42 protein-coding genes and 2 tRNA genes (2 of these 44 running past the window's edge) are annotated in these 57671 nt (G+C 45.7%); 25 read left to right on the top strand and 19 right to left on the bottom strand.

Going from position 1 to position 57671, the window contains the following annotated elements; translation table 11 throughout:
• The 5 genes from ACFPFU_RS00910 to ACFPFU_RS00890 form a co-directional block, all read left to right on the top strand.
• A protein-coding gene (locus tag ACFPFU_RS00910) for an isoprenyl transferase (protein ID WP_377060584.1) crosses the window boundary here: on the top strand, nucleotides 1-647 show its 3' portion. The gene continues 97 nt to the left of window position 1, outside the view; only the last 647 of its 744 coding nucleotides appear in the window; the start codon falls outside the window, past its left edge; it ends in the stop codon at nucleotides 645-647.
• An 87-nt stretch (nucleotides 648-734) separates the two neighbouring features.
• A complete protein-coding gene (locus ACFPFU_RS00905) occupies nucleotides 735-3446 on the top strand; it encodes a BamA/OMP85 family outer membrane protein (protein WP_377060583.1) in 2712 nt (903 codons plus the stop codon).
• Nucleotides 3447-3448: 2 nt separating this feature from the next.
• Nucleotides 3449-3973, top strand: a complete 525-nt coding sequence (locus ACFPFU_RS00900; RefSeq protein ID WP_377060581.1) for an OmpH/Skp family outer membrane protein — start codon at nucleotides 3449-3451, stop codon at nucleotides 3971-3973.
• A 20-nt stretch (nucleotides 3974-3993) separates the two neighbouring features.
• Nucleotides 3994-4527 (top strand): OmpH/Skp family outer membrane protein, encoded by a 534-nt coding sequence (locus tag ACFPFU_RS00895; protein ID WP_377060579.1) that lies wholly within the window; start codon nucleotides 3994-3996, stop codon nucleotides 4525-4527.
• Between the two features lie 90 nt (nucleotides 4528-4617).
• Nucleotides 4618-5007, top strand: a complete 390-nt coding sequence (locus tag ACFPFU_RS00890; RefSeq protein ID WP_377060577.1) for a hypothetical protein — start codon at nucleotides 4618-4620, stop codon at nucleotides 5005-5007.
• Nucleotides 5008-5142: 135 nt separating this feature from the next.
• Here the strand turns inward: ACFPFU_RS00890 and ACFPFU_RS00885 are convergent, their stop codons facing one another.
• The 3 genes from ACFPFU_RS00885 to ACFPFU_RS00875 form a co-directional block, all read right to left on the bottom strand.
• Nucleotides 5143-7155: a protein-disulfide reductase DsbD family protein gene (locus ACFPFU_RS00885; protein WP_377060575.1), complete on the bottom strand. Its 2013-nt coding sequence runs from the start codon at nucleotides 7153-7155 to the stop codon at nucleotides 5143-5145.
• Between the two features lie 101 nt (nucleotides 7156-7256).
• The gene (locus ACFPFU_RS00880; RefSeq protein WP_377060573.1) at nucleotides 7257-8642 is read right to left on the bottom strand and encodes a dipeptidase; all 1386 of its coding nucleotides are present in this window, start codon (nucleotides 8640-8642) and stop codon (nucleotides 7257-7259) included.
• Between the two features lie 58 nt (nucleotides 8643-8700).
• The gene (locus tag ACFPFU_RS00875; protein ID WP_377060571.1) at nucleotides 8701-9633 is read right to left on the bottom strand and encodes a hydrogen peroxide-inducible genes activator; all 933 of its coding nucleotides are present in this window, start codon (nucleotides 9631-9633) and stop codon (nucleotides 8701-8703) included.
• Nucleotides 9634-9761: 128 nt separating this feature from the next.
• Here ACFPFU_RS00875 and ACFPFU_RS00870 point away from each other — a divergent pair, with 128 nt between their 5' ends.
• The 4 genes from ACFPFU_RS00870 (at nucleotide 9762) to ACFPFU_RS00855 (ending at nucleotide 15187) form a co-directional block, all read left to right on the top strand.
• On the top strand, nucleotides 9762-10787 hold the full coding sequence (locus ACFPFU_RS00870) for a Fe(3+) ABC transporter substrate-binding protein (protein WP_377060569.1): 1026 nt from the start codon (nucleotides 9762-9764) through the stop codon (nucleotides 10785-10787).
• Between the two features lie 33 nt (nucleotides 10788-10820).
• Nucleotides 10821-12479: an ABC transporter permease gene (locus ACFPFU_RS00865; protein ID WP_377060567.1), complete on the top strand. Its 1659-nt coding sequence runs from the start codon at nucleotides 10821-10823 to the stop codon at nucleotides 12477-12479.
• Nucleotides 12476-13513: an ABC transporter ATP-binding protein gene (locus ACFPFU_RS00860; protein ID WP_377060565.1), complete on the top strand. Its 1038-nt coding sequence runs from the start codon at nucleotides 12476-12478 to the stop codon at nucleotides 13511-13513. Before ACFPFU_RS00865 ends, ACFPFU_RS00860 begins: the two co-directional genes overlap by 4 nt.
• 459 nt (nucleotides 13514-13972) lie before the next feature.
• Nucleotides 13973-15187, top strand: a complete 1215-nt coding sequence (locus tag ACFPFU_RS00855) for a redoxin domain-containing protein (protein WP_377060564.1) — start codon at nucleotides 13973-13975, stop codon at nucleotides 15185-15187.
• A gap of 109 nt (nucleotides 15188-15296) precedes the next feature.
• Here the strand turns inward: ACFPFU_RS00855 and ACFPFU_RS00850 are convergent, their stop codons facing one another.
• Genes ACFPFU_RS00850 through ACFPFU_RS00840 form a run of 3 tightly spaced genes read right to left on the bottom strand, consistent with a single transcriptional unit; the run spans nucleotide 15297 to nucleotide 18465 of the window.
• On the bottom strand, nucleotides 15297-16826 hold the full coding sequence (locus ACFPFU_RS00850; protein WP_377060562.1) for a P-loop NTPase family protein: 1530 nt from the start codon (nucleotides 16824-16826) through the stop codon (nucleotides 15297-15299).
• Between the two features lie 3 nt (nucleotides 16827-16829).
• On the bottom strand, nucleotides 16830-17930 hold the full coding sequence (locus tag ACFPFU_RS00845; RefSeq protein ID WP_377060560.1) for a vWA domain-containing protein: 1101 nt from the start codon (nucleotides 17928-17930) through the stop codon (nucleotides 16830-16832).
• A 55-nt stretch (nucleotides 17931-17985) separates the two neighbouring features.
• Nucleotides 17986-18465, bottom strand: coding sequence for a GNAT family N-acetyltransferase (locus ACFPFU_RS00840; protein WP_377060558.1), 480 nt, complete (start codon nucleotides 18463-18465; stop codon nucleotides 17986-17988).
• Nucleotides 18466-18536: 71 nt separating this feature from the next.
• Between ACFPFU_RS00840 and ACFPFU_RS00835 the strand changes: the two genes are divergently transcribed.
• On the top strand, nucleotides 18537-19313 hold the full coding sequence (locus ACFPFU_RS00835; RefSeq protein WP_377060556.1) for a type III pantothenate kinase: 777 nt from the start codon (nucleotides 18537-18539) through the stop codon (nucleotides 19311-19313).
• A gap of 95 nt (nucleotides 19314-19408) precedes the next feature.
• Nucleotides 19409-19783, top strand: a complete 375-nt coding sequence (locus ACFPFU_RS00830; RefSeq protein WP_377060554.1) for a DUF805 domain-containing protein — start codon at nucleotides 19409-19411, stop codon at nucleotides 19781-19783.
• 159 nt (nucleotides 19784-19942) lie between these two features.
• On the opposite strand, the gene ACFPFU_RS00825 is transcribed toward ACFPFU_RS00830, so the two are convergent.
• From ACFPFU_RS00825 to ACFPFU_RS00815, 3 genes are all read right to left on the bottom strand, one after another.
• Complete coding sequence (locus ACFPFU_RS00825; protein WP_377060552.1) at nucleotides 19943-21514, bottom strand: Rne/Rng family ribonuclease; 1572 nt, start codon at nucleotides 21512-21514, stop codon at nucleotides 19943-19945.
• Between the two features lie 195 nt (nucleotides 21515-21709).
• A complete protein-coding gene (locus ACFPFU_RS00820) occupies nucleotides 21710-22531 on the bottom strand; it encodes a tetratricopeptide repeat protein (protein WP_377060551.1) in 822 nt (273 codons plus the stop codon).
• An 18-nt stretch (nucleotides 22532-22549) separates the two neighbouring features.
• The gene (locus ACFPFU_RS00815) at nucleotides 22550-22873 is read right to left on the bottom strand and encodes an HU family DNA-binding protein (RefSeq protein WP_377061383.1); all 324 of its coding nucleotides are present in this window, start codon (nucleotides 22871-22873) and stop codon (nucleotides 22550-22552) included.
• Nucleotides 22874-23005: 132 nt separating this feature from the next.
• Here ACFPFU_RS00815 and mutY point away from each other — a divergent pair, with 132 nt between their 5' ends.
• The 5 genes from mutY (at nucleotide 23006) to ACFPFU_RS00790 (ending at nucleotide 32342) form a co-directional block, all read left to right on the top strand.
• A complete protein-coding gene (mutY, locus tag ACFPFU_RS00810) occupies nucleotides 23006-24103 on the top strand; it encodes an A/G-specific adenine glycosylase (RefSeq protein ID WP_377060549.1) in 1098 nt (365 codons plus the stop codon).
• Between the two features lie 50 nt (nucleotides 24104-24153).
• Nucleotides 24154-24603, top strand: a complete 450-nt coding sequence (locus tag ACFPFU_RS00805) for a single-stranded DNA-binding protein (RefSeq protein ID WP_377060547.1) — start codon at nucleotides 24154-24156, stop codon at nucleotides 24601-24603.
• Nucleotides 24604-24654: 51 nt separating this feature from the next.
• The gene (gldE, locus tag ACFPFU_RS00800; RefSeq protein ID WP_377060545.1) at nucleotides 24655-26004 is read left to right on the top strand and encodes a gliding motility-associated protein GldE; all 1350 of its coding nucleotides are present in this window, start codon (nucleotides 24655-24657) and stop codon (nucleotides 26002-26004) included.
• 367 nt (nucleotides 26005-26371) lie between these two features.
• Nucleotides 26372-30865 (top strand): glutamate synthase large subunit, encoded by a 4494-nt coding sequence (gltB, locus tag ACFPFU_RS00795; RefSeq protein ID WP_377060543.1) that lies wholly within the window; start codon nucleotides 26372-26374, stop codon nucleotides 30863-30865.
• Nucleotide 30866: 1 nt separating this feature from the next.
• Nucleotides 30867-32342, top strand: coding sequence for a glutamate synthase subunit beta (locus ACFPFU_RS00790; RefSeq protein WP_377060541.1), 1476 nt, complete (start codon nucleotides 30867-30869; stop codon nucleotides 32340-32342).
• A 308-nt stretch (nucleotides 32343-32650) separates the two neighbouring features.
• Here the strand turns inward: ACFPFU_RS00790 and ACFPFU_RS00785 are convergent, their stop codons facing one another.
• Nucleotides 32651-33067: a DUF4890 domain-containing protein gene (locus tag ACFPFU_RS00785; RefSeq protein ID WP_377060539.1), complete on the bottom strand. Its 417-nt coding sequence runs from the start codon at nucleotides 33065-33067 to the stop codon at nucleotides 32651-32653.
• A 357-nt stretch (nucleotides 33068-33424) separates the two neighbouring features.
• Between ACFPFU_RS00785 and ACFPFU_RS00780 the strand changes: the two genes are divergently transcribed.
• The 4 genes from ACFPFU_RS00780 (at nucleotide 33425) to ACFPFU_RS00765 (ending at nucleotide 40498) form a co-directional block, all read left to right on the top strand.
• Entirely contained in the window at nucleotides 33425-34504 is a 1080-nt protein-coding gene (locus ACFPFU_RS00780; protein ID WP_377060536.1) for an efflux RND transporter periplasmic adaptor subunit, read from the top strand.
• A gap of 6 nt (nucleotides 34505-34510) precedes the next feature.
• Nucleotides 34511-37573 (top strand): efflux RND transporter permease subunit, encoded by a 3063-nt coding sequence (locus ACFPFU_RS00775; protein WP_377060534.1) that lies wholly within the window; start codon nucleotides 34511-34513, stop codon nucleotides 37571-37573.
• 1 nt (nucleotide 37574) lies between these two features.
• Nucleotides 37575-38906, top strand: a complete 1332-nt coding sequence (locus ACFPFU_RS00770) for a TolC family protein (protein ID WP_377060532.1) — start codon at nucleotides 37575-37577, stop codon at nucleotides 38904-38906.
• A 194-nt stretch (nucleotides 38907-39100) separates the two neighbouring features.
• On the top strand, nucleotides 39101-40498 hold the full coding sequence (locus tag ACFPFU_RS00765; protein WP_377060530.1) for an MltF family protein: 1398 nt from the start codon (nucleotides 39101-39103) through the stop codon (nucleotides 40496-40498).
• 1 nt (nucleotide 40499) lies between these two features.
• Here the strand turns inward: ACFPFU_RS00765 and crtD are convergent, their stop codons facing one another.
• From crtD to mutS, 5 genes are all read right to left on the bottom strand, one after another.
• Complete coding sequence (gene crtD / locus ACFPFU_RS00760) at nucleotides 40500-41963, bottom strand: 1-hydroxycarotenoid 3,4-desaturase CrtD (RefSeq protein WP_377060528.1); 1464 nt, start codon at nucleotides 41961-41963, stop codon at nucleotides 40500-40502.
• Between the two features lie 206 nt (nucleotides 41964-42169).
• Nucleotides 42170-42592 carry a VOC family protein gene (locus ACFPFU_RS00755; protein WP_377060526.1) on the bottom strand — a complete coding sequence of 141 codons (423 nt, stop codon included), beginning with the start codon at nucleotides 42590-42592 and terminating at the stop codon, nucleotides 42170-42172.
• Nucleotides 42593-42752: 160 nt separating this feature from the next.
• Nucleotides 42753-42836, bottom strand: a tRNA-Leu gene (locus ACFPFU_RS00750).
• 103 nt (nucleotides 42837-42939) lie between these two features.
• Nucleotides 42940-43012: transfer RNA gene (locus ACFPFU_RS00745), tRNA-Gly, on the bottom strand.
• 144 nt (nucleotides 43013-43156) lie between these two features.
• Nucleotides 43157-45757: a DNA mismatch repair protein MutS gene (mutS, locus tag ACFPFU_RS00740; protein ID WP_377060524.1), complete on the bottom strand. Its 2601-nt coding sequence runs from the start codon at nucleotides 45755-45757 to the stop codon at nucleotides 43157-43159.
• Nucleotides 45758-45957: 200 nt separating this feature from the next.
• Here mutS and ACFPFU_RS00735 point away from each other — a divergent pair, with 200 nt between their 5' ends.
• Nucleotides 45958-46521 carry an RNA methyltransferase gene (locus ACFPFU_RS00735; protein WP_377060522.1) on the top strand — a complete coding sequence of 188 codons (564 nt, stop codon included), beginning with the start codon at nucleotides 45958-45960 and terminating at the stop codon, nucleotides 46519-46521.
• Nucleotides 46522-46545: 24 nt separating this feature from the next.
• Here ACFPFU_RS00735 and ACFPFU_RS00730 read toward each other — a convergent pair whose 3' ends face one another.
• The gene (locus ACFPFU_RS00730) at nucleotides 46546-47646 is read right to left on the bottom strand and encodes an aminotransferase class I/II-fold pyridoxal phosphate-dependent enzyme (protein ID WP_377060520.1); all 1101 of its coding nucleotides are present in this window, start codon (nucleotides 47644-47646) and stop codon (nucleotides 46546-46548) included.
• Nucleotides 47647-47768: 122 nt separating this feature from the next.
• Nucleotides 47769-48785, bottom strand: coding sequence for a dipeptide epimerase (locus ACFPFU_RS00725; protein WP_377060518.1), 1017 nt, complete (start codon nucleotides 48783-48785; stop codon nucleotides 47769-47771).
• A gap of 128 nt (nucleotides 48786-48913) precedes the next feature.
• Here ACFPFU_RS00725 and ACFPFU_RS00720 point away from each other — a divergent pair, with 128 nt between their 5' ends.
• The 3 genes from ACFPFU_RS00720 (at nucleotide 48914) to ACFPFU_RS00710 (ending at nucleotide 52948) form a co-directional block, all read left to right on the top strand.
• Nucleotides 48914-50395 (top strand): M14 family metallopeptidase, encoded by a 1482-nt coding sequence (locus tag ACFPFU_RS00720; RefSeq protein WP_377060516.1) that lies wholly within the window; start codon nucleotides 48914-48916, stop codon nucleotides 50393-50395.
• 933 nt (nucleotides 50396-51328) lie between these two features.
• Entirely contained in the window at nucleotides 51329-51934 is a 606-nt protein-coding gene (locus ACFPFU_RS00715) for a hypothetical protein (RefSeq protein WP_377060514.1), read from the top strand.
• A gap of 294 nt (nucleotides 51935-52228) precedes the next feature.
• Complete coding sequence (locus tag ACFPFU_RS00710) at nucleotides 52229-52948, top strand: class I SAM-dependent methyltransferase (protein WP_377060512.1); 720 nt, start codon at nucleotides 52229-52231, stop codon at nucleotides 52946-52948.
• Here the strand turns inward: ACFPFU_RS00710 and radA are convergent.
• Both radA and polA read right to left on the bottom strand, forming a co-directional pair.
• On the bottom strand, nucleotides 52945-54321 hold the full coding sequence (gene radA / locus ACFPFU_RS00705; protein WP_377060510.1) for a DNA repair protein RadA: 1377 nt from the start codon (nucleotides 54319-54321) through the stop codon (nucleotides 52945-52947). The two genes, ACFPFU_RS00710 and radA, sit on opposite strands and share 4 nt — an antisense overlap.
• A gap of 60 nt (nucleotides 54322-54381) precedes the next feature.
• Nucleotides 54382-57183, bottom strand: a complete 2802-nt coding sequence (gene polA, locus ACFPFU_RS00700; RefSeq protein WP_377060508.1) for a DNA polymerase I — start codon at nucleotides 57181-57183, stop codon at nucleotides 54382-54384.
• Between the two features lie 240 nt (nucleotides 57184-57423).
• Between polA and ACFPFU_RS00695 the strand changes: the two genes are divergently transcribed.
• On the top strand, nucleotides 57424-57671 hold the 5' portion of the coding sequence (locus ACFPFU_RS00695; protein ID WP_377060506.1) for a hypothetical protein. It continues 70 nt past the right edge of the window; the window shows 248 of its 318 coding nt (coding positions 1-248); its start codon is at nucleotides 57424-57426; the stop codon falls past the right edge of the window.

The raw sequence follows: 57671 nt of genomic DNA, 5'->3' as shown, positions 1-57671 counted from the left end.
TATTCGGTCATCGGAATGCCATGACAGCTGTGAGAGAAGCCATAGAAGGAGCGGCAGAACTGGGGGTTAAATTTATTACCCTGTATGCTTTTTCTACAGAAAACTGGTCCAGACCAAAAGAAGAAGTGGAAGCACTGATGGGTTTATTGGTTCAGGCAATTACCGATGAGGTGCCTACCATGATGAAAAACAATATCAGGCTGTCCACCATCGGGGATACCAAAAGTCTGCCGGGCTTTTGTCAAACCCACCTGGAAAAAGCAATAGCAGAAACCCAAAACAATACAGGTCTTACGGTGGTGTTGGCTTTAAGCTACAGCGGCAGGTGGGAGATTGCCGAGGCGATGAAGGGAATTGTCAAAAAAGTAATCAGCAATGACATTTCGGCTGAGGAAATAGATCCCGCAATGATAGCTGATCATTTGAACACTGCCGGAATCCCCGACCCGGAATTGTTGATCAGGACAAGTGGGGAATTGCGTATCAGCAATTTTATGCTCTGGCAACTGGCTTATACAGAACTGTACTTTACAGAGGTACTATGGCCGGATTTCCGGAAAAAGGACCTGCATGAAGCGATCCTTTCATACCAGAAGCGTGAAAGACGCTTTGGAAAAACCGGGGCGCAGATCAAATCGGATTTTTGACCTGTCACCAAAAAAGTGGATTGTGGAGAGCATATCCAATCGGATGAGTTGGCCATGACAAGTAATGGCTGCAAAAAATTGATTTACATGAAAAGAGGTTTTATAATTATTTACTTACTGCTTTTGGCCGGAGTGGCAGAAGCCCAGATCAGGCTGGGACAAAGCCGGTATTCCACCCAGAAGCCTGTAAATATTATAGATTTGGATTATTCCAAACCCAAGAAATTCAGGATAGCAGGAATTGAGGCTGTGGGGCTCAGTACCTTGGACGAAACGGCCATCATTTCCCTGGCGGGCTTGCGTGTGGATGATGAAATCAGCGTGCCGGGCGATGCCACCTCCAACGCTCTGAAAAAGCTCTGGGGACAGGGGATCATCGGTGATGTCAAGATACTGGTCACCAAAATCGAAGGGGATGACATTTACCTCCTGCTCGACCTGACCGAAAGACCGAGGTTTAGCCGGGTGGAGTTTTCCGGTGTGAACAAAACGCAGGAGGGGGAACTAAAGGATAAAGTGTCTATCAGAGGCCGCGTGGTGAGGGATGATGTGCTCAACAATGCCCAAAGGAAAATCAGGGACTACTTTGTGGACAAAGGCTATCTCAATGCCCAGGTAAAAGTCATCCAAGAAAGAGACACCACCTTGCCAAACAGTGTGAGGTTAAGATTTGATGTGGACAAAAGCAGCAAAGTCCGCATCAACGAAATCAAAATAGAAGGGAACGAGAATATCGCTGACGGCAAGATCAAGAAGAAAATGAAGGGGACCAACGAGCACGCAAGGGTCTATATATTCAAGGATCTGGTGTCGCGCTTGCTCAATACCACTCCCAAAAGGGCCAAAGAAGCCATAGCTTACAGAAACCCGGTAACCACTGATGATATCCAGGAATACATCAACAAAAACTTCAAGCTCAACTTTTTTAACGGATCAAAATTCGTAAGAAGTGATTACCGGGATGACAAAAACAAAGTGATCGCTTTTTATAACAGCCGGGGATACCGGGATGCCGAGATTGTGAGGGATTCCATCTATGATTTTGATGCCAGCCGGATCAACATTGAACTTGATATCGAAGAGGGCCGGCAGTACTATTATAGAAATATCAGTTTCTCCGGAAACTATATCCATTCCAGTGAAACGCTATTGGCCAAATTGGGTATCCAAAAAGGGGATATCTACAACAAGGAAAGACTGGACAAAAGATTGAACTATGATCCTCAGCGCGGTGATGATGTCAGTTCCTTGTACCAGGATGACGGCTACCTCTTTTTCACCATAGACCCTGTGGAAGTCAATGTACAGGGAGACTCCATCGATATCGAGATGAGGATCTTTGAGGGGCCTCAGGTGACGGTAAACAGCGTGTCCATAGAGGGAAACGAGAGGACAAGTGACCATGTGGTCATGCGGGAAATCAGGATACTTCCGGGCCAGAAGTTCAACAGGAGTGCTTTGGTACGGACCATCCGGGAGCTTTCGCAGATCGGCTATTTTGATCCGGAAAACATCGAACCTGATATGCGCCCCAACTTTGAGGATGCCACGGTGGATATTGTTTTCAAGTTGGAGGAACGACCCAACGACCAGATCGAGTTATCCGGTGGCTGGGGAGGTCTCTTTGGCTTCGTGGGGACAGTCGGGCTGAGCTTTAATAATTTCTCGATCAGAAACATCAAGGATTTCTCCAAATGGCGGCCTCTTCCGGTAGGGGATGGACAGAAGCTGTCTCTCAGGGTGCAGGCCAACGGCCGGAGTTTCCAGAACTACAGCATTTCCTTTTCCGAGCCCTGGTTTGGAGGCAAAAAACCCAATGCCCTTAGCGTGAGCTTTAACCATTCGGTACAACGGCAAATCGACATGTGGAACCAGGCTAATTTTGGCCGGGAAATGGGGTCTTTCAAAATCACGGGGGCCACCATCGGCTTGGCCAAAAGGGTTACCTGGCCGGATGACTATTTCCAGGTGAGCAATAACCTGCAGTTTCAGGTTTACGATTTTGATGAATACGGCAATTTCTTTGGCCTGAGTTACAATACAGGAACCGCCAGAAGTATTGCACTCAACACGACCATCGCCAGAAACAATATCGATAACCCGATTTATCCCAGACTCGGGTCAAACATTATATTGAGTTCCAGCTTTACACCGCCTTATACTTCCATGAATCCCAATATCAACAGGGAGTCACCGGATGAAGAGAAATACCAGTGGCTGGAATACCATAAATGGATGTTCGATGCCTCCCTCTACACTCCGCTATTTGGCTCCAATAAGCTGGTGCTGAGCGCCAGAACCCATATGGGTTTTGTTGGCTCCTATGGAAACCGAATAGGCATCATTCCCCTGGAAAGATTCGTATTGGGTGGAGATGGGATGAACATGATGAACTTTGCCCTGGGTCAGGAGATCATTGGTCTAAGGGGATACGAGAACCAGTCCATTACTCCCGGACGTGATTTTAGGGGACAGCCCGGAGCCCCCGTTCCCTACGGCGGGGTGGTCTATAACAAACATGTGATGGAAGTGAGGTTTTTGGTATCCCCCAATCCATCTGCCACCATCTTCCTGTTGGGTTTTGCCGAAGCGGGTAACAACTGGGGGAATTACGGGGATTTCAATCCTTATGATCTTAAGAAATCCGCCGGTTTTGGTGCCAGGATATTCATGCCGGCCTTTGGCTTGCTGGGGATAGATTGGGGCTATGGATTTGACGGCGTGCCTTCCATCGCCAATCCCAACCCTGGACCCAGCGGAGGAATGTTCCACTTTACCATCGGACAGCAATTCAGATAATTATGGAAAAATGCCTGAAATTGTTACTTTTGCTTTGCCTTTTTCCGTTTGCCCTGATGGGCCAAAAAATCGGGTATGTGGATACAGAGTATATCCTGAACAAACATCCGGACTATAAGAAGATACAGGGGGAGATGGAAAGCCTGGGGGATGAGTGGAAAAAAGAGGCACAGAAATTGGAGAGTGAAATCAAGGAAATGTACAATGCTTTAAAGGCGGAGGAAGTACTGCTGACAGAAGAGATGTACCAGGAAAGGATGGCTTTGATCAAGGAAAAAGAAAAGGCAGCTACGGCGTTCAAAAACCGGATTTTTGGGGTCAACGGGCAGTATTTCCAAAAACAATCGGAACTGTTGCAGCCGCTCCAATCCAAGATTTACGATGCCATAGACCGGGTTTCCAAGCGGAACGGAATCGCGATTCTTTTCGATAAAGCATCCAGTCCGACGGCCATGATTTATACGGACCCCAGGCATGATTATTCAGAATTTGTATTAGAAGAATTAGGATTAGAAGAAAACAATTAAAATTAACAAAGTTTAACATTATGAAAGCAAAAATCATCCTATCGGCAGTTGCAATGCTTTGCTTTGGATTTGTAGCCAGTGCTCAGGAGCTCAAAATCGGATACACCAATGTGGAATACATCATGAGCCTGATGCCGGAAATGGAACAAATCGATGCTGATATCCAGGACTATAGCAATCAACTTGGCCAGCAGATGCAGACAAAAGGTCAGGATTTTCAAAGACAATTACAGACGTATCAGCAGTCTGCTTCTACCATGACCGAGGAAGCCAGAAATGAAAAAGAACAGCAGCTGCAAAGATTGGATCAGGAACTTCAAAAATTCAGGGAAGATGCACAGACCTCTTATCAGCGGAAGCTTCAGGAGTTGTTGGAGCCCCTACAGGAAAAAGTATTCAACGCCATCAATGCGGTAGCCGCTGAAAACAACTATACCCATGTTTTCTCGGAGACTGCCGGACAGTCACCGGTCTTGCTTTACACCAAAGAAGATGATCCTTTTACGGAGTTGGTGTTGGCGAAATTGGGCATCACACCTCCTGCCAATAATTAACAGAAAGTACAGTAAAAAATAAATTTTGCCCGGTCCTGTCAGGATCGGGCTTTTTTTATAACTTTAGGGAGTAATTAAAATGTAAGGGATATGGTTTTATTGAGCGTAGCGCAGTTTTTTATGATGGCTTTGTTGATGAGTCAATCTACTGGTAATCAGGGTTTTAGTTTTGATTTAGAAGCTTCTGAAGTGGTCTGTAAGAAGACGGAATCAGGGGAGCGGTACTTCACCTATGTCATCAGCAACGTAGGTAGCCAGACGGCTCCAGAAGGAAGCTATATGGTGTTTTTCAAGGTAAATGGAAGAATGGTGAGTTTTGAAACCGTCACTTCCCCGTTGGAGCCCGGAAAATCCATCGTCTATACTTCGGAGGAAAAGTTTGATGTTTCCAAAAAGAGAAGGTTAAAATATCACCTGATCGTCAAGACAGAGGACGGCAATAAAAACAATAACCGGAAGAAAGGTGAGATTATTTTATAATTTAAGTTCGTCACCAAGTATCGAAGATTTTAAACAGTAGGAAAACCCGCGTGGCGGGTGGAATTATGGTTCCGGAGGAATCCCCGGCCCCTATGGGCGGATTTTCAGGACCTGGATTACTTGCCTTTAGGGTTCTTATTGAAGCACTGAAAAGCCTTGGTTCCTTTCAAATGCGGATTTGGCCCCGTCAAGAAAATCAATAAAGTTTTGTATGTTGGTATCATAGGCTTTAGGTTCTGCGAGCAACTCCTCGTTGTGGTCAAGAACGACATAGTACGGCTGTGCGTTGTTGTTGAACCGCCGTATCTGCAGATCGGCGTTTTGTTTTCCTATGGTGCTTTTTACCTTGCCATCATAATCGGAAGTGTACCATTCGGATTCCGGAAGGGTGTGCCGTTCATCTATATAAAGCGCCACCATCACAAAATCCTCTTTCAGTCTTTTCAATACCCTCGGATCGGACCAGACCCTGGCTTCCATTTCACGGCAGTTGACACAGCCATGGCCCGTAAAATCAATAAATAGTGGCTTGTTCTGTCTTTTGGCCGCCGCCAATGCCTGATTATAGTCAAAGTATCCCTGTATGCCGTGGGGGAAATGGAGGAAATCAGCGTATTTGGGCACATCGTCCAAGGTCCGGGCTTCGGAGGAAATGTTTTCCCGGCTGATCTTTACCAGGTCAAAGTCATGGGAAGACATGGGGGGAAGGTAACCACTAAGAGCCTTCAGGGGAGCTCCCCACATGCCGGGTATGAGATAAACGACAAAGACCAAAGTGACAATGGCTAGCATCAGTCTGGGCACACCGATGTGTTCCATCGGACTGTCATGCGGTAGCCGGATTTTCCCCAAAAGATAAAGACCCAGCAAAGCAAAGATGACAATCCAGATGGCGAGGTAGACTTCCCGGTCCAGGAGTCCCCAGTGGTAAACCTGATCCGCTATGCTGAGGAATTTGAAGGCAAGCGCAAGTTCCAGAAAGCCAAGGACCACCTTGACGGAATTAAGCCATCCCCCTGACTTGGGAAGAGAATTGAGCCATTCCGGGAATACGGCGAAAAGGGTAAATGGAAGAGCAAAAGCCAAGGAAAAAGCAAACATGCCTACGACGGGTTTTACCAGTTCTCCCCCGGCTGAGCTGATCAGGATGGATCCCACGATAGGACCTGTGCAAGAAAAGGACACCAAAACCAAAGTAAAGGCCATAAAGAAGATACCGGCCATGCCACCCTTATCCGCCTTGGCATCAATTTTATTTACCAGACCCGAGGGCAAGGTAAGCTCAAACATGCCCAAAAAAGCGAAAGCAAAGAAAATAAATACGGCGAAGAAGAAGACATTGGGCGCCCAATGAGTGGAGAGCCAGTTGGCAAATTCAGGTCCTTGCAGGGCAGCTACAATGGTTCCCGCAATGGTATAAATGGCTATGATGGAAAATCCATATAGGAATGCGTTTCGGATGCCCTGGGATCTGGAACGGGCTCTGCCTGTAAAGAAGGTCACCGTCATGGGTATCATGGGAAACACACAGGGGGTCAGCAGGGCAGCCAGACCGGCCAGAAAAGCGATGATCATGAAAGTGACGATGGACTGAGTGGTATTTCCTGTTTCGCTTCTCGCGGGTAAGTCTCCTTGCGTGATGCCTGCATCATCTGACCCATTGGTGTCCGTCACCTCCCCGCCGAGTGTGATGGTAAAGTCTTCCTCATAATTAATGCATTGATTGGTGATGTCAGAGCACATCTGGTACTCTATAGTGCCTTTGATGACCGCATCGGGGGAATTTATCTTTATGGCCTGTCTGAATTCACCGGTTTTGTCAAAATAAGTGACATCACCTTCCCAGATCTCCTCGTATTTTGTTTTAGGGTTGATGGCCTCAAGCTCACCTGCAGGGCTGATGCCTTCGGAGTCGTCCAGCGAAAGTATCGTCAACAGCGGACCCAGATCCGGATCAAAATCATTGGAATAGATGTACCAGTCATTGGGAATGCTGGCTTTAAGGATCAGTTCGGTTTCCTCTCCGGGTTCAGGATTGGGGTTGGAAAGCTGAATGTCCCATTGGGGAGGGGAAATAACCTGCCCCAAGACAGGGAATGAAACCAGGAAAATTGCCGCGATGCTGTATATTATATTTCGTGCACTCATTGTTCGGTATTTTGTGCTTGCGCTTGACCTCTATAAATAAGGGATTAGCGGAATGATAAGTTCCTGATTAAACGCTAAAAGGCCAAGCCTGTTTTTGGACGTTAAGAAGAAAGGGCATGGAAGTGTTTAAAGAAAAGGGCGATGGTTTCTATCCCCTTGAAATAATTTTTCACCCCGTAATGTTCGTTAGGAGAGTGGATGGCATCGGTATCCAGTCCAAAGCCCAAAAGGATGGGATCCAGCTTCAGCACTTTTTGAAACAGAGCGGTGATGGGGATGGAACCACCTTCCCGGGTGGGGATGGCCTTTTTTCCAAAAGCCTCCTGTATGGCTGCTTCCGCGGCTTTGTAGCCAATAGAATCTGTAGGTATAACGGCAGCCTGGCCTCCGTGGTGGGGCATAACTTTTATGCTTACGGCAGGTGGTGCAATCTTTTTAAGGTGTTGTTCAAAAAGCAGGGCGATTTCCTTGTGGTCCTGGTCTGGAACCAATCTCATGGAGATCTTGGCATAAGCCTTGGAGGGCAACACTGTTTTGGCACCTTCTCCGGTATAGCCGCCCCAAATGCCGTTGACATCCAACGTGGGCCGGATGCCCACCCTTTCTATGGTAGTGTAACCTTTTTCACCATAGGTTTCGGCAATGTCCAGTTTCTTTTTGAAATCGTTCTCGTCAAAAGGCGCTTTGTTGAGCTGCCTTCTGTAATTTTCGCTGTATTCCTCTACTTTATCATAAAAACCCGGAACAGTAACCTGTTGATTTTCATCATGTAAAGAAGCGATCATCCTGCAAAGAACATTGATAGGGTTGGCTACAGCGCCTCCAAAAGTACCGCTGTGCAGGTCCTTGTTGGGTCCGGTTACTTCCACCTGTAAATAGGCCAATCCCCTTAACCCCACGGTAACAGAAGGGTGCTCCAGGGAAATCATGCTGGTATCGGAAATCAATACCACATCAGCTTTGAGTTTCTCCTGATTGTTTTTCACAAAGCTGTCGAGGTTCCCTGAACCTACCTCTTCCTCTCCCTCTATCATGAACTTCACGTTACAGTTGAGTTCACCACTGGAAAGCATGGCTTCAAACGCCTTCACGTGCATGTAAAACTGACCTTTGTCATCAGCCGCTCCCCTTGCAAAAATCGCTCCTTCCGGATGCCGGTCCGTTTTTCGGATGACCGGTTCAAAGGGAGAGGAATCCCATAACTCATAGGGATCGGCAGGTTGTACGTCGTAATGGCCATATACCAGAACCGTCGGCGCTTTCTTATCCACGATTTTTTCACCGTAGACGATGGGGTAGCCCTCAGTGGCACAGATTTCGGCATGATCCGCGCCGGCATCTATCAAGCTGTTTTTTACATAATCCGCTGCCCTGAAAACATCCTCCTTAAAAGCCGGATCAGCACTCACCGAGGGGATTTTCAGTAATTCAATCAGCTCGTCCAAAAACCGCCGGGAATTTTCCTCAATATATTGCTTGGTTGGCATATTCAATAGCTAAATAGGTGAGGCCCAAAAATAAGGTATTTTGGGTGAAATTCAGCTACTATTTGAAATTTACCACCTTACCGTAATTTTTGGAGCTCATATGCTTTGGAATCACCGCAAGGATCTCATCATACAATAGGGAGACGAGTTTTTTCTTTAAAAAGCTTCTTGTGAGCACCAGGCTTACCTCACGTATGGGCGGTTCTTGGTCAAATTCCCGAATCCGGCTTTGTTCCTCCTCATTCAGATCCTGAATGGCCAGCTCAGGGAGCAGGGTGACGCCTTTGTACCGGTTGACCATATTTTTGAGCCCTTCCAGGGAACCGCTCTCGTAGTGAAAATTCATCCTTTGGAACTTGGTTTGTTCACATAAATTCATTACCTGATCCCTAAAACAATGTCCCTGTTGCAATACCCAGAGGTCTTCAATGGGGATTTCTTTGACGTGTATCTTTTCCTTTTCCAACAAAGGGTGATTTCTGGACAGATAGCTGTAGAATTTTTCATAAAAGATCGGCTTTTCCAAAATGCCGGGGTTTTCCAGCGGAGTCACCACGATCCCCAGGTCCAGTTCATCGTTTTTTAATTTTTTGATGATGTCCTCAGTGACCATCTCTTCCACCTGAAGTTGGACTTTGGGGTATTTCTGGATGAAATTCCTGATGAAAAGCGGTAAAAGATAGGGGGCCAGTGTGGGGATGATGCCCATTTTGATCAGCCCGCTGATATCTCCTTTCAACTGCGCCACCATTTCGTAAATACCCTTACTTTCGGAGACCACCTTCTTGGCTTGGGAAATGATGGTTTCGCCTATTTCTGTAGGGATCACAGGCATTTTGGACCTGTCAAAAATGATCACATCCAGCTCTTTTTCCAATTTTCCCACCTGCGCGCTTAATGTGGGTTGCGTAACAAAACAGGCTTCGGCTGCATGTCCGAAATGGCGGAATTTGTCTACAGCCAGGATGTATTCTAGTTGCTGTATGGTCATTTAAAATGTGTTAAAACAGGTCGGAACCCACGTTTTGGAAATTTTCAGACAAATATAAAAATCTTTTTCTTTTTATTTAGATTTGATTTAAATAATACCTAATTTTGGTCCGGATAATTAGATTAAATATGAATAAGATTTTCGGTTACCTGTTAGGGTTGACATTTTTGGTGGGTTGGGTTTCGTGCGGAGGATCATCTACAGATGTGGTCAATGTCTATACCCACAGACACTATGAGGCAGACCAGCAACTTTTCGACCAATTTACTCTGGAAACCGGTATCAAGGTGAACGTGGTAAGTGCCAGCGCGGATGAGTTGATACAGAAGCTGGAACTGGAAGGAGCAGGTTCTCCGGCTGATCTGCTGATTACCGTGGATGCGGGGAGATTGCACCGGGCGCAGGAAAAAGGACTGCTTCAAAGTATCCAGTCAGATGTATTGGAAGCAAATATCCCGGCAAAATTCAGGGAACCTGGAGGCAACTGGTTTGGACTGACTTACAGGGCCAGGATTTTCGCCTATCACAAGGACCGGGTAAATGCGGATGAGCTGGATTCGTATGAGGCGCTGACGGATGAGAAGTGGAAAGGCAGGGTATTGACAAGGTCCTCGGAGAACATCTACAACCAATCCTTGCTGGCTTCCATGATAGCGGCTCATGGGGAAGAAAAAGCCCGGGATTGGGCAGCCAAGCTCCTTTCGAATATGGCCAGAAATCCTAAAGGGAGTGACCGTGACCAAGTGAAAGCCGTGGCTGCAGGAGAGGGGGATGTGGCCATCGTCAACAGTTATTATATCGGCATCATGCTCAATGATTCCAATCAGGAGGAGGTAAAGGCCGCTCAGCAAGTGGGGATTTTCTTTCCAAATCAACAGGATAGGGGCACCCATATCAACATATCCGGAGCAGGCGTCACCCGCCATGCTCCCCATAAAGAGAATGCTGTCAAATTGTTGGAGTTTCTCTCAGGAGAAAAAGCCCAGGAATTGTTGGCCAACATCAATTATGAATACCCCGTGAATGAAAAGATCATGCCGTCGGAGTTGCTTAGGAGCTGGGGTGACTTTAAAGAGGACAGCGTTAATTTGTCACTTTTAGGAAAATACAACAGCCAGGCCGTGGTCATCTTTGACAGGGTAGGCTGGAGGTAGCCGTGTCAAATGGGGAGTTAAAGTTAAATAATCTTGGAAGTATCAAAGCAAAATTATTACTGGTGGAACCGCTGGATGACAGGCACCATCCTGATTTTGTTGCTGGTGGCCACACCTTTGTTTTCCATTTTGATCAAAATATTCGAACCTCCCGGGGACAGTTGGGCACATCTAACGGAAACCTTGCTTTTTGAATATTTTAAGAATACCATCCTGATACTGTTGGGGATGGCTTTTTCGACGTTGTTGCTTGGGGTTTCTACTGCCTGGCTGGTCACCAACTACAGTTTTCCGGGCAGAAGGTATTTTGAGTGGCTGCTCCTCCTTCCTTTGGGTTTTCCGGCTTACATCATGGCGTATACCTATGTGGGTTTGTTGGATTACTCCGGCCCTATCCAGGCATTTTTGAGAAACAGCCTGGGTATTAGTTTGAAAGGGAGCCTTATTGATATCATGAACCTTCCAGGTGCCGTGTTTATCTTGTCCATTACCTTGTTTCCGTACGTGTACCTTTTGTCCAGGGCTTCATTTCTGCAGCAATCGAAGACTTTGCAGGAGGCATCTGCCCTTCTGGGGAGTAACCGGTGGCATACCTTTTTTAAAGTGGCGCTGCCAATGGCGAGACCGGCTATAGTGGGCGGTATAGCTCTGGCATCGATGGAAGTCCTGAATGATTATGGTACCGTGAAATACTTTGGGGTGAATACGTTCACCACCGGTATCTTCAGGGCATGGTTTTCTATGGGTGATGTGGCGACGGCCATTTACTTGGCGGCCATTCTGATGGTAATGGTATTTGTTATCCTTTATTTGGAAGGGGTGCAGCGGGGAAATAAAAAATATTCACAGTGCAATTCCATGTCAAAGCCCCTCCAGAGGGTGGAGCTGTCCAGGAACAAGCAATGGCTTTTCACGGGCATATGTACTTTTGTATTCATGATCGGTTTTTTTGTGCCGTTTGTCCAGATCGTGCAATGGGTGTTTTTGACCTATGAAAAGGTAATGGACTGGAACTTCCTGCTCTTGGTTTTCAGGAGTTTTAGCCTTGCAGCCGGGGCAGGACTTATAGTGGTGGTCTTGTCCGTCATCCTTCTGTACAGCCTGAGGTTAAGCCCCTTCAAATGGATGCGTAACATTACCAAGATTTCAACCCTGGGCTATGCCATTCCCGGAGCGGTGATTGCGGTGGGCATCATGATTCCTTTACTTGGGTTTGACCGCTGGCTGATGGGGAATTTTTCACCCGGATCAGTGGGCCTGCTTTTCTCAGGGACAATCTTTGCATTGGTTTTTGCCTACGTGGTCAGGTTCATGGCCGTGGGTTATAATCCCATTGATGCGGGATTTCAGAAAATCGGCATTCATGTGAATGAGGCCAGCAGGCTCTTGGGCACAGGAACCTGGAAAACCCTCTATAAAGTGGACTTGCCATTGATAAAAACCAGTCTTTTCAGCGGTATATTGCTTGTTTTTGTAGACGTTTTAAAAGAATTACCCTTAACTTTGATCCTTCGTCCGTTCAACTATCAGACGCTGGCCACCAAGGCATTTGACATGGCCACCAATGAGATGATAGCGGAGTCGGCCAATGCTTCCCTGATCATTATCCTGACAGGAATAATCCCCATTATTCTTCTCAACAGACTGATCAGGAGTAAAGATTTGACAGGAAAAGAGGGTAATTCTGAATGACAATTTTAGAGCTTAACTGCATAGATAAAAAATATTCCCAAGCTGAAAATTATGCTGTCAAAAATATCTCTTTTGAAGTAAAAAAGGGGGAAATCCTGGCACTTGTAGGAGAGAGTGGATCGGGAAAAACCACCTTATTGAGACTTATATCAGGTCTTGAACATCCGGATGCCGGTTATATTTCCCTTTCCGGAAATAAAATAGTGGAAGGCAAAAAATCAGTCCCGCCCAACAAGCGGAAGGTGGGCATGGTGTTCCAGGATTACGCGCTTTTTCCTCATCTCACCATTCTGGAAAATGTAAAGTTTGGTCTGAAAGAGTCCGGCGTGGATCCTGAAAAGACCGCTAAGGCCACCCTTAATATGGTGGGGCTTAGCGAAAATTTTAATAAATACCCCCACCAGCTGTCCGGAGGACAGCAGCAGCGTGTGGCCTTGGCCAGGGCCATTGCCCCCAACCCTTCGATTCTTTTGCTCGATGAGCCGTTTAGCAACCTGGACGCCATGCTTAAGGACCAGGTGAGGGAAGAGATAAGGCAGATTATAAAAGAAACCGGCGTCACCGCTATTTTTGTAACCCATGATACCCGTGATGCTTTGTCTACTGCCGACAGAATTGCCATACTCCACAAGGGTTACCTGCAGCAATTGGATACGCCCAGAAAATTATATGAACACCCGGTCAATGCCTATGTGGGCAATTTTTTTGGGAGAAGGAATGAAATCCTGGCCACAGCCACGGAAGATGGGTTCTATACCTCTTTTGGATTCATTGCGGATGAAAGATCCAAAAAATTTCACGGAAAGGTGCGGATAATATTCAGGCCCGAGCAGGGAAAAATCAAGAAATCACCCCGGCAGGCCTTGAACGGCAGGATCCTGAAAACGGCCTATTATGGTGATCATCAGATCATCAAGCTTTCGGATGATGAGGGCAAATCCATATCGATACGGACCAATCCGTACAAAGTGTTCCCCGCTAACAGCAGGATATTTTTTTCTATTCGGGATTTTGAATTGGAAGAAGCCTTCTGACTGGTGTCATGTCAAGTATGAAATGTCGGGTTTCGGATCACCCCCATTAGTTTCGTAAGATGCCCACGCCTGCCTGTACGCTGTAGCCATAGCTTTAGCGTAGGAGCCCGCAGTCAGGGATTGCACAGCCTGTCCCGGACCCGGTCAACGGGATTCGGGGATTAGCACGAAAAGGAGAATATCTAACTGAAAAGCTGTTTCAATTACATGGTTCTTTCCATAAAATCAGTGCCAATTAGTGTAGACCTTTCCCCGACTGCCCCAGCCTGCCCCGGACTGGTTTCGGGGAACTGGTTTCGGGGAACTTGCTTCGGGATTAGTGGACAAAAGATCGTCGAGATTTCTGCCAATTTACACTTGACATGATACTAGGGATTCCCTACAATTTCCTTTAATTTAGTTTTCATTACAGTATAAATGCGTAATTTTAACAGTAAACCATTAAAACCTATTGTGGAAATGAAATTGAATATAGTAAACGGTCATTGGAGATTTACTTCTATAATCTCTGTCATTTCGGTGTTTCTTTTCACTGCCTGTGGCAGTTCGGAAGGCAGTAAAGAAACAGTTTCTGAAGAAGAGGGTTTTGTTCCCAATCCGAAGGTAGTCTCCGAAAAACCTGTAGAAACCCTGGCAATAGGGGACAAAGCGCCTGATTTTACCCTTCCGGGCATTGACGGGAAGTATTATTCGCTGAGTGATTTTGAGGACAAAGATGTCCTTGTAATCAATTTTACCTGTAATCATTGTCCTACAGCCCAGGCCTATGAGGACCGGTTCAGTGACCTTGTCAAGACCTATTCAGACAAAGACGTTCATTTTGTCGCTATTTCTCCCAATTCTCCTATAGCGGTACTTCCTGAAGAGTTGGGGTACAGTGATCTTAATGATGATTTTGAGAGTATGAAATTAAGGGCAAAGCATAAAAATTACAACTACCCCTATTTATATGATGGGGATGAGCACCATTATTCCACCCTCTACGGTCCTACTGCCACCCCACATGTGTTTGTGTTCGATAAAGACAGGAAATTGACCTATCAGGGGAGAATAGATGCCTCGGAAAAACCGGGTACCGGTCAGGCGGAAGATGTTAAGTTTGCCATCGAACAAACCTTAAAAGGAGAACCTTTGCCCAGCGACAAGGCCAAGACGCCCGCATTCGGCTGTTCGATAAAATGGGCCTGGAAAAACGAGTATACCATCAAGGTGAATGAAGACTGGAAGAAAAAAGAGGTGACCCTTACCAAAATCGGGCTGGATGAGTTGGACCAACTATTAAAAAATGACAGCGAAAACCTCAGGCTGATTAATTTCTGGGCAACTTGGTGTGGGCCTTGCATTGTGGAATATCCTGAATTCATCGAGTTACAGAGGATGTATGGGGAAAGGGACTTTGAATTTGCCTCGGTAAGTCTGGATAGCCCTGATGCTGAAGAAAAAGTTTTGAAATTCCTCAGGAACAAATATTCTGCGACTACCAACTACCTGGTAAACAGCGATGACAAGTATGCTGCTATTGATGTCATCAAGAACGACTGGGATGGAAGTCTGCCTCTCACCCTCTTAATTGAACCTGGAGGGAATGTTTATCATAAAGTACCGGGAACCATCAATGCCATGGAATTGAGAAAAATCATTGTGGACCACCCCATGATCGGGCGTTATTACTGAATCTAGTGACTCAAATTATAAAAAGCCTTCTCTATAACAGGGAAGGCTTTTATGGTTACTGATGACACCCCGAAAGGCTGCTTGTGGAAAACAGGATGATGGGCTGGCTTCAATTGAATTCATCATCATCATCCTCATCAAGCCCTCCGGTATTCCCTAAGTCAAACATACTGCTGAAGAGGTCCTTAAACTGCATGCCGGTATCCAGAAGTTTTTTGCTGAGTTGGCTGTACTCAGCCAGTCCGTGCAAGGCAAATTCCATAAAGAATTCCTTTTCTTTGTCCGCCAGACCCTTGACAAATTCCGTGGTGATTTTTTCCAGCCCCGGAACCTGGAGTAATGTTTTCTTATATTCCTTATCACTGTGGGTGGTAAGTATGTCCATCGTATTTCCCTCTCCAAACCAGGAAAGAGGTAATACATAGGGATTACCCTCTTTATCTTTTTTCTTTTGTTCCGGTGAAGGAAAGTATTCCACAAACAAGGACCTGATGGCTTTGCCGATCAGGTTATAGGCTACCAGTCCGGCACCTTCCTGTTCACCTTCATAAACAAGTTCTACTTTTCCGGTAATGGAGGGAATGATGCCGATAAGGTCAACAATGCGGACGACAGTATGGGTCTCATCATTCATCAGCAGCCTTCTTTCCGCGGCGGAAACCAGATTTTCAAAAGCAGTGATGGTCAACCTGGCGGAGACGCCGCTTTTTTCATCCACATATTCACTGCTTCTGGCTTCTATCGCAACCTGTTCAATCAGGTCCTTCATCAGTTCAGGGATATGGATGCGGTCCAAAGGCCTCCCTTCCAACCTTGCTTCCTGATGGGTGATCTTTCGCCCGATCTGGATATTTTTGGGATAATGGGTGATGATTTGGCTTTCAATCCGGTCTTTCAATGGGGTGACAATGCTGCCTCTGTTGGTATAGTCTTCAGGATTGGCCGTAAAAACAAACTGTATGTCCAGAGGTATCCGCAGTTTGAATCCGCGAATCTGAATATCCCCCTCCTGTAGAATATTGAACAGGGCCACCTGAATCCTTGCCTGGAGGTCGGGAAGTTCATTGATGACAAAAATCGATCGGTGGGACCGGGGAACCAGGCCAAAATGAATGACCCGCTCATCGTTATAGGAAAGTTTCAACGTGGCGGCCTTGATCGGATCCACGTCCCCAATAAGGTCAGCTACAGAAACATCAGGGGTCGCCAGCTTTTCGGTGTACCTTTCATTGCGGTGCCACCAGGAAATCTGCGTGTGGTCACCTTTTTCAGCGATGAGGTTTCTGCCATAGGAAGAAAGGGGGTTAAGGGGGTCGTCATTAAGCTCGGAGCCGGTGATCACCGGTACATACTCATCCAGCAGGCGTGTCATCATCCTGGCAATCCTGGTTTTGGCCTGCCCCCGCAATCCCAGCAGGTTGATGTTGTGTCTGGAAAGGATGGCCCTTTCAATATCCGGAATGACCGTGTCCTCATACCCCCATATACCCTCAAAAACGTTTTCCTTCTTTTTGATCTTTACAATCAGATTTTGGCGCAACTCTTCTTTGATGTCCCGGCTTTGATAACCAGAAATCTTTAGTTGCCCCAGCGTCTTTATTTGCAACAGTTCTTTGGTGGATAATCGGGAGTATTCCATTATTTAAAAACGTTTTGTTCTGTTTCTTCGATAATCTTCGAAAATAAGGTGACCCAGCCCTTTTAAGTTGCTGTAATAGGCATTACCGTTATTAACGGCAGTAAACTCCCTGACAAACTCTTTAAGGTAGGGGTCTGAGGCTATCATAAAGGTGGTGACCGGAATTTTCAGTCTTCTACATTGGGCAGCCAGTTTCAGTGTTTCCTTGAGGATCTTGCTGTCGATGCCAAAGCTGTTCTTGTAATATTTGATCCCGACTTTTAAACAGGTTGGTTTCCCGTCAGTGATCATAAAGATCTGTTTGTTGGGGTTTTTACGTCTTCTTAACAGGTCCATGGCCAATTCGAGACCGGCAACCGTGTTGGTATGATAAGGGCCCACCTGCAGATAAGGAAGGTCCTTGATTTCAATCTGCCAGGCGTCGTTACCAAATACAATCACATCCAAGGTGTCTTTTGGATACCGTGTCTTTATGAGCTCTGTCAACGCCATCGCCACTTTTTTGGCCGGTGTGATCCTGTCCTCACCGTAGAGTATCATGGAATGGGAGATGTCTATCATCAGGACGGTGGAGGTCTGGGTTTTCATTTCATTTTCCACCACCTCCAGGTCATCTTCGGTAAGGAGAAAGTCGGTGTAAAATCCATGGTTTACCTGTGCATTTTTCAGCGAATCGGTCAGCGCTATTTGGTCAAGGTTGTCACCGAATTGAAAAGGCCGCCTGTCTGATCCCTTTTCCTCTCCCGGACCGGTATGGGGAGTGGTGTGTTGTCCGCTTTTCCCCCTTTTCAACTTGCCGAAAATTTCTTCCAGTGCATTTCTGCGGATCATTTGCTCGGACTTGCCTGTGATTTTAAGCTCTCCCCTGATGTTTTCCTCGGTGAGATATCCTTTGGATTTGAGGTCTTCGATAAAATCCCCAATGCCATATCCCGGATTGGTTAGATCATAGCGTTTGTCCAGATTGGTGAGCCAGCTGAGCGCTTCAGCGACGTCGCCACCTGTCATGGTCACCAGCTGCAGAAATACATTCAGCAACTGCTCAAAGGTGCTTTTTCCCCGTTCGGCAGGGGGAATATACTTCGTGAATCTGAATCCTTTCATACCAGCTATAACAACATATCAAGGCCACTGGTTTGTTCATGACCCAACAGTCCTCTTATTTTTTGAGCAATTCCCTTATCTCTTCTGACTGAAGATGGCAGTTGATCCACTCATCCTCCATGCTTGTGCCGTATTTTTCGTAAAACCGGATGGCCGGTTCATTCCAGTCCAATACCTGCCACATCATCCCCGTACAGTTGTCCTCAAGGCATTTCTCCAGAACCTTTTCAAAAAGCAGTTTTCCTGCCCCGTTTCCCCTTTCCGGCTCGGTGACGACGTAGTCTTCCAGATAAAGCCTTTTTCCCTTCCAAGTGCTGTACCTGTAATAATAAATGGCTGTACCAATGATTGTGCCTGTTTCTTCTTTTTCAGCCACAAAAAACCCAAAAACCGGATTGGGGCCAAATCCGTCTTCTTCCATCATGGACAGCGTATTTGTCACCTGTTCGGGTGCCCGCTCATAAAGGGCCAGTTCCTGAATCAGCGCAAATACCTCGGATAAATCTTCTTTTTTTCCCGCTCTTATCTTGTACATAACCTGAAATTAAGAAAAATGAAATATTAAACTCAACAATTTCTATCTTTGATCACAAACTGTCTTGAAGAATGTTCTTATCCATTGACGCGGGCAATTCCAATATTGTCTTTGGTTTATATGATGAACAGAGCGGTGATTGGGTGATGGAGCTCAGGGTGGATACCAAAAAATCGCCCACTGCTTTCGAAATCGAAAGAAAAATCGGCCTTTATTTTCTCGAAAACGGGATGAAGCCGACAATCATTTCGGCTATTGGTTTCAGCTCTGTGGTGCCCGAACTGAATTCGGTTATATTTCAGTTCTGTAAGAGATTTTTTGACCTTGAGCCATACAGCATCAGCGGAGAAAGTTATAGGAAACTTTTGGTCAGCACCCAAAAACCGGACGAGATAGGCTCAGATTTGATGGCCAACATTACGGCGGCCTATTACAAATACCGGCAGGCCTGTATAGTGGTGGATTTTGGCACTGCTCTTACCTTTACAGTGGCCGATGATTCAGGAAGGGTCATTGGGGTAAACATAGTTCCCGGTATCAAAACAGCCATTTATTCCTTATTTGCCAATACCGCCAAATTACCGCAGGTAACCATGGAAATGCCCAGCTCTTCTTTAGGGAAGGATACGGTGCATTCTATCCAGGCAGGGATTTTTTATGGCTATACCGGTTTGGTCCGCGGCATGTTGCAGGCCATCAGGGAAGAAACACACAAAGATTTCAAAGTCATCGCCACGGGCGGCATGGCAAGCTTGATGACTCAGCTGAAAGGAAGCTTTGATGCTGTGGATAGAAATCTCACCCTAGAGGGAATACGGTTAATCACCAAAATAAATATGGCCAAATAGCTTTATACCGAAATATTGAGGCATATTTGTTTTGATAATATGTATTAAGTTTTTATTTTTTACCTTTATTGACAAATAACTAAATTTCATAAGATATGAATGCCCAACCTCAACCCTTTGATTATTATCTGGATGTGATGAAGAACAAGTTTGCGCAGTTTACAGGCAGGGCACGGCGAAGCGAATATTGGTATTTTGTATTGTTCAACCTGCTGATTGGCTTGGGTTTGGTGATGATTGATGCATTTATGGGGACGGCATTTCTCAACATGATTTACAGCTTACTGGTTATTGTTCCGGGGCTTGCTGTGAGTGTCAGGCGACTGCATGACACGGGGAGATCAGGATGGTGGCTGCTTATTGGCTTGGTGCCCATCATCGGAATGATTATTCTCATTGTGTTTTTGGTTCAGGACAGTCATCCCTATGATAACCAATATGGACCGAACCCTAAAGTTGTTCGGGTCTAAAAGGGATTTTCAGGAAAGACCGGAAGATACAGGATCTCCGCCCGTGACCCGAAGGGAACATGGCAGGCTGTCCCTGTTCTTTCAATAATTATCGATGTTGGGGTTTGAATTGAGAAGCAGCAGCACTTTCATCAAAAAAAAGCAAAAAAAAAGCGAGCCTTACTCAGACTCGCTTTTAACGATGATTTCTATAGGTTCTCCTGATTTGTCCAGGAATTTGTACTCCGTCACCGGTAGTGAAGAATCTTTAATCAGATTGATCCATTTAAAGTATTTAAAAAACCATTTGACCCTTTTAGAAATGATGCCGTGAGTAAAGTAGGCAAACAGATAAGGGTGCAAGCTAATTTTAATCTTTGATTCGTTTTGGTTGATTGCGATGTGTTCCAAATCTTTTTCCAGCTTATCCGCCACCAAAATGGACGCCTGGATTTTTCCCGTGCCGTTACAAGAAGGGCAGGTTTCTTTGGTGACAATGTTCATTTCAGGTCTTACCCGTTGCCGGGTGATCTGCATCAGCCCGAATTTGGTCAGCGGAAGCACGGTGTTTTTAGACCTATCCTGCTTCATTTCCTCTTTCATGGCTTCGTATATGGCGCGTTTGTTTTCGGCCTTTTTCATGTCGATAAAATCGATGACGATGATGCCGCCCATATCCCGTAGCCGGAGCTGTCTTGCAATTTCTTTTACCGCAACCAGGTTGGTTTTCACTGCTGTGTTTTCCTGGTCACTTTCCTGATTGGATTTGTTCCCGCTGTTCACATCCACCACATGCAGGGCTTCGGTATGCTCGATAATGAGGTAACCGCCCTGGGGAAGGCTTACTGCGGAGCCAAACAGGCTTTTGATTTGCTTTTCAATACCAAAACTTTCAAAGAGCTTAGCTTTTCCGTTATAAAGCTTAACAATTTTTTCTTTTTCTGGAGCAATGGATCTTATATAAGATCGCATCTGATTATAAATTTCTTCATCTTCTACTGTGATTGCGTCGAATGATTCGTTGAGCAAGTCCCTTATGATGGAAGAGGCCAGGCTCATTTCTCCAATTACCTTGTCTTTTACCTTGGCTTTGGCCAGTTTTCTCATTCCTTCCTCCCAACTTTCCATCAGGTTCCTGAGATCTTTGTCCAGCTCGGTGACGGACTGACCTTCAGCTACTGTCCGGATGATCACGCCAAAATTGGCGGGCTTAATGGAAGTGATGAGTCTGGATAACCTTTTCCGCTCTTCGGCACTGCGTATTTTTTTGGATACGTTTACCGTGTCAGAAAAGGGAACCAAAACCAGGTAGCGACCTGCAAGGGAGAGCTCACAGGATAGTCGGGGCCCTTTGGTTGAAATCGGTTCCTTTACCACTTGAACCAATACCTGGTTGTTTTTTGACAACACCTGGGAAATTTTCCCCAGCTTGTCTATTTCAGGGGTTTTTTCAAAGCCCTTCAGGTTAAAACCGGAATATTTGTTGTTACGGATGATCTTGATCAGTTTGTTCAGGCTATTGACGTTGGGACCCAGGTCCTGATAATGCAAAAAAGCATCTTTTTCATAGCCTACGTCAATGAATGCGGCATTGAGCCCATTGACGATCTTTTTTACTGAACCGAGATAAATATCACCGACTTTAAACTTGCTGTCCTCCACTTCAATGTGAAGTTCAACCAGGCTTTTGTTTTTTAAAAGGGCAATACGACTACCGTTTTGAGATGAATCAATTAATAATTCGGAACTCAAAATGTGTCTCCTTTTTTAATAATAAATGATGTTAAAGAACGTATTTAAACATAAAAGAGAAGAAGTGCTTTTACTTCTTCTTGTGTCTGTTTTTTCTCAGTCTTTTTTTGCGCTTGTGCGTAGCGATCTTATGTCTCTTCCTTTTTTTACCGCAAGGCATAATTTTCTATTTTAAAGTTTAACAAATATTTTAATTTACAGTCTTTCCAGATAATTTTCTATGCCGGACAGCACCTGTGGATCATCGGTTTGGTTTTTCAACATTTCAAACTGCTTCCTGGCTTTGTTTCTCTGTTTTGATTCAAAATAACATACACCAAGATAAAATTGTCCCTGAATATGTCCCGGATTATTGGCCACGAGCAATTCGAAACGCTCCACGGCTTTTTTGTATTGTCCGGATTGCATGGACAGGATCCCCATATTGAACAGCGCGGCCTCGTTTTGTGGATCCTCCTCCAGTATATCCCTAAGCATGGTGATGCCCTGCATGGGGTTCGGAGACGACACATAGGTCATGGCCACTTTGGTCTTCAGATCAAGCCTTTCAGGATTTTTCTCCAAAACCCTGTTCAGATAAGCTCTGGTTTTGCTTGCCAGCGCCTGGGTTTTTTGTTCATCCATTGAATAGCCGAAAGCTTCATAATAAGCATTGCCGGCTTTTTCCCACGTGTTGGGATCAGGGTACTTTTCAGCAGCTAAGCCATAAAAATAAGCGGCGCTGTCCAGTTTCCCCCCCTCCTCGTAAAAAGAAGCAACGGAATCTGCAAATATAACAAATTTTTCTTTATCATCTACCACATCCATTTCCCCGACAAGCTTTTCGATGACCGATTGCGCTTCGGCGGAGAGGGCTGCATTGTGCAATGCCCCTGTGGAATCAAAATCAGAACTCAAATCATCTTCCTCCATCGAAAGGTTTTCTCCCTCATTTTCCACCACTATCATGGGCAGAGAATAGAGGGTAGCTACCATAACCAATCCGGCGACAATGAAGATGATTTGAGACTTTTTCATACATGAACCAATTAGGAATTACTCCTGGGGAGCAAGTTCCTTCACTCTTTGGCTGTTTTTGATTTTGTCGATAAAAGCTTTGGAAGGTTTAAAAGCCGGAACATAATGTTCGTCGATTACAATGGCCGTGTTTTTAGAGATGTTTCTGGCGATTTTCTTGGCCCTTTTCTTATTGATGAAACTGCCAAATCCCCTGACATAGATGTTTTCTCCCTCAGCCATTGAGTCTTTTACTACCTTGAAGAATGCCTCAACTGTTTGAGTAACATCATCCTTCTGAATTCCTGTCTTCTCCGAAATCTTTGTGATTACCTCTGCTTTAGTCACTTTTTTAAAATTTATTGTGTAATACAATAGAGGCTTAACCTCCTATTAACCAACTAATTTTGGGAGGGCAAATTTACAATAACCATTCCAATTAAAAAATAAAATCAACTTTTTTAGCTTCTTTTGTTTATTCTTTAAAGACCGGGTATGGATTTGAAAATTTTGAATATCAAGTATTTTACTGACCAACTGCTTCATTGGTATCCGTTGCACCAAAGGGATTTGCCTTGGCGCAGCACGGATGATCCATATATCATTTGGTTATCAGAAATTATTCTGCAGCAGACCCGGGTGACCCAGGGTTTACCCTATTTCTATTTGTTTTTAGAAAAATTCCCGGATGTCTTCAGTTTGGCCAAAGCTACTGAGGAAGAGGTGATGAGATGCTGGCAGGGCTTGGGCTACTATAGCCGTGCAAGAAACCTTCACCGGTGTGCCAAAGAAATCGTTGCGGATCATGGGGGCCAATTTCCGGACAACTATCATGAGCTGTTGAAATTAAAGGGTGTGGGCAGCTATACGGCGGCGGCCATAGCTTCTTTTGCATTTAAAGAGAAAGTGGCCGTTTTGGACGGGAATGTTTTCCGAGTCCTTTCCAGGTATTTTGGCATATCCGAAGATATATCCGGCACATCCGGCAAAAAAACATTTCAGAAATTGGCCAACGAAGTGATCCCGGATGATTTATCAGACGTTTATAACCAAGCTGTGATGGAATTCGGGGCATTGCAGTGCGTACCCAGAAGCCCTGTGTGTAAAGAATGTCCCTTGGCTTTGCGCTGTTTCGCCTATCAGCACCAGGCGGTGGAGCAGTTGCCTTACAAAACGAAGCGGGTAAAAATAAACGAGCGGTATTTATGGTATTTTCACATTATTTGTGATGGGCATGTCGTTATCAATAGACGGGAGGATAAAGATATCTGGCGCGGATTGGTTGATTTTCCTTCGGCCGAAAAAGCGGGGTTAAAGCACCTTGAGGAAGTTGAGCCAAATGAACTGCCTGTCATGACATCGCTGAAGCATCTGGGGCCTGTTGTGGACTTTCCCTTGCAAAAACCCTTTAAACATGTGCTGACGCATCAAAGAATTTTTGCTTCCTTTGCAAAAATTACTGTTCCCAAGGAGATGAAAAAACAACTGGGAAGGTGGGCGGAGGACAACTTGTACGAATTGGCAGCATCGGAAAAATTGGAGCTGTTGGGCAAGCCAAAACTGATCGTAAGGTATTTGAATCATATAAAATAAATCCTTAAATTTAAACGTAAACTTTTTATACATATAACTTTAAATTTATTATGGCTGGAGTAAACAAAGTTATTTTACTGGGGAATCTAGGCGCAGATCCTGAAGTCAGGCATCTGGAAGGAGATAAGGTGGTTGCCAATTTAAGGCTGGCGACTACTGAAACTTATAAGGACCGGAATGGCAACAGGGTGGAAAACACCGAATGGCATGACCTGGAAGTATGGGACGGATTGGCCAGAATAGCCGAACAATATCTAAAAAAAGGAAGTAAGATCTTTGTAGAAGGGAAAATCAAATCGGATACCTGGCAAGACGAACAGGGCAACAACCGAAAAAAGATCAGGATCAGGGTGCAGAATTTCACCATGGTGGATTCAAGGAATGCCGACCAGGGGACTTCCGCTCCATCCCAATCCTATACTGGCCAGTCAAGTCCGGTAAATACCGGTAATGGGGATTCGGGACTTGACAGTGATGAGGCGGATGATTTGCCGTTTTGATCCATACGCTGCCAAAACAGAAACACGTAAATTTGCCGAAACGCGTAATTGATGGATGATCCATACCCGAGTTTGTTAATCCTGGCCGATGTGCTTGACATATCGGCCGGCTACATATTGGTCAATGCGTTTTTTTTCTTGACGCTATTGGTTCTATCGGCATTGGTCTCGGGTTCTGAAGTGGCTTTTTTTTCCTTGAACCATGATGATATAAGGCAGATAAGGGAAGAGGCGAGTGATAAGTCCCTTCAGGTGATCCACTTGATTGAAGACCCACAGAAACTTTTGAGTACTGTCCTGATATTAAACAATCTGATCAATATCAGTATCGTCACGCTCACTACTTTTTTTACCTGGAAAGTATTTGGGACCGACACCACCGGGATACTTGTGATTGTTTTTCAGACAGTGGGTGTGACATTCTCCATTGTTTTCATCGGAGAGATCGTACCTAAAGTGTATGCCAATACCGCGCGGATTTCCTTTTCCAGGTTCATGGCTCCTTTCCTGGCTTTCTTTTCCGTACTTCTCAGCCCGTTGTCCATAGTCCTGATGACATTGAGCAATGTGATTGAAAAAAAAATCGAGAAAAAAGGCTATTCACTTTCTGTGGATGAGCTTCATCAGGCACTTGAGATCACCGCCGTGGATACCAGCAACGAGGAGCGGGATATTCTTAAGGGGATCGTGAATTTCGGCACACTTTCGGTAAAACAGGTCATGCGTTCCCGTATGGATATCACAGCCGTCGACACCGAAATGGATTTTCACGAGTTGATGGATAAGATCAACAAAAGCGGTTACTCGCGTATTCCCGCTTACGAGGATACCATTGACCAGATCAAAGGTATTTTATACATCAAGGACCTGTTGGATTATCTGGAAAATGATGAGCATTTCCGGTGGCAGGACCTGATCCGAAAAGGATATTTTGTTCCTGAAAACAAAAAATTGGATGACCTGTTGAAGGATTTCAAAAACAAAAGGGTTCATATGGCCATCGTGGTGGACGAATATGGCGGGACTTCCGGGCTGGTTACCCTTGAAGACTTGATAGAAGAAATCATAGGGGACATCAATGATGAGTTCGATGATGTGGAAGAATTTTTATTCAAACAGGTGGATGAAAACACCTATATTTTTGAGGGAAAAATCTCCCTGAATGATTTCTGCAAAAAACTTGATCTGGATATCCAGATTTTTGATGAAGTCAAGGGAGAGAGCGAGTCATTGGGGGGGCTTCTGCTGGAATTAAATGCTAATCTTCCAAAAAATGGCACCAGAATACGGTTCAAAAACTTTGAATTCGTCATTCTTGCCGTAGATACCAGGAAGATCAAAAAAATTAAGGTGATTGTGGAGAGTGAAGAGAACAAAAACCTTTCCGATCCCATAGACTGATTGAAGTGGAAATTAGGGACCTGAAATTGGGGGCATGCCAACTTTCTTTTTTTGGTGATTTATTTTTTGAAATTTTTTTTGTACTTTTAAAGTCGCAAAATTTAGGCTTAAAATCCAATAATATTCTGGGAGATTCAGTTCAAGAGGTTTAAATTCCAACCAACATACCCTGTTTTATTGTGAAAAATCAGAAAATACGTTAAAATCCGGAGAGGATAACGGATTCTATTAATCATAATTTTTTATTTAGTTTTCAGCTATTCTTTCATTTTTATCTTACCTTTATTGCCTAGATTTTAATAAAAGAAAAATTTATTGTAAATTTTTCAACCCAAAACGGAAACTTAGTATAAATAAATATAACAGAATGAATCAAGGATTATATCGTTCACAGTTTGAGCATGATGCCTGCGGAATTGGGGCTGTTGTTAACGTGAAGGGCCAAAAAAGCCATGAAACGATAAGTGATGCACTGCTGATGCTAAGCAATATGGAGCATAGGGGAGGAAGAGGCAGTGATCCTAAAACGGGTGATGGCGCCGGTATCTTAATCCAACTGCCGCATACTTTCTTATATGAAGTGACAGGAAGGTTGGGGTTCACTTTGCCGGAAGAAGGCAGTTACGGTGTGGGTATGGTGTTTTTTCCCCGTAACAAACAGCTGTATAAAAAGAGCAAGGAATATCTTGACCAAATCATAAAAGAACTGGGTTTTGAATTGTTGGGTTACAGGGCTGTGCCTACAGATGAAAACGTGCCTGGTTCGGGCGCACTGGAGGTGATGCCCAATATAGAACAGGTTTTCGTGCAGCACAAAGAGGGGCTCAAAGGCCTTGACCTTGAAAGAAAACTTTATGTATTAAGGAATTTTTCCACCAGAGCCATCAATTCCACCATCCCTGGGGTCAACGATGCTTTCTATTTTGCCAGTTTCAGCAGTCAGACACTTATATATAAAGGCCAGCTAAGAACTGACCAGGTGCTTACTTTTTATAAGGACCTTCAGAATAACAAGCTTACCTCGGCCATCGCTTTGGTCCATTCCAGGTTTTCTACCAATACCTTTCCGAACTGGAGGCTCGCGCAGCCTTTCCGGTTCCTTTCCCATAATGGTGAAATCAATACCATCCGGGGTAACCTGAATAAAATGCGGTCCAAAGAAACGCTGATGAAATCTTCCCTTTTTACGGATGAGGAACTTCAGATGCTGATGCCGATAACCAATGCAAAAAACTCCGATTCGGCTAACCTGGATGCCATGGTGGAGTTGCTGACCCTGAGCGGAAGAAGCCTGCCTCACGTAATGATGATGCTTGTCCCGGAGGCCTGGCAGGACAATAAAACCATGGATAAGAAGAGAAAGGCTTTTTACAAATTCCACGCTTCTTTGGTGGAGCCATGGGATGGCCCGGCTGCTTTGTTATTTACGGATGGTAAGTCCTTGGGAGCCACTTTGGACAGGAACGGTCTGCGTCCCTTGAGGTATTTTGTCACGTCAGATGACCGGTTGATTCTTTCTTCCGAAGCCGGTGCATTGCCTATCAGGGAATCTACCATTGTGGAGAAAGGCAGGATCAGCCCCGGTAGGATGTTGTGGGCGGATCTTTCCAAAGGCAAGGTGGCTTTTGACGAAGAAGTGAAGGCAGAGGTATGCAACAGGAAGCCTTATGATTCCTGGATAAGAAAAGAGCGGTTGAAGTTGCGGTTGATATCCGCTCCGGAGAAACTTACCTATCCTTACAGCATAGACAATATTAAAAAGCGACAGACGATATTTGGGTACACACTGGAAGACCTCAAAGTCATATTGTCCCCTATGGGAGACACCGCTTATGAGCCCATTGGGTCCATGGGAGCTGATACTCCTTTAGCAGTGCTTTCTAAGCAGAGCCAGCATATTTCCAATTATTTCAAGCAGCTTTTTGCACAGGTAAGTAATCCGCCGATTGACCCTATCAGGGAAAGGATGGTGATGTCTTTGTTTACCCGTATTGGCGTGGGTTACAATATATTGGAAGAGAGCCCTGAGCATACCAGGCAGATCCACATTTCCCAACCGGTATTGCTGAATGAGGATCTGGAAAAGCTCAGAAATCTGGAAAACAAAGGTTATCATTCCGCTACTTTATATGCCCATTTTGTAGCGGATCACAGGCCAGGGAGATTGTTGGAAGCCTTGGATAAACTCTGCCAGGATGCGGAGGAGGCCATCAAAAATGGCAAAAATATCCTTATCATTTCCGACAGAAACTGTCAGGAGCATACCGCTCCTATCCCGTCCTTGTTGGCAGTGGGCGCTGTCCATCATCACTTAGTCAACAGAAAAATCAGGACCAAGGCGGGGATAGTTGTAGAAGCAGGGGACATCAGGGAGACCCATCATTTTGCCACGGTCATCGGTTATGGCGCCAGTGCCATTAATCCTTATCTCGCTTTGGAGAGTCTTTTGAACCTGAATGAGCAGGAAATGCTCACGAAAAAAATCCCTCAAAAGAAGCTTTTCGAAAATTATAAAGAAGCGATCGGCAAAGGATTGCTCAAAGTCCTTTCCAAAATGGGTATCAGTACGCTGCAATCTTATCAGGGAGCCCAGATATTTGAGGCGATAGGCCTTGGACCTGAAGTGATCGAAAGATGCTTCAAGGGTACCATCAGCCGGATAAGTGGAGTGTCTTTTGATGAATTGGCAGAGGAAGTGCTGGTGAGGCACCATGCCGCTTATGAGACTGAAAGCCCGCTATTGGAGACGGGAGGTGTATACCAGTGGAAAAGAAGGGGAGAGAAACATCTTTTCAATCCGGAAACCATTCACCTGCTCCAAAAATCCACCCGTTTGGGGGATTACCAGCTCTATAAAAAGTTTGCCTCAAAGATCAATGAACAGACCAGAGATGCCCTTACCTTGAGGGGGCTGCTGGAATTCAAAAAAAGGATCTCTATTCCTCTGGAAGAAGTAGAACCGGCGGAATCGATCATGAAGAGGTTTGCTACGGGGGCGATGTCCTTTGGCTCCATATCCCATGAAGCCCATACTACTTTGGCTATCGCCATGAACCGCATCGGAGCAAAAAGCAACAGTGGGGAAGGCGGCGAGGATGAGATACGCTTTGAGAGAAAGCCAAACGGCGACTGGGAAAGGTCCGCCATCAAACAGGTGGCCTCCGGTAGATTTGGTGTGACCAGCAATTACCTGACCAATGCGGTGGAGCTTCAGATAAAAATGGCGCAGGGGGCCAAGCCCGGAGAGGGTGGCCAGCTGCCCGGCCATAAAGTGGATGAGTGGATCGGAAGGGTAAGACACTCCACTCCTGGAGTAGGTTTGATCTCCCCACCGCCCCACCATGATATTTACTCTATCGAGGATTTGGCTCAATTGATATATGATTTGAAAAATGCCAACAGGAAAGCCAGAATCAATGTGAAGCTGGTATCCCAGGCAGGCGTGGGAACGGTGGCCGCGGGAGTCGCCAAAGCACAGTCTGATGTGATCCTGATTTCCGGAGCAGATGGGGGTACCGGTGCCTCACCGCTGAGTTCTATCCGTCACGCGGGATTACCATGGGAGCTGGGGCTTTCGGAGGCACACCAGACCTTGGTGAAAAACAACCTGAGAAGCCGGGTAGTACTTCAGACTGACGGACAGCTGAGAACCGGGCGTGATTTGGCAATTGCCGCACTTTTGGGGGCGGAAGAATGGGGTATTTCTACCGGCGCCTTGGTGGTAGAGGGTTGTATCATGATGCGTAAATGCCACCTCAATACATGTCCGGTGGGCATTGCCACCCAAAATCCTGAATTGAGAAAGCTTTTTACAGGAGATCCTGACCATGTGGTGAACTATTTCAAGTTCCTGGCCGAAGATTTAAGGGAGATCATGGCTTCTCTCGGCTTTAGAACGGTCAATGAAATGGTAGGCCAAAGTGATGTCCTGAAGGCGGCCATTGGGCAGATGAACCATTGGAAGTGGGATAAGTTGGACCTCAGTCCGATATTCCATAAAGTGGAGGTCCCCGATCATGTGGGTATTTATAAGCAGATTGATCAGGATTTTAAGCTGAAAAAGGTACTTGATAGAAAACTGATCAAGGCGGCTACGCCCGCACTGGAGCAGGCTAATCCCGTCAGCGGCGAGTTTAAAATCATCAACGTGGATCGTACCGTGGGTGCCATGCTTTCCAACGAAGTGTCCAAAATATATGGCAGCCCGGGTTTGCCCGATGATACCATCAGTTTCAAATTCAATGGGTCCGCAGGACAGACATTTGGAGGATTTCTGACCAAAGGCATCACCTTTGAATTGGAAGGAGAAGCCAATGATTATTTCGGAAAGGGCCTTTCCGGCGGTAAACTTGCTATCTACCCCAGCAGAAATGCCAACTTTGTGGCTGAGGATAATATCATTATAGGGAATGTGGCCTTTTACGGCGCCACCTCCGGAAAAGCCTTTATCAAAGGAAAGGCGGGTGAACGCTTCTGTGTAAGAAATTCGGGTGTGGAAGCCGTTGTGGAAGGAATAGGCGACCATGGATGTGAATACATGACCGGAGGACTCGTGGTAATCCTGGGTGAAATCGGAAGGAACTTTGCCGCTGGTATGAGCGGAGGCATCGCTTATATTTTCAAAGAGAACCTGGGTAATATCAATAAGGAAATGGTGGATATTGACCCGCTGAATGAGGATGATTACGCTACGATCAAGAGTTCACTGAAAGAACATGTGGAGTATACTTTCAGCAAGGTTGGCGAGAATATCCTTGATGAATGGGAAGTGGCCAAAGAGCGGTTCATTAAGGTTATTCCAAGAGATTACAAAGAAGTGTTGAGAAAAAGAGCAATAGAACAGACAAAAACATTAGTATAAGATGGCGGATAAAGAAGGCTTCTTAAAATATAAAAGACAGTTACAGGATTCCAGGTCGCCTGAGGAAAGGAAAAAAGATTATAAGGAAATATATAAACCTTTGGATCCTAAGGTACTTCATCAGCAGGCAGCCAGGTGTATGGATTGTGGTATCCCTTTTTGCCATAACGGCTGTCCATTAGGCAACGTCATACCGGAATTCAATGATGCGGTATATCAAAAGGAATGGGAACTGGCCTATCACATACTCAAAGGAACCAACAATTTTCCGGAGTTTACAGGCCGGATTTGTCCTGCTCCTTGCGAAGCAAGCTGTGTACTGGGAATCAACAAAGATCCTGTAGCCATTGAGTTGATTGAAAAGAGCATCGCGGAAAAAGCTTATGAACTGGGTTTGGTAAAACCCAAAGTACCTGCTGAACGAACAGGGAAAAAGGTAGCCGTGATCGGCTCAGGGCCGGCGGGATTGGCCGCCGCGGACCAGCTTAACCAGGCGGGCCATGAAGTTACCGTGTTTGAGAAGGATAAAGAGGTAGGTGGATTGCTGCGTTACGGGATCCCGGATTTCAAGTTGGAAAAATGGGTGATCGACCGCAGGGTGGACATCATGGATAAAGAAGGGGTTATATTCAGTAAGGACACAGAGGTTGGATCCAACATCAAGGCCGAAGATATCCTTCAGAGTTTTGATGCAGTGGTCCTGTCTACCGGGGCCCAGCACCCCAGGGATTTGAAAATCAAAGGAAGGGATGCCAAAGGGATCCATTTTGCCATGGAATTTTTGGGGAGACAGAATCAGGTAATTTCCGGACAACTTGAGGAAAACCCTATCCATGCCAAAGGTAAGCATGTTATCGTCATTGGCGGTGGCGACACAGGGAGTGATTGTATTGGGACTTCAAACCGTCACGGAGCAGCATCCATCACGCAATTGGAACTGTTGCCTAAGCCACCTCAGCAAAGAACCAGTCTGAACCCCTGGCCGGAATGGCCCATGACCCTGAGAACATCCAGTTCTCATGAAGAGGGAGCGGAAAGGGTTTGGTCAGTGCTTACCAAGGAGTTTACTACTGACAAGAACGGAAATGTCACCGGCTTAACCATCGTGGATATTGAATGGCGGGAAGTAGATGGCAGGATGCAGTTTTTTGAAATTGAAGAAACACAGAGAACGCTTCCTTGTGATCTGGCCTTTTTGGCTATCGGTTATATGGGACCAAAAACCGGGTTGTTGGAGGCATTTGACCTTGAATTGATGGAAAACAGCCTCCCTAAATCCAGAAATTACCAAAGTTCGGTGCCAAAAGTTTTCTTGGCAGGGGATATGAGAAGAGGACAGTCGTTGGTAGTTTGGGCCATTGCCGAAGGCAGGGAATGTGCCGTGGAAGTGGATAAATTCCTGAGTGACGGCAAATCTTCGCTGGCCAGAAGGGACAAGTCTTTTTATTCATATGAAGACAATGAGATAAGTGTTTGATAAATGATTCTTGGATTAAATCAAAATGGCTGCCCTCGGGTGGCCATTTTGATTAATGAACCACATGGCCGGCAAAGGGATCAGTGGATGGATTTTAACCCTTCTTTTTATAGTACTAAAATAAAAAAGGGAAATGCAGATATTTAAACATTTTTAACCCGTGCTTTGGTCAATTTGCCGCGGATTTTTTCGGTGATAGAAATGCATTTGGGGAAAAGCGGTGGAAAAAAAATAGAAGGCCAGCAGCCTTCTACTTTATTATTAGCAAAACCCAAAAACTATTAAAATAAGTCGATTATGTTTTCTGTTTATTGGTTGAGTGTAGGACGGTTGCCTCTTTTTCTTCCTTCCATATCGGGCCTGCCCTCTCTTCTCTCATTTCTGTGGCGCTCCATCCTTTCTCTGGCTTCCTTTTGTGAGGCTTCCCACTGCTCCATTTGCTCCGGAGTGAGGACCGAAGCGATTTTTTCCTGATACGCCGTTCTGGCTTCTGTCATGGCTTGTCTCCGTTGCTCCATTTCCGCTTTTCTTTTTTCAGCCCGCTCCAGATGGAATGCATAAATTTCTTTTTGCTGGGATTCGTCCAGGCCAAGTTTTTCCGTCATGCGTTCAGTGATACGTTCGGCCTGCTTTTCCGGGCTACGGTCGAGGTTTCTTTCCCTTTGGGCTTGGACATTCATTACAGTAGCTAATCCCAATGCGCAAATCATTATTAACTTTTTCATGGTCTTTTTATAATTGGTTTTCGGTGGTTAGACCAATAAGTCTGGCCGGGGTTTAAAGTAGCTTTTGTCAAAAAATGTTAATAAATCTTAAATTGATCGATAATTCGGGGGTATACAGGCCATTGATGGTCGGCTTTTGCCACCTGTGTTTATTTACTTCCATATATTAAAATTCTGAATTATTTTGTTCCCTCAAAGATTTAATATGTTGAATAAAATGTTTGATTTGTAAACTGAAAAAATCGCCAAGATAATTCTAATTTTAGATAGAAAGAACTTTTATCACGGGCGTCAAGTTCAATAATGATGGACGACCGTACTTATTCATTATAGAAAATATCTACATCAACAGCCATAATGAAAAAACAGACTAAAATAATTTTAATTGGTGCCATAGTGATGGTGGTGGCATTCATATTTTTTTATCCAAGGTTTGATTTCAATACAAATTCTGAAGGGACGGCGACTAACCCAAATCCCGGTACTTCCGGCCAGACAGGCCTGCCAGTGAATGTGGTGGAGTTAAAGAGGGAGAGATTGGAGAACAACCTCAATGTTACGGGAAGCCTTATTCCCAACGAGATGGTAAGCCTGCGTCCAGAAGTGGCTGGTTTGGTGCAGAGAATTTCTTTCAATGAAGGGGAGTTTGTGACCAAAGGCACGCCGCTGCTTTACCTTAATGACGACGAGCTCAGGGCGCAGTTTGATAGGTTGGATTATACCAAAAAGCTGTATGAGAGTCAGGAAAACAGACAAAAGCAACTTTTATCCAGGGAGGCCATCAGTCAGGAGGAATATGATATTGTGTTGAACCAATTCAATACCAACCTGGCTGACCTTAGGTTAATTGAGGCTCAGCTCAATAAAATGGTGATAAGGGCTCCCTTTGATGGGGTGTTGGGGCTCCGGCAGGTGTCGGAAGGCAGTGTGATAGGTACGGGGGACATGATCGCCACGATAGTGAACATTGATCCTATCAAGATTGAGTTTTCCATACCTGAGCGGTATGCGAATGAGATTAAGAAAGGCTCCACGATATATTTCAGCTCAAATGTGTCCACAGAAGAGGCTGTGGGGACGGTGTACGCGGTTGAACCAAACATCGACCCTGGCACCAGGACGGTTAAAATAAGAGCCGAAAGTCCCAACAAAGAAAGAAAATTCCTGCCGGGAATGTTTGTGAGGGTCAGATTGGTTTTAAATGAGAGAAACGACGCATTATTGGTACCTTCCGAGTCTATCGTTCCGGAACTGGAAGGTTATAAAGTATATGTAGTCAAGGACGGTGTGGCGGAATCCAGAAGGGTGTCCATAGGGCAGCGCACCGACACAAGGGTACAGATCTTAGAAGGGGTACAACCGGGCGAACTGGTTTTGACCACCGGAATCCTGCAAGTAAGAGAGGGCATGCCCCTTTCAGTTAACCAAATCAATTGATAAGTCATGTCCAGTTTGTCCACCATCAGTATACGCAGACCTGTTCTATCCATCGTGATGTCCCTGACCATCTTGATTTTTGGTGTTATTGGGATCACATTTTTGGGAGTCAGGGAATATCCCAGTGTAGACCCGCCCGTGATCAATGTGAGGACCGCCTATGTGGGTGCCAATGCCGATGTGATCGAAGCCCAGATCACGGAACCTTTGGAAGAAGCCATCAACGGCATTTCAGGGATCAAGTCCCTGACCTCCATCAGTAACGATGGCAATAGCAACATCACGGTAGAATTTGAGGTGGGCGCGGATATGGAGGCAGCGGCCAATGATGTGAGGGACAGGGTGTCAAGGGCCCGGAGAAACCTCCCCCCCGACGTAGATCCGCCTATTGTGTCCAAAGCGGACGCTGATTCGTCCCCTATTACGTTTCTTACCATTCGAAGTGACAACAGAAGCCTGTTGGAACTGTCTGACATCGCGAGCAATGTGGTTAAGGAACGTCTCCAGACCATCAATGGCGTCAGCGAAATCATGATTTGGGGCGAAAAACAATATGCCATGCGCTTAAGAATGGATCCGTTGCGGATGGCCTCTTATGGCGTCACCCCCCTGGATGTGTTCAACAAGGTACAAAGTGAAAATGTAGAACTTCCCTCGGGTAGAATAGAAGGCACTTCCATAGAACTGTCTGTACGGACAAAGAGCAGATTAAGTACGCCGGAAGAGTTCAACCGGTTGATTGTAAAAGAAGATGGCAACAGTGTTGTACATTTTCAGGAAATCGGCAGGGCAGAGCTTGCCCCGCTCAACGAAAGGACCTTGTTGAAAAGGGATGGCGTACCTATGGTCGGTACTGCCATGGTTCCCTTACCGGGTTCCAACAACATTGAAATCATGGATGAATTCTACCAAAGGCTGGAGTTCATAAAAAAAGACCTGCCCCCGGATATTGAGTTAGGTATTGGGTTTGATACCACCAAATACATCCGCAATTCCATCAAGGAAGTGCGGCAAACCATCTTCACAGCCTTCTTTTTGGTGGTTATCGTCATCTTCTTTTTCCTCAGGGATTGGCGTACCACCTTCATTCCGGTGCTTACCATTCCCATCAGCCTGATTGGGGTGTTTTTCATCATGTACCTGATGGGGTTTTCTATCAATGTCCTTACCCTTTTGGGCATTGTGTTATCGATTGGCCTGGTGGTGGATGATGCCATTGTGGTGCTGGAAAACATCTATACTAAAATAGAGAAAGGAGAAAATCCTGAAAAGGCAGCCGAGAAAGGTGCCGAGGAAATCTTCTTTGCGGTAATCGCTACCACAGTGGCACTGGCGGCGGTATTCCTTCCCGTGATTTTTCTTACCGGTACGACGGGCAGGTTGTTTCGTGAATTTGGAATAGTAGTGGCCGGTGCGGTCATTATTTCATCCTTTGTCGCGCTCACCATGACCCCGATGCTGGGTTCAAAACTCCTGAAAAAAAGAGAGAAACAAAACTGGTTTCACATCAAAACAGAACCCTTGTTCAATTGGCTCAACAACCAATATGAATATTTGCTGCTGGCATTTATGAAGGTAAGATGGCTTGCTTTTGTTATCATTGCTTTTATGGGAGTGGGCATATATTACTTATTCAATCAAATCCCCCAGGAACTTGCTCCCATAGAGGACCGGGGCCAAATCCGTATCAATATGGCTGGACCGGAAGGAGCGACTTTTGGCTACATGGATCGGGTGATTGAGGAAATGACCGATGACCTGATGGAGATGATCCCGGAACACGAAAGGATGGGGATTGTTTCAGTGACTTCGCCCAGTTTCGGAACTGCCAGCACCAACTCGGGTTTTCTTAGGGTGGCATTGACAGACGCTTCCGAAAGAGACAGAAGCCAACAGGAGATCTACGAGAAAGTTTCTGATTATTTGAAAACAAAGACGGCGGTCAGGGCGTTTTCGGCACAGGAACCTTCCATTGGGGACCGGAGGGCAGGTTTGCCCGTACAGTATGTCATCCAGGCACAAACCTTGGAAAAACTCAAAGACATTCTGCCAGAGTTCATGGAACGGGTAAGCCAAAACCCCGCTTTTAACTTCTCAGATGTCAATCTAAAATTCACCAAGCCGGAAATAGAGGTAGAAATAGACCGGGAAAGGGCCCGGAATATAGGTGTTTCTGTGCAGGATATCGCAAGGACTTTACAGCTCTCTTATTCCGGACAGCGTTTTGACTACTTTATCATGAACGGGAAGCAGTATCAGGTTTTGGGAGAAATGCAGCTTGAGGACAGGAACGCCCCCATTGACTTAAGGATGTTGTACGTCCGCAACGAAAATGGGCTGCTGGTACAGATGGACAACTTGGTGAGCATCAGTGAAAGAAGCACACCTCCCCAACTTTACAGGTTCAACCGGTCTGTGAGTGCCACGGTTACGGCGGGACTGTCTCCGGGTTATACGGTAGGAATGGGCCTGGATGAAATGGATAAAATTGCGGAGGAGGTATTGGATGAGACCTATAGTACAGACGTAGCCGGTTTGTCCAAGGAATACCGGGACAGTTCCAATAGTTTGGTGTTTGCATTTGTGTTTGCACTGGTCTTGATATATTTGGTGCTTTCCGCGCAGTTTGAGAGCTTTATGGATCCTTTAACCATCATGTTTACGGTGCCATTGGCTATTTTTGGAGCCCTTTTGTCTTTGTGGTTATTTGACTTTACGCTGAACGTATTTAGCCAAATCGGGATTATCATGCTTATCGGGTTGGTAACAAAGAACGGCATATTGATCGTGGAGTTTGCCAATCAGCGAAAGGCCCAAGGAATGAGCATTAAGGACGCCATCGAAGGAGCAGCATCTGCCAGGTTCAGGCCTATCCTGATGACAAGCCTGTCAACCATTTTGGGTATTTTGCCCATTGCCCTGGCCTTGGGAGCCGGAGCGGAAAGCCGGGTTCCCATGGGGGTGGCCGTGATTGGAGGGATGCTGCTTTCCACTATTTTGACTTTATTCATTATCCCTGGCATTTATACTTATTTGACATCTAAAAAAGGAAGATTAGCAAGAGTCTAATATGAAGAAATTTTTGTTGTTTGGCCTGTCGGTTTTAATTGGTTTCAAAAGCATTGCGCAGGATAGGGAACCGTTGACTTTTGAAAAGGCGGTAGAGATTGGTCTGGAAAGGAATTTTGATGTCAAGATAGCGATCAATGAAGCTATAATGGCTACAAATGAACGTAGGATAGGCAATAGCCTGCTCTTGCCTACACTGGATGCTACAAACGTCCGTACTTACAGAAAAGAGGATACGGAGCAAACTTTTGTCAGTGATCCTTCCACCCCCAGAATGATACCTGGAGCACAAACCAGAACCAATAATTATAGTCTGGTGGCCATCTATGGTTTCAGCGCAGATGCAGTGGTGGCGCTGCAAAGGTTGGGAAAACTTGCGGAAATCAGTGAACTGGAAGCCAAAGTCATGATAGAAAATGCCGTAGCAGCCATTGCCACCTCCTATTACAGGTTGGTTTTGGAGCAGCAGCGGTATAATGTTCTCAACACGACGTTGGAACTTTCCCAGGAACGGGTGGAAATAGCCAAGGCGCAATATGAATTCGGCAGGGCATCCAGGAGGGATTTTCTGGCGGCTCAGGTGGACTACAATGCCGACCTCACTGCTTTGGTCAATCAAGAGCAGGTCATTCAGAATTCCAAAATTAATCTGAATGAATTGTTGGCTATAGATCCCCAACGGAATTTTGATATCAAGGATACCATTACCATAAGGGAAAACCTCCTCTTGGAGGATCTTATGGAAAACGCCTATGACAACAACAAGCAGCTGCTTGTGACCCAAAGACTGGAAAATGTGGCTTATCTCCAGTTAAGAGAGCTTCAGGCACAACGCTTGCCGACCATTACCCTGAACGGGGCCTATAACAACAATTCTTTGCGCTCCGATGCCGGATTCCTTTTGACCAATAAACAAGACGGGATCACTTTGGGAGCTACCATAGGCTGGAACCTGTTTAGCGGGTTTTCACTTAACAGAAGAATACAGAACGCCAAGATACAAATGCAAAACCAAAGGCATTTTTTGGATCAGTATGAAATCCAGATGCAGTCTGACATTCAGAGGACCTTTAACACCTATGAGAACAGCAAAAGGCTCCTGGAGATTGAGCAGATGAACTACGAGGTAGCTGTAGAAAACTCCGAGATTGCCCTGGACAGGTTCAGGTTGGGAATAGCCAATTACCTGGAGTTTAGGGATGCACAGGTGAACCGTCTCCAGGCCGAGAGCAGGCTGATTGAATCCCTTTATAATATCAAGGAAACCGAAATAGAACTGATGCGGCTCTCCGGTAAAATATACTTCCAAAGTAGTTACGAAAAAATCCATTAAAAACCTGGTGTACCGCTCTATTGGGTGCTGCCGGGCGCCAAGGCAAGAAAATCGGATTGAATTTTGAAAGATGACAAAGCGGCACACGGATGTCACGGTATAAGATCCGGCACGTTGCCGTTTTTTTGTTTGGTATATTGAGGGGAATCCCTTATAATTGGAAGTACCATTGATCCAGCAGGGATCTCCGACGCATGAAGAAATCAAGCCTCCGTCATCTTAGATTGATATTTTTTTTCGGTTTGTTAGTTTCCTGCCACCCTTCTAAAAAAGAAAAAACTCCTGAATTCTGGGAAAACCCTGTCCTGTTGGATTTGGAAGAAATCCGAAACAGGGGGTTTATACGGGCTGTTGTGGACAATTCATCTACCAGCTATTACATTTACAGGGGCAGGACAATGGGGTATGAGTTTGAGTTATTGCGCAACCTCGCCAACAGGTTGGGCGTCGGCCTTAGATTGATCGTCAGGGCAGATTTGGAGGATGCCTTCAGAATGCTCAATGAGGGCCGGGCAGATATCATAGCGATCAATTTCGAAATCAATGAGGCCAGGAAAAATTATGCCGCATATACCTCACCCATAAACGCCATCAGTACTGTCCTTGTCCAGCCAACGGATAAAAACCGGGTAAAGCAGCTGACAGACCTTGATAATAAAGCCATTCATATAAAACGGGGCACCGTCTATAAGGATAAGCTTCTGGGACTTGCGGATTCGCTCGGGTTAACGGTTGACGTGAAGGAAGTCAATGAGAGCCTGGAACGTCTTATTAACCAGGTAGTCACGGGTGATATTGATTATACGGTCGTGGATAATGACATTGCCTTGGTAAATGCCACTTATTATGATAACATCAATGTGCAACTTGAAATCAGCCCGCCTTCCGAAGTCTCGTGGGCTGTGAGAAAAAATGCCCCCGAACTTTTAGAAAGCATTAACCATTGGATTGACCGGATAAACCAAACGGGATATAAGGCCATACTTTACGACAAATATTTTCTGAATAAGAAAAACAGTTATTTCCGGAATGCATCGGCTTTTTCTTCTGTATCCGGCGGTAACATATCCGTATATGATGAGTTGATAAAAGAGGGGGCTGATGAACTTGGGTGGGATTGGAGACTATTGGCTGCGTTGGTATATAAGGAAAGCCGGTTTGACAATTCCGCCGTTTCTTATGCAGGCGCCGTAGGACTTTTACAGTTGATGCCGGTTACACTTCAGCGCTTTGGAGTAAGCAATCCCAGCGACCCAAATGAAAGTCTGAGAGGTGGCGTCAATTACCTTAAATATTTGGACCGCTTCTGGCTGGAAAAAGTGCCTGACAATTATGAACGGATTAAGTTTATTTTGGCGTCTTATAATGTAGGGCATGGCCATGTTCAGGACGCCTGGAAGTTGGCATTAAAGTTTGGGAAGGATACCCGGCAGTGGTCCCACGTGGCCTTTTATCTGGAAAAGAAATCCCAGCCGGAAATATACAGGGATCCCTGGGTAAATAGCGGTTATGCTAAGGGCCAGGTGGCCGTGAAGTATGTCAGGGAAGTGCTGAGTTTGTATGAATCCTACAAGGTGTTGGTTGAACCCTGATCTAACCGGCCATTTCCGAGACGATTTTGGCAGACAGCAGACAAAGCGGGATACCTCCCCCGGGATGTACACTTCCGCCACAGAAGTAGAGGTTTTTTATATGGAATGAATAATTGGCATGTCTGAGGAAGGCTGCCAAACGGCTATTAGAGCTGTTTCCGTATAGCGCACCCATGGCACTGGAAGTTTTGGATTCGATCGTTCTGGGTTCCAGCAGGTCCTCTGTTTCTATGAACTGTTCGATATCGGTTTCCAAAATGCGGTTGATTTTTGCTATAATGGCTTTCCTGGCTTCTTTAATGAGCAAATCCCAATCCTGACCGGTATTATTGGGCACATTGATCATGGTGAACCAATTCATACATCCTGGCGGGGCATCGTCTTCTTTGTACACTGAAGTAATATTGACATAAATGGTGGGATCGCTGTAAACGCTTCCTTCATGAAAAATGTACCTGAACTCTTCCTCATAGTCGTTGCTGAAAAAGATATTATGGAGGTCCAACTCAGCAAACTTCTTGCTGATGCCCCAATAAAAAATCAGTGCTGAGCTTGATTTTGGTTGCTTTAATAAAGTTGTTGGCTGTTTTTGGTCTTTCAAAATGGTTTTATACGCATTCACCATGTCCATATTGTTGACAATGATGTCTGCCTCATAGGAATTTAGGCCTGCCATGACCCCTGTTGCCTTCCTGTTATTCACGATCACCCTGTCCACCTTAACCCCGAAATTAAAACTGACTCCCAGGCTTTTGGCCAGTTCAAACAGGCTTAAGGTGATGTCATGCATGCCTTTTTTGGGAAAATAAGCACCCATGTTATATTCCAAATGCGGAATGATGTTCAAGGTGGCGGGTGTCTGGTAGGGGTCGGAGCCGTTATATGTGGCATAACGGTTAAAAAGCTGGACCAGTTTGGGGTGTCCAAACCGCTTTTTGTTGGCCCCGTTCATGGTGTCAAAAATACCCAGCTTTCCGATTTGAAAATACGACTTCAGGGCGTGGGCATTGGTCCATGTTTGCCACTGATGCAGCGAGCGATGCATAAACAGGGGAGAAAGCCGCTTGTAGATGAAGGCCGAATTCCGCAGCGCTGTCAGGATATTGTCCTCAGGCTCCCCCAGTTTGTCATGGACTTCCCGGGCAAACCGGCCAGGATCACTATAGGCTTTAATGCGCGTGCCATCCTCCCAAAAGTAATGACAGTTTACAGCTAACCTGGAATATTCAAAATGGGACTGGGGATTTCTTCCTGATAAGATAAATAACTCGTCCACGAGTTGTGGAAGGGTAAACAGTGAAGGGCCGGTGTCAAAACGGTAACCCTTGCAGCTCATTTTCCCTAGCTTGCCGCCTGGATAGGAATTGGCCTCCAGTACCTTCACTTGGTATCCTTTGTTGGCCAATCGTATGGCTGTAGCCAATCCGGCAATTCCCGAACCAATGATGACGGCTGATTTACCCATATAAGATAAAACTAAAACAAATTTGAAGTGTTTGAAAAAAATCCTCAAAATCCCCTTACATCAGCCGAGTGGCTCCCTCACCGGGAAAGATTACAGCCGGCAAGCCGACTGTGAATCACGGTGTTTAAAAAACTATGGTGTGCAGAGAAATAAGGAGTAAAAAAGGGCCATCTTAAATTCCTCGCTGCCCACACCCACTGTTCTTTTTATCCGTCTTGGGCGTTTACGTTCCATTCAATGCCAAACCTATCGATAAAGCTGCCATGCCAATCTCCCCAAAATTGTTTTTTAAAGGGGAAATTGACTTTACCCCCTTCTGAAAGCCTGTCGAAAACCTTATCGCCTTCCTGTTGTGTCTCCAACAGCAGGCTCAGGGAAACGTTTTTGCCACTTTCCTTGATTACTGCACCGGGAAATATGTCGCATGCATAAAAACGGTTTTCTCCAAACTCAAACGAAGCATGCAATATTTTATCCCGGTAATCTTCCGGCGCGTTCATTTCAGGGACATCATACTTTTGTTCGATGGTGAATTTCCCATCCAGAATGCTTGCATAGAATCCCAGGGCTTCCTCGCAATTTCCCTGAAACCTAAGGTAGGGAACCAGACGTATCGATTGAATTTTCATGGTTACTTTGTTTTGGTTGAGTATATCCTAAGTCACAAACATATGCAATGCCAAAAGTTGCATACGGTAAGAATTGGGCAGGATGCTATGGTTTTTTTCGGTAATTGGCGCTTTGAATTCAGCGGAAAATAAAAAAAGCCCCACATTTTTGTGAGGCTTGTACCAGGAGCGGGAATCGAACCCGCACGGCCTAATGGCCACAAGATTTTAAGTCTTGCGTGTCTACCTATTCCACCATCCCGGCATCCTCTCCGGGTGTGAGGAAATTACCGGCTTTTCAGAGCCAAATAAGGGTCGGTACCCCCTGCCCTGTAAAGAATAAAGCCCTGCGAAAGGGCTTTAAGGAGAGCGAAAGACGAGATTCGAACTCGCGACCCCGACCTTGGCAAGGTCGTGCTCTACCAACTGAGCTACTTTCGCTTTTTTCTTCTATGCTGTAGAGGAAAGATCTTTATCTTACCCTTGAACCTGAAGGCAAATTTATGTTATATTTTTTAAAGTACAATATTCAAGTTGAAAATTTTGCCCCTCTTCCGCTATGGCATTGATACTAAAGCGGAAATTTTATTCCAGGATTTTCTTGATTTCATTCAGCTTCAACAGCGCCTCAACCGGGGAGATGGTATTGATATCGATATGGTTCAGCATTTCCTTGGCTTCTTTGAATTTGGGATCGACATCAAAAAGACTCAGCTGGTAATTATTCTTAGGCATTTCCTTGAGGTTGTCCTGGTGTTTTTTCAGGTTTTTATCCTTTTCCAGGTGTCTCATGATCTCGGCTGCCCTAAGCACCACGGGGTTGGGCATCCCTGCCATCTGCGCCACGTGGATACCAAAGCTGTGTTCGCTTCCCCCTTTTTCCAGTTTCCGCATGAAGATCACCTTGTTGCCCACCTCCTTTACCGAAACATTGAAATTTTTGACTTTTGGAAAATCCTCCGCCAACTGGTTCAGTTCATGGTAATGGGTGGCAAAAAGGGTTTTGGCATGGCACTTGGGATGGTTGTGCAGGTATTCTACAATGGACCAGGCAATGGAAATGCCATCATAAGTTGAGGTGCCACGTCCGATCTCGTCCATCAGTACCAGACTCCTGTCAGAAAGATTATTCAGAATGCTCGCCGTTTCCGTCATTTCTACCATGAATGTGGACTCGCCCTTGGAAAGATTGTCGGATGCTCCCACACGGGTGAAGACTTTGTCTATAAGGCCGATCCTCGCATAGGACGCAGGTACGAAGCTGCCCATCTGCGCCATAAGGACGATCAAAGCCGTCTGCCTCAGCAAAGCTGACTTACCTGCCATGTTGGGTCCCGTAATGATGATGACTTGCTGGGAGGCATTGTCCAGATAGATGTTATTGGGTACATATTGCTCTCCTATGGCCAGCTGTTTTTCAATCACAGGGTGTCGCCCGTCCCGGATTTCAATAGAGTCCGTTTCCGCGATCTTGGGTTGGCAATAATTGTTCTCCTCTGCTACTTCCGCGAAGGAAATCAAACAGTCCAAAGTGGCCAGGATCCTGGCATTTTGCTGGATATGGGTGACATAATCCACAGCATCCTGCACCAGTTGATGGAAATATTTTTGTTCCAGGGCGATTAGCCGCTCTTCCGCATGCAGGATTTTTTCTTCATAAGATTTGAGTTCTTCCGTAATATACCGTTCAGCATTGACGAGGGTCTGCTTGCGTATCCATTCTGGCGGGACCTTATCCTTATGGGTGTTGCTTACTTCCAGGTAGTAACCAAAAACTTTGTTGAAAGCTACTTTTAGGGAACTGATGCCTGTTTTTTGTATTTCTCTCTGCTGTATCTGGACCAGGTAATCCTTTCCGGAGTTGGCCAGCTTTCGGTATTCGTCCAAGTCCCCATCCACCCCTTCTTTGATGATTCCCCCCTGATGGGTGAGCATCGGCGCATCTTCCAGCAGTTCTTTTTCTATTTTTTCCAACAGAAAATCACAGGGATTGAGTTGATCCGCTATTTTTTTGAGAGGCGTGTTTTTTTGGTTTTGGAGCAGTTGTTTGATAGGAAGGATGCTCTTCAGCGCCTTTTTGAGCTGGTTCATCTCCCTCGGGTTGATTCTTCCCACAGCCACTTTCGATATTAACCTTTCCAGATCGCCGATATGCTTCAGATGGGAAATGATTTCTTCCCTCAGATCCTGTCCTTTATGGAAGTAGCTGACAATTTTCTGCCGCTCTTCTATCGGTTCCTTCTCCTTCAGTGGCAACACCAACCATTTTTTCATCATCCGGCTGCCCATGGGGGTATGCGTGCGGTCCAGAATATGGATCAAAGGGACCCCGCCATCCTGTTGGGCAAAAATCAGCTCCAGGTTGCGGATGGTGAATTTATCCAGCCATACGAATTTTTCCTCGGCTATCCTTGAAATGGAAACAATATGCTTGACTTCTTTGTGCTCCGTTTCTTCCAGATAGTAGAGAATGGCCCCGGCGGCTACGATACCCAGTTCCAGATTTTCAATGCCGAAGCCTTTTAGATTGTTGGTACCGAAGTGGCCCGTAAGCTTCCCGTAAGTATAATCCCACTGATAAACCCAGTCTTCACAATGAAATGTAGTATAGTCATCTCTGAGAAGGTTGGCCGCGACAGACTTCGATGCCTTGGAATAAATCACTTCGGAAGGGTTAAAGCTTTGCAACAGTTTTTCTATGTAAGCACCGCCGCCTTCTGCGCACATAAATTCCCCCGTAGAAAGATCCAAAAAAGCTATACCTGCTTTTTCTTTACCGAAATGCAGTGAAGCAAGGTAATTGTTTTTCCTCTTGTCAAGCACGTTGTCATTGAAAGCCAAGCCGGGGGTTACCAGTTCGGTAACTCCCCGTTTCACAATCCCTTTTACTTCTTTGGGGTCCTCCAACTGGTCACATATCGCCACGCGATTGCCCGCCCTGATCAACTTCGGCAGGTAGGAATCCAGGGAATGGTGTGGAAACCCCGCCAGTTCTATATGGGAAGCCGACCCGTTGGCCCTTTTGGTTAAAACAATGTCCAATATTTTGCTGGCCTTAATGGCATCCTCACCGAAGGTCTCATAAAAATCCCCTACCCGGAACAACAGGATGGCACCGGGATGCTTTGCCTTGATGGCATTGTATTGTTTCATCAAAGGGGTTTCTTTACCTGTTGCTTTGGCCATACCTTTATAAGGATCAAATAGGATTGGAAATTTTAAGGCTTGAATTTAATTAAGAAAGGAGGGGAAACAAAACAGCCATCCAAATTTGACGGATAATTTTGAAACCTGCGAAAAGCTTGGCGCGCACAAATTGGTTTCGGGTCACTATTTTTTACCATATTTGTGTTGTTCTATTGAAAACCACATTTGTCTCTTATGTTATGAGAAAGCTGAGCATGGATGAGCTGAACCGGTTGTCGGTGGAAGAGTTCAAAACAGTCGATAAAAACCCCATTGTGCTGGTTTTGGATAATGTGAGGAGCCTGAATAATGTTGGGTCTGCCTTCAGAACAGCCGATGCCTTTAGGGCGGAAAAGATTTTTCTCTGTGGGATTACCGGAAAACCCCCTCACAGGGACATTCAGAAAACGGCATTAGGTGCTACGGAATCCGTGGCTTGGGAATATCACGAAGATACCAGGGAACTGATCAAGAGCCTTCATCAAAGTGGGTACAAGATTTGTGCCTTGGAGCAGACTACGGGAAGTATCCCTTTGAACGAATTCATGCCCGAACCCTCCAAACCCTATGCGTTGGTTTTTGGGAATGAGGTTTTTGGCGTGGAGGAGGATGTGATACTGGATGCGGATCATGTATTGGAAATTCCCCAGATGGGGACCAAGCATTCCCTGAACATATCGGTGAGCATAGGGATAGTTTTATGGGATTTTGTCAATAAAACGGGAGGGTGGGATTTGAGATCTCCATCAAGGGACGAAAAATAGTCCGAAAACAGTATGTGAAGTTTTCTATGTGAACTTTTGAGACGGGGGGGTGTTTGATTCCCCATCTTGGCTCACTACTTTCTCCAAATTTACCAAAAGATAATCAAGATCTTCCTTCCTGTGATGAGCGGATAGCACCAATCTGTTAACGGATGGGGCATCCGGACTTGGATAGGAAAATGAAGACAGGATGATTCCCTTTTTTTCCAATGCATCCACCCAACGTTCATTTAAAAAGCTAATCACTGGGTAATCAGGATGCATTCGAAATCCCAGTGAATTTTTTATTTTTTCATAAATGTATTTTATGTTTTCTTTAAGATGAACATGTTGTTTTAAATACAAATCCTGTCCTTCCAGAAACGCGTGAAGAGGTCCGGGAGCCGGAGGGGAGGAAGAACGGAAAATCACATGTTGTTCTATTTTTCCCAGGAGGAAATGGTTTCCCAGCAGTATCCCTCCGGGGAGGGCCAGCGCCTTTGCCATGGACCCGGCTATCAAAAGGTCGACGGGAAGATGCTGCCATTTGCTGTAGGAACCAAAAGCAGCGTTTCCGATTACCCCAAAAGCATGGCTGTCATCGATGACCAAAGTATACCGGTTAGACCTGGAAAGCTTGTCGATCCAATGAAAATCATGAACCTCAGGGATCAACGGATTCACGGCATTTGCCAGCAGCAAAATGTGGGCATTCTTCCTGATATGGCATTCATGGATCACCTGATCTGCCCAGGAAGAGAAGTCACCAAGGGGATCGTGCCGGTAGCCGATGGGCAAAATGGCCGGGTGGCTGTCAGGGGCAGCCATGATCAGGTCGGCGGTGGGGGCGATGGTTTGGACAGCTGCCGACCCAGCCATGTAGCCACTGCTGAATACCAAAGCCTTTTCCGCAGCCGCCTGCTTGGCAAAATATTGTTCAAACCGGTCATAAATCCCTAACCGTACATTGCTGTGCCGACTGCTTCCATGACAGGGCCCAAAAATTTCGGCACCTTCGCTGACCAGCTTACGGAATTCAGGTAGGGCACCCATTCCCAAATAGGATGTGCCGCTAAAATGAAGCAGTTGTCTGCCATCAACCTCTATGAAACGTCCCAGTCGCTTTTCTGTATGATAATGTTTCATATATTAAATTTTTAAGCCGTCATAGGGAATGGCCTGACATCCCCTGCGAAAAGTAAACGGTTTCTTTTCCAATTATTCATTTTCACCAGCGCTCGACTGCCCATGACCATTTTCTGGCATATTCAGTTGGGAATCAACAGGGCTCCGATCCCATCTCTGTCAGGAAACTGCACATGGTCCGGATATATCTTTACTCCCTCCGCGATGTCTTTGGCCAAAAGCATGGAGCCATCCATGTCCACATAATCAAGCAGGGGCGCGATATGGGCAATGGCCGAAATGCCAACAGACGATTCCGTCATGCATCCGACCATGGTTTTCATCCCAAGTGATTTGGCCTTTTCCAGCATCCTAAGGGCAGGGGTAATGCCTCCCGCTTTTACCAGTTTTATATTGATGCCATGAAAAAGTCCGTGACATTTATCCACGTCCTCCTCTGTCATACAGCTTTCATCAGCGATAACGGGCAGCTTGCTGTACTTGTAAACCTCTTTCATTCCTTCAAAATCCCTTTGGGCAAGGGGCTGCTCCATGAATTCCACATTCAAAGACTGCATCTCTTCCGAATACCGGATCGCCTGCTCTGCGGTCCAGGCACAGTTGGCGTCAATCCGGAATACCGCATCGGTGTGTTTTCTCAATTCCTTGATGATGTCCAAATCGTGGTCTGTCCCCAATTTTATTTTGTACAGAGGCCAGCTGAATTCTTTCATTTTGGACACCATCTTTTCTATGGGAGCTATGCCTATGGTGAAGTTAGTGAGGGGGATTTTTCCCGGGTCAAGCTTCAGCAGCTCATAAAGTTTTTTCCCGGCGCTTTTGGCATAAAGGTCCCACACGGCCATGTCGAGCGCACATTGTGCAAAAGGGTTTCCTTTAAAAAATACCTGGGTATCCTCCCACAGGTCATTTGGATGACGAAGGGATTTGCCCCGAAGAAACATGGCCGCTTCCCGAAGGCAACCGGCCATGTTCTCCGCCGTCATTCCATAAAACGGATTCGTGGTAGATTCTCCCAGTCCATACATCTCGCCCTCTGATATTTTCACGATCAGCGTTTCCTGGGCATCCCGGCTCTGATGGGCTATGGTGAATGTATGTTTCAGGGGTAGTTTCCTGACCGATATTTCCAAATGCATACAATATATCAACTATGGGGTTAAAATTTCAATCATAAATATAGGTGATTGCGGTGAACTCATAGAATGGATTTCCTTTATATTTGACAAAAAATCATCATGTTTAACCACTAACAAAAATTTATCCGATGTCAAGATTATCCGTTTTCGTGAAAAAAGGATGGCTGTCCGGGATCATATTTGTCCTGCTCGCCTGCCAGGAGCGTCCACATCATGATCCATTGGATATCCATGTTTTAGCTGAAGCCTACGAAACTTACAAGGAAGAAGGGTTTTCCCAGAGAAGGTTTGGGCATGATATCCTCCAACCCCTTATTGAAAAAAGGGCGGCAGATTTTACCGTAGAAGAACTTGGCCGGTCGGTTTTGAACGCTCCCATCCATTCACTTGAAACCGGAGAGGGGAAAACCAAGGTGATGCTTTGGTCACAGATGCATGGCAACGAAAGCACCGCCACCATGGCCCTGTTTGATCTTTTTAACTTTTTTGAAGGCCCGGACGAGGACGGATTTGAGGACATCCGGGCGACCGTACTTGAAAATCTTCGGATCAAGTTCATCCCTATGGTCAACCCTGACGGTGCCGAAACATTCCAGCGCCGAAATGCCCTGGATATTGATCTTAACCGGGATGCGGTCAGCCTGGTTTCGCCCGAAGCCCAAATCCTGAAAGCAGCGCGCGATACCTTTGATCCGGCCTTTGGATTCAACCTCCATGACCAGAACATTTATTATAATACCAAAGGCAGTCCGAACCCTGCGACGATCTCTGTGCTGGCGCCGGCATATAACGAAGCCACGGAGATCAACGAAGTAAGGCTAAACGCCATGAAGGTCATCGCGGGAATGGACCGGCTGCTGCAACAGGAAATCCCCGGTCATGTGGGAAAATATGACGATGCCTTTGAACCAAGGGCTTTTGGGGACAATTTCCAGAAGTGGGGCACCAGCACCATTCTGATAGAATCCGGCGGATATCCCGGCGACCCGGAAAAACAGTATATCCGGAAACTCAATTTTATGGCCATCCTTAACGCCCTTTATGAGATTGCCACTGAAGGCCATCAAAAGTACACGGAACAGGCATACTTTTCTATTCCCGACAATGATTCCAAAATGATGGATATGATCATCAGAAACGCCAAAGTCAATAAAAACGGCTATACTTATACCGCGGATATCGGCATCAGGAGGAGAGAGACCAACCATGGTGACCGGGACTATCGTATTTCAGGTGTGATCGAAGATCTGGGGGACTTGTCCGTCTTTTACGGTTATGAGGAAATTACCGGGGATGACCTGGAAATCGTGATGGGCAAATCCTATGGGGAAACGTTGAACTGGGATGAGATCAGCGATGGGAAATCCCTGGAGCTTCTGCAGCAGGGCCATCTCGCCATAAAGATAAAAGGAGCAGCAAAGGGGAAAATCCATGGGTATCCCATCCGCGTTTTTACGGAGGATAAGGCACTTCCATCAGAGATAGGCCTTGGCGGTCCGGCCGATTTTTTCCTTAGCGAAAAGGGCAAACTGCGTTATGCGATTGTGAACGGATATCTTGTGGATCTCCAAAATCCCTCTGATAAAATATATAAACATCTGATCGAATAAGTTCTATAAAAAGCCATACACACACAACTTGTATCCCTGATCAGTGTTGACCGTTTTGTGAATGAATTTCGTTGTTATTCTGATATAGGCGTCGTTCTCAGATTACATATCAAACACCGAACGATGAGGCCTATGGCTATCGGAAGCATAATGAATTCCCCATACAATCATTGTCCAGTAAATAGGCGCCCAAAGCATACCCCCACAATTATCCGATCCATCTAGGCAGAGCGTCCTAAGTATGTCCCGCAGGTGTTCCGCTTGTCCTTCCAGTCTCAGGGCAGGAGGTCCCTATGTTGGGGGGAGGATATAAAGACGGTGCGACTTATAAAATCCGTCTTAAACCCGTGTTTTATCCGTGTTTTATCCGTATCAAAGCCCATCATAAGCCCTATAAAATCCCCTCCTTCTCTCTTGTGCTTCCTGTCCTTATTGGGATATAAAAGCGGGGTGATCCCTGGTTGAGAGCACGTTGAAAGGAGTCCGTTTACTTTACGGACAGTTTAGAGGATATGAAAGATGCTTTTCCTATTTCTTATCAGAACAGAAATACTGGGACCCACACTTACAGAGCAAATTTAGATCAGTCGCAATGGATTCATCTGGATTATATTACATTACACTCATATGATAAGGTGCATGATTGTGAAGAACCGAAGTGGACAATTGTACTTCCTTTATCGAAGGTGAACTGGCACATTTAGCCACAGATAAAAATTCGTATCATTGTTTGGAAGAATAAAATGACACGGGCTAGCCTGTTTGGTAGAAACCGGGCAGGTGGCTTTTTTTGTAGACGATACACGGACAATCTTTCTGTCTGCATTCGAAATGAACTTTTGAGTAGAAATGGTTCGGGTTTATTGCATTAAAAAACAGCGATTACTGTGGAGAATACAACTGAGGATATATATAAAACTTCCCTGCTACTGCTTGTTAAGCTTGGTATTATCGACTTTCACTTCCGCCGATCTGCACGCCCAAATCACCTATGAAACGGATACAGTGGATGTGAAAAAGATTGTCTTCAACGACACCGTCCCGTTTATACAGGAGATAGGAGAGGTGGATACTACTGGCCTGTTGATTTCTTCCATGTATACTTTCAGACGGGGCATGGCGTTTAACCCAAACGATATTCCTTTGACCGCCCCCGTTAAAACCGGAATCCCTTTCTTCAATATTAAAGAAGGCGGATTTACTTATAGCGTCAAAGAAGGACGCAAATATATTATTTATGGTATAAACTTTATGGATAACCCAGACTTCGTTCTAGAGATAAATGGATATGTACTCAATCATGAAACCAAATTGGAAGAACTTGATGTGGTTTTTCCGCATTCTTTCCAAAATTTGAATATGGGAGTGAGTACGCATGCAGATATCCCGGAGAATAAAAAGCTGGACTTTTTCTGGGTATATGGTTATGAACATCCTGAAAAATGTCCTAAGCCGAAATGGCGGATCCAGTTATCATTTTTGGATGGCGAGCTGTATAAAATGATTGCCGACAAATACAGTTATTATTGTACTGAATAGGCTATCTGAGTACTCCAAAATATTTTGTATGGGCTTTTTCATTGGAAAACATCCCATCTCATAAAAGCCACGGGGGCAACCGGTCCCCTGACTTACTACAGGATTTCTTCTACTTTTGATGGTCAAAACACCACAACTGAGCCAACGGTAATGCATTAGATTTTTTCGGCATAATAAAGTATTTTAAAAAATACCTGACCGATACGTTGATATGCTTTTTGCGATTGTTCAAAAAAATCCTTAAAATAAGCTTTTGATTTTCAAATAATTGCCTTTAAACCATAAGATAAACCCATGCGAGAAAAATCCACAGTGGACGAAATCAGAAAGCGATTTGATGAGGATGTAGAACGTTTTTCAAATATAGAGACAGGGCAACAGGCCACCATGGATGCCACTTTAGCGATGGAACTCATCGCCAATGCCGCTGTCATCTCCAATCCCAATGCCCGGAACATGCTGGATATCGGTTGTGGTGCGGGCAACCTGTCCCTGAAAGTGCTTCAGTACCTGCCACAGCTCAATTGTGACCTGCTGGACCTCAGCCAACCCATGCTGGAGAGGGCCTGTGAACGGGTATCATGGGCCACTACCGGAAAAGTAAGTACCATCCAGGCAGATATCCGGGACGCAAATCTCCCAAAAGACCGGTATGAGATCATCATCGCCGCGGCGGTGCTTCACCATCTTAGGGAAGTCGATGAGTGGAGAAAAACCTTTTCCAAGATTTTTGACATGCTAACCCCCGGAGGCGGTTTTTGGGTTTCCGATCTGATAGCCCATGATAATCCCTATATCCAGGAAATGATGTGGAACAGGTATGGCCGGTATCTGGAGTCGATTGGCGGAGTCAATTACAGAAGAAATGTGTTTGACTATATCGAGAAAGAAGATTCGCCCAGGTCATTGCCTTTCCAACTTAATCTGATGCAGGAAGTGGGTTTTGTGCACGTGGAAGTGTTGCATAAAAACTGTTGTTTTGCCGCTTTTGGAGGCAAAAAGCCGACGGGCTAAATGAAAAGATGTTTGTACATTTCTTCCAGTTTCGTCACAGCCATCACCTTTATCGGGAATTTAGAAAGGTCAACTCCTTTGACGGCATACCTGGAGACGATGATTTTTTCAAATCCCATCTTGGCAGCTTCGGCGATCCGGCTTTCTATGCGGTTGATGGCGCGGATTTCCCCGCCAAGTCCCACCTCGCCCGCGAAACAGCTTTTCGGATCCACGGGGCTGTCCTCATAAGATGAAATAAGTGAGGCACACACGGCCAGGTCCAATCCGGGATCATCTACCCGCAAGCCCCCGGCGATATTGAGAAATACGTCCTGCTGTCCCAGCCGCATGCCTCCTCTTTTTTCCAGGACCGCGAGCAGCATATTGAGCCTTTTGGCATCGTGGCCTGTACTGCTGCGCTGGGGCGTGCCGTAGGTGGCGGGACTTACCAGGGATTGGATCTCTATCAGCAAGGGCCGGTTACCTTCCAGCATGGCTCCGATGGCCACCCCATTGAGCAGTTCTTCCCGCTGCGTCATCAGTATTTCCGAAGGGTTGTTTACTCCCTTTAGCCCTTCCGTATGCATTTCATAAATGCCCAGTTCATTGGTGGAGCCAAAGCGGTTTTTTGAGGTCCTCAGGATTCTATAACTCAGGTGCCGGTCCCCTTCAAACTGCAACACCGTATCGACCATGTGCTCAAGGATTTTTGGGCCGGCTATGGCGCCGTCTTTGGTGATATGGCCGATTAAAAACACCGGTGTCCCGGTTTCCTTGGCAAACTTCATCAATTCCGCCGTGCATTCCCTCACCTGGCTGACAGAGCCTGCGGCCGATTCCACATATTGGCTGTGTAGCGTTTGAATCGAATCTATTACCAGCAATTCCGGCTGGAGCTGTTCAACCTGCTGAAAGATCTGCTGCGTGTTGGTTTCGGCCAAGACATAGCAGTTGTCAGAAAACCGGTTCATTCTTTCCGCCCGCATCTTGATCTGGTTCTCGCTTTCTTCACCCGATACGTACAGGACTTTGACCTGATTGAGCATCAGGGCGATTTGAAGCATCAGGGTGGACTTTCCTATTCCCGGCTCTCCCCCGATGAGAATCAGCGATCCTGCCACTATTCCCCCTCCCAAAACCCGGTCCAGCTCCGCATCTCCCGTTGCCAGCCTGGCCTGCTCCTCAAAATGGATCTCTTTCAGCCGCTTGGGCTGACTGGCCTTTTTTACAGCCGGAGCAGACTGTTTCCAACTGCCCCGGCTGTTTTCTTCTTTTTGGATGACTTCCTCCACATAGGTGTTCCATTCTCCGCAGGATGGACATTTTCCCTGCCATTTTGGACTCTGGGCACCACAATTTTGGCAAAAAAAGGAAGTTTTTATTTTAGCCATGACATTCGATAAAAGACATTAGATATACCTCTGAACTTACCTGATCCGTATAGAGCGGTATCAATGGGCTTCCAGCCAATCTTTTCCAACCCCTACCTCGACTATCAACGGAACTTCGATTTTTATGGCATTGGCCATTAATTCCGGAACCTTGTTTTTCAGAAGCTCCAGTTCATCGCTCAGGGCATCAAATACGAGTTCGTCATGCACCTGTAGAATCATTTTGGATTTCAGGTTTTCTTTTTTCATCCACTCATGGACCTGAATCATGGCCACTTTGATCATATCCGCGGCGGATCCTTGTATAGGGGCATTGATGGCATTTCTCTCCGCAAAGCCCCTCATAGTGGCATTTCGGCTGTTGATGTCCCGCAGGTACCTTCTTCTGCCAAGAAGTGTCTCTACATATTCATTTTTCCGCGCCTTTTCAATGCTCCGGTCCATATACGCTTTGACCGCGGGAAACTCCTTGAAGTAGGCATCAATAATCTCTTTGGCCTCCCCACGGGGAATGTTGAGTCTCTGTGAAAGTCCGAAAGCCGATATGCCGTATATGATGCCAAAATTGGCGGTTTTGGCTTTTCTCCTCATGTCTGCATTGACCTCTTCCAAGGGGACCTGAAAAATTTTGGCCGCAGTGGTGGCATGGATATCCCGGCCATTTCTGAAAGCCTCAATCATGGAAGCATCTTTGGAAAACGCCGCCATAATCCGGAGTTCAATTTGGCTATAATCTGCCGCCATGATGATGTGCCCACTGTCTCTGGGTACAAAAGCTTTTCTGATTTCCCGCCCTCTTTCCGTTCTTATGGGGATATTCTGAAGGTTGGGATTGATGGAGGACAACCTGCCCGTGGCCGCCACAAACTGATTGTAAGTGGTGTGGATACGCCCTGTTTTCGGGTTGATCATGTTGGGAAGGGCGTCCACATAGGTGGATTTGAGCTTTACAAGTTGCCGGTAGTCCAGAATGGCCTGGGCTATTTCATGCTCCATGGCCATCTTGCTCAGCACTTCCTCCCCGGTAGCATATTGGCCGGTTTTTGTTTTTCTGGCCTTGGGGTCCAGGTTCAACTTTCCGAAAAGTATTTCTCCCAACTGCTTTGGAGAACTGAGGTTAAAAGGCTCACCGGCCATCTCATACACCTTCTGTTCAATCTCCTTGCTTTCTCTTTCCAACTGTCCGGAAAGCTCTGCCAGACTTTCGGTGTCTATTTTCACGCCGGCATATTCCATTTCCGTCAGTACCCGGATGAGTGGATTTTCCACGTCATGCAGGAGTTTTTCTACGCCGTTTTGCCGGACGATGGGATCCAACTTGTGTTTCAGCTGCAGGGTGATGTCGGCATCTTCAGCGGCATATTCCACGATTTTATCCATATCCACATCCCGCATGTTTCCCTGACTTTTGCCTTTTTTCCCTATCAGTTCCTCAATGGACACCGGTTTGTAATTAAGGTACTGCTGGGCCAGCCAATCCATGGAATGTTTGCCTTCAGGCTCAATGAGATAGTGCGCCAGCATCGTATCATAGAGCTTCCCTTTTACCTCCGTTCCATAATTTTTTAAAACCAACAGGTCGTATTTCACATTCTGGCCAATGATGAGAAGATCTTCATTTTCAAATACCGGTCTGAGCCATACCAGGATTTCCTTTGCTTTTTCTTCATCATCGGGAAAGGGTAAATAGAATGCCTCCCCCGGAAGATAAGCAAAAGAAATGCCCACGAGAGCAGCTTCATTGGGATTGACCGAAGTGGTTTCTGTATCAAAACATATCTCGCTTTGGTACAGCAGGTAACGGACCAGCTCTTCCACTTCTTCCTTACCTTCTACTTTATGATAATCGTGGACACGGGTGATGACGCTGTCCTGATAGTCAGGGATTGCTACCGGCTGCACGGGTTCTTCTTCCACGGTAACCTCCTCTCCCGTAAATAAGCCCAGCTGTTCATCCACTTTGATTTTGGGTTTCTTGATCGCCTCGCCAAAAACCCGCTGGGTGAGGGTTCGAAACTCCAATTCGGCAAAAAGGGCTTTTAGCTTAACTTCATCCGGTTTTTCATACTGCAGGGCCTTTTCATCAAAATCTATGGGGACATCCTGCCTAATCGTGGCCAGTTCTTTGGATAGGATTCCCTGCTGGCCGAAATTTTCGACATTCTCCCTTTGTTTGCCTTTGAGTTGGTCCGCGTTTTTTACCAATTCTTCCACAGAACCGAATTCTTTCAGCAACTTCACTGCTGTTTTGGCCCCTATACCCGGTATGCCGGGGATGTTGTCCACGGCATCCCCCATAAGGCCTAAAATATCCCTTACCTGGTCGACGTGTTCTATATCCCATTTAGCACAGATTTCCTTAGGCCCCATGATATCCACTGCGTTTCCCATAAAAGCCGGCTTATAAAGATATATATGGTCTTCCACCAGCTGCCCAAAATCTTTGTCCGGTGTCATCATATAGACTAAAAAGCTTGTTCTTTCGGCTTTTTTTGCCAGGGTGCCTATAATATCATCGGCTTCGAAGCCATCCATTTCCAGCACAGGGATATTAAAAGCCTTCACGATCTGTTTTACCCAGGGAATGGCCACCTCAATATCTTCCGGTTGTTCCTGGCGGTTTGCTTTATAGGCTTCAAATTGGTCATGTCTAAAAGTAGGGGCATACGTATCAAATGCCACCGCGATGTGGGAAGGTTTTTCTTTTTCCAGGACTTCTAGAAGGGTATTGGTGAAGCCAAGCATCACGCCGGTGTTGAGTCCCTTACTGTTGATTCTGGGATTCTTACTGAAAGCAAAGTGTGCCCTGTATATCAATGCCATCGCATCCAGAAGAAAGAGTTTCTTGTCACCTTTTGACATAAATTGTTCTTTTAAAAATGAAACTGATTGATGTTGGAATCCATTTTTCCAAAACGTGTCCAAGTTACGAATAAATAAGGAATGGCTAAACCAACCTCAATGTGGTTTGGGTATTTATAATGAATAAAATTTTATATTCCGGGTCTTTTTGGTAAGATTATTGGTGGGCCTAAAGAAGTACTTTAAAATACAGCTGCGTTATTAATTATTTCGATGTTTAACCTTTAAAAAAAAAAGAAAATGAAAAAGATAGCGTATTTTTTATCACTGGTGATACTCTGTATGAGCATGGCTCCTATTGCCATAGCCAAAGATGCAAAAAAAGATAGGGAAAAAACGGAACTCACTCCTGAGGAGGAAGCAAGATTAGAGGTACTGGATTCGAGGGTATTGGAGATCAAAGCCATGGATTTTAAAGAAATGTCCAAAGAAGAGCGGAAAGAGCTCCGTAATGAGCTGAGAGAGATCAATAAAGAAGCCAAGAGGCT

Origin of the sequence: Negadavirga shengliensis (assembly GCF_042652345.1) — a bacterium.
In the GTDB taxonomy this organism is placed as follows: domain Bacteria; phylum Bacteroidota; class Bacteroidia; order Cytophagales; family Cyclobacteriaceae; genus Negadavirga; species Negadavirga shengliensis.
This window is presented reverse-complemented; position numbering and strand designations above follow the sequence as displayed.

Coding starts and splice junctions, on each gene's coding strand:
- ACFPFU_RS00905 (WP_377060583.1), top strand. CDS start 735: ATGAAAAGAGGTTTTATAATTATTTACTTACTGCTTTTGGCCGGAGTG.
- ACFPFU_RS00900 (WP_377060581.1), top strand. CDS start 3,449: ATGGAAAAATGCCTGAAATTGTTACTTTTGCTTTGCCTTTTTCCGTTT.
- ACFPFU_RS00895 (WP_377060579.1), top strand. CDS start 3,994: ATGAAAGCAAAAATCATCCTATCGGCAGTTGCAATGCTTTGCTTTGGA.
- ACFPFU_RS00890 (WP_377060577.1), top strand. CDS start 4,618: ATGGTTTTATTGAGCGTAGCGCAGTTTTTTATGATGGCTTTGTTGATG.
- ACFPFU_RS00885 (WP_377060575.1), bottom strand. CDS start 7,155: ATGAGTGCACGAAATATAATATACAGCATCGCGGCAATTTTCCTGGTT.
- ACFPFU_RS00880 (WP_377060573.1), bottom strand. CDS start 8,642: ATGCCAACCAAGCAATATATTGAGGAAAATTCCCGGCGGTTTTTGGAC.
- ACFPFU_RS00875 (WP_377060571.1), bottom strand. CDS start 9,633: ATGACCATACAGCAACTAGAATACATCCTGGCTGTAGACAAATTCCGC.
- ACFPFU_RS00870 (WP_377060569.1), top strand. CDS start 9,762: ATGAATAAGATTTTCGGTTACCTGTTAGGGTTGACATTTTTGGTGGGT.
- ACFPFU_RS00860 (WP_377060565.1), top strand. CDS start 12,476: ATGACAATTTTAGAGCTTAACTGCATAGATAAAAAATATTCCCAAGCT.
- ACFPFU_RS00855 (WP_377060564.1), top strand. CDS start 13,973: ATGAAATTGAATATAGTAAACGGTCATTGGAGATTTACTTCTATAATC.
- ACFPFU_RS00850 (WP_377060562.1), bottom strand. CDS start 16,826: ATGGAATACTCCCGATTATCCACCAAAGAACTGTTGCAAATAAAGACG.
- ACFPFU_RS00845 (WP_377060560.1), bottom strand. CDS start 17,930: ATGAAAGGATTCAGATTCACGAAGTATATTCCCCCTGCCGAACGGGGA.
- ACFPFU_RS00840 (WP_377060558.1), bottom strand. CDS start 18,465: ATGTACAAGATAAGAGCGGGAAAAAAAGAAGATTTATCCGAGGTATTT.
- ACFPFU_RS00835 (WP_377060556.1), top strand. CDS start 18,537: ATGTTCTTATCCATTGACGCGGGCAATTCCAATATTGTCTTTGGTTTA.
- ACFPFU_RS00830 (WP_377060554.1), top strand. CDS start 19,409: ATGAATGCCCAACCTCAACCCTTTGATTATTATCTGGATGTGATGAAG.
- ACFPFU_RS00820 (WP_377060551.1), bottom strand. CDS start 22,531: ATGAAAAAGTCTCAAATCATCTTCATTGTCGCCGGATTGGTTATGGTA.
- mutY (WP_377060549.1), top strand. CDS start 23,006: ATGGATTTGAAAATTTTGAATATCAAGTATTTTACTGACCAACTGCTT.
- ACFPFU_RS00805 (WP_377060547.1), top strand. CDS start 24,154: ATGGCTGGAGTAAACAAAGTTATTTTACTGGGGAATCTAGGCGCAGAT.
- gldE (WP_377060545.1), top strand. CDS start 24,655: ATGGATGATCCATACCCGAGTTTGTTAATCCTGGCCGATGTGCTTGAC.
- gltB (WP_377060543.1), top strand. CDS start 26,372: ATGAATCAAGGATTATATCGTTCACAGTTTGAGCATGATGCCTGCGGA.
- ACFPFU_RS00790 (WP_377060541.1), top strand. CDS start 30,867: ATGGCGGATAAAGAAGGCTTCTTAAAATATAAAAGACAGTTACAGGAT.
- ACFPFU_RS00785 (WP_377060539.1), bottom strand. CDS start 33,067: ATGAAAAAGTTAATAATGATTTGCGCATTGGGATTAGCTACTGTAATG.
- ACFPFU_RS00780 (WP_377060536.1), top strand. CDS start 33,425: ATGAAAAAACAGACTAAAATAATTTTAATTGGTGCCATAGTGATGGTG.
- ACFPFU_RS00775 (WP_377060534.1), top strand. CDS start 34,511: ATGTCCAGTTTGTCCACCATCAGTATACGCAGACCTGTTCTATCCATC.
- ACFPFU_RS00770 (WP_377060532.1), top strand. CDS start 37,575: ATGAAGAAATTTTTGTTGTTTGGCCTGTCGGTTTTAATTGGTTTCAAA.
- ACFPFU_RS00765 (WP_377060530.1), top strand. CDS start 39,101: ATGAAGAAATCAAGCCTCCGTCATCTTAGATTGATATTTTTTTTCGGT.
- crtD (WP_377060528.1), bottom strand. CDS start 41,963: ATGGGTAAATCAGCCGTCATCATTGGTTCGGGAATTGCCGGATTGGCT.
- ACFPFU_RS00755 (WP_377060526.1), bottom strand. CDS start 42,592: ATGAAAATTCAATCGATACGTCTGGTTCCCTACCTTAGGTTTCAGGGA.
- mutS (WP_377060524.1), bottom strand. CDS start 45,757: ATGGCCAAAGCAACAGGTAAAGAAACCCCTTTGATGAAACAATACAAT.
- ACFPFU_RS00735 (WP_377060522.1), top strand. CDS start 45,958: ATGAGAAAGCTGAGCATGGATGAGCTGAACCGGTTGTCGGTGGAAGAG.
- ACFPFU_RS00730 (WP_377060520.1), bottom strand. CDS start 47,646: ATGAAACATTATCATACAGAAAAGCGACTGGGACGTTTCATAGAGGTT.
- ACFPFU_RS00725 (WP_377060518.1), bottom strand. CDS start 48,785: ATGCATTTGGAAATATCGGTCAGGAAACTACCCCTGAAACATACATTC.
- ACFPFU_RS00720 (WP_377060516.1), top strand. CDS start 48,914: ATGTCAAGATTATCCGTTTTCGTGAAAAAAGGATGGCTGTCCGGGATC.
- ACFPFU_RS00710 (WP_377060512.1), top strand. CDS start 52,229: ATGCGAGAAAAATCCACAGTGGACGAAATCAGAAAGCGATTTGATGAG.
- radA (WP_377060510.1), bottom strand. CDS start 54,321: ATGGCTAAAATAAAAACTTCCTTTTTTTGCCAAAATTGTGGTGCCCAG.
- polA (WP_377060508.1), bottom strand. CDS start 57,183: ATGTCAAAAGGTGACAAGAAACTCTTTCTTCTGGATGCGATGGCATTG.